The sequence below is a fragment of the uncultured Acetobacterium sp. genome (assembly GCF_927416815.1).
GTDB lineage: Bacteria > Bacillota > Clostridia > Eubacteriales > Eubacteriaceae > Acetobacterium.
The window spans coordinates 1-44858 of the sequence record NZ_CAKMJU010000093.1; the positions used below are offsets into that span (position 1 = coordinate 1).

Genomic DNA, 44858 nt, shown 5'->3' on the forward strand with positions numbered 1-44858 from the left:
TAACAACTGTGGAATCAAATTTTAGTTGACCGCCATCAATTTTAATAATCGTTACTTCTTTGTCTTTAGGGTTGCCTTCTTCGTCAAACTTCAAGGTTCCGGTAACACCAGGGTGATCAGTAGCGCCTAAAGCTGTGATAATATCAGTCGATTCTGTTGATCCTGCTGCTGTAATCGCTGCCACCATGGCATATACCGCATCATAACCTAAAGCAGCAAAAGAGTTTGGCACTTTGTTATACTCTGCTTTGTAGGCAGTGATAAAGTTTTGTACAGTTTCTGATGGTGAATCCGCTGCATAATGATTTGTGAAGTAATTTCCCTGAGCGGCATCAGCATATTCTTCCTGAACGCCATCCCAACCATCAGCGCCGACAAATTTTGCTGTAATGCCCATTTCTTTGGCTTTTTGAAGAATAGGACCAACTGTTTGAACATAATCTGGAACAAACACGACATCTGGATTCATGTCTTTTATTTTTGTTAATTGGGCACTGAAGTCTTTATCAGCGGTGCCGTAAGATTCGCTACCAGCAATTGTTCCGCCTTTGGCAGTAAATGCTGTTTTGAACGCTTCTGACACACCTTCTGAGTAGGGGTTACCAGTTCCAATTAATAAAGCAGCTGTTTTAGCGCTTAAGGTAGTCGCTGCAAAGTTAGCAGCCGCCTGTCCCTGATAATCATCCAGGAAGCATGTTCTAAATACATTTGGAGCATCTTCGGTTACTTCAACTGCAGTTGCAGTTGGCGACAATACTGGCATATTATCCTGAACCATAATGTCTTTCATTGCTAAGGTTTCGCCACTTAAGGTTCCACCAATTACTGCAACGACACCATCCTGGTCTCTTAAACGATTGTAGGCATTGATTGCTTCGGTTTGATCTGCTTTTGAATCGTAAGCAACCAACTCGATGTTCTTCCCATCAATACCACCGGCCTCATTGATTTCAGCCACGGCTAATTGGGCACCTTCTTCAGCTGAGCTTCCATAAATAGCAGCATCGCCTGTCATTGGTCCAATAAAACCAAGTTTGACAACGTCTGCGTCTGCACTTCCGCCCGATGTTGTACATCCTGCAAATGCAAAAATAGAAGCGGTGAAGATCAATACAAGTAAAACACTAAGAACTCTTTTCTTCATTTCTTTTCCTCCTTTTTCTTTTCAATGATTATTTATAGTGCTTATCATAAACCATTCTTAAGAAAAACACAAGAAATAATTACTCTGATCCGATGCTTCTTTAAAACTTTGGCTGATAAAAAACACAAAGATTGTGCAGCATACACTCGCCGCAATTGGGGTTCCTGGCTGTACAGCATTTTCTTCCGTGCCAGATCAGCCAATGATGAGCCTGGGACCATTGATCTTTAGGAATATTATTCATTAATTCCTTTTCAACTTCCAGCACGGTTTTCCCACTGGCTAAGCCAATTCTTCGGGAAACCCGAAAAACATGGGTGTCCACCGCAATAGCCGGGATATTGAAGGCATTGCTCATCACCACATTGGCGGTTTTCCGCCCAACCCCTGGGAGCGTGATCAGTTGATCCATTTGATCAGGTACAATTCCATTATATTCTGTCAATAATCGCTGACAGGTCAGAATAATGTTTCTGGCCTTTGTTCTTGCCAGTCCACAGGTTTTAATTTTTGTCAGCAGACCATCTTCTCCTAAATTTAAAATAGCCTCTGCAGTATTGTACTTATCAAACAAATCTTTGGTGACAATATTCACCCGGACATCCGTGCATTGCGCCGAGAGGATGGTGGCAATCAGCAGTTCAAAGGGGGTATTAAAATCCAAGCCACACTGTTCCTGCCCATAAAGCTTTTCCAGTGTGGCTAATATTTGTTCAATCTTCTTTTTTGTCACGCGTTTTCATTAAGAATCAGTGCCATAAATATCAAGTCCTCTTGACCATTATTGTAGACACTATGACTACCTTGATCCGGAGTAACCATCACGTCTCCGGGACCGATTTCAGATTCTCTGCCGTTATCAACTACAATTCCCTGACCCTGTAAAAAATAAAATATTTCACGCTCACCGAGATGCTGATGTTCTCCGATAGAATCTCCCGGTTTTACGGTAATCTGGGCAAAGAGTCGGCAATTTTCGCCTAGAATCTCATTGTTGGTGATGTGGGTAATCACAACATCCCCCTGACCACCTCGCATATTCTGTTTTATTTCCTGTCGTTTCGATTTGCTTTGCTCAATCATCATCTTCCTCCTTAGGTTCTCGGTGCAGTTGGTTCAGTCGGTGTAGTTGGTTCGGTTGGCTCGGTTGGTTCAGTTGGCTCGGTTGGTTCGGTTGGTTCGGTTGGCTCGGTTGGTTCAGTTGGCTCAGTTGGCTCGGTTGGCTCAGTTGGCTTTGTTGGCGTTGTTGGCGTTGTTGGCTCAGTCGGGGTTGGCGGTTTTGGTGTAGGGGTTTCGGTTTCAGTCTTTTTTTCCTCTTCTTTTGCCGGTTTAGTGGTTCCTCCATCAATAGATGATGCTCCCGAGGTTTCTCCCTCGTTGGATGTTCTTTCCATTTCGGTGATCGTCAGCAAGTCCTGATCAATAACCATACTTAAGTAATCTCCATAGATAGCAGCTGCCCTGGAACTGCCGCCGTAAAGCACATCATTTTCCGGGGTTCCCAACCAAACTGTTGTCGTCAAATTTCCTGTAATACCGGTAAACCATAAATCCTTATTATCATGAGTTGTCCCGGTTTTTCCAGCTGTTGTATAAATCTGTGAAGCTGCTGACCCGGTACCATAACTTACAACACCTTCTAATATACTCATCATGTTCGTTGCTGTGGTATCTGCCATTACTTTTTTAGTAGAAGTACTAGAAGCATTCTTGGTATAAATAACTTCTCCATTTACCTGTTCCATTTTAGTGATAAAGTATGGTTGATTATAAACACCACCATTGTTAAACACATTAAAGGCGGCTGCCATTTCCATCGGTTTGATACCATAGGTCATTCCACCAAGTGCCGTTGCCAGATTATAGTCAGTATCCTCAAATGTTGAGATTCCCATTGTCTGCATAAAGGCAACTGCCGCTTCCACTCCAACCTTGTCATATACCTTAACTGCGGGTATGTTGTAAGAATTGACTAAGGCTGTCCGAACCGTTACAGTGCCATGATAACCACCATCGTAGTTTCTGGGTGCATAGCCGCCAAAATCGGTGTAGGCGTCCAAGATGGTCGTTGATGGGGTAATAAGTCCCTTGTCCATGGCCGCTGCATAATAGAGGGGTTTAATATTAGACCCCGGTTGTCTTGGTGTATTAGCCATATCAATTTGCGTGTTGCCACCATAATAAGCTTTTACAGCGCCATCCAGATCCACAGTCACGACAGCCCCGGTTTCATTAGGCAAATCTCCATCCAACGAACTCGTCAAACTCTCAATTGCATCTCCCTGCATGGCCGTATTAATGGTTGTATAAATACGATAACCACCGCTGGCAATATTCGTTTTGATATAATCAATCGCCTGATCTTCTGTGATGCCACGCTCTTGCATAACTGCTGATGCCTTTAAGCGGGCGTATTCATCCAAAGCCCGCCCGACATATGACTGGTAATTTTCGACAATCTGATTATCATTGCTAATGGTTGCTGGATCTCTAATAACCAACTCCTGTGCATAGGCTGCATCTGCTTCTTCCTGGGTAATGTACTTTTCCTTAACCATTCGTATCAGAACTTCCTGCTGACGTTTTTTTGCTGCTTCAAAATTTGAGTTAGGAGCATACGCACTGGGTGCCTGGGGTAATCCCGCCAGCATAGCTGCTTCAGCTAGATCAACCTGTGATACCGGTTTATTGAAATAGGTTTGCGCTGCTTCTTCAATCCCATATGCACCTGAACCAAAATAGTATTCATTAAAGTACATCTCCAGGATCTGCTCTTTGGTATACTTTTCTTCTAATTGAAGTGCTATCGATATTTCCTTTAGCTTTCTTATTAGTGATTGATTAAAATTCTGCTCCGTTGCAATATCCGGAAGAAACAATACTCTCGAAAGCTGTTGGGTGATCGTACTGGCACCTTCGCCAATGCCATTACTGGCTATATTTGAGAAAAATGCCCGAACAATCCCCAGCAAGTCAATCCCAAAATGATCGTAAAAACGCGAATCTTCAACAGATATCAGAGCTTGCTGTAATTGTACCGGAATCTGATCAAAGGTAATATTGGTTCGATTTTTCATGTACAATTCCGCAATAATGACATTATCTGCCGAATAAATCTCGGTTTTATCCTTTGCCTGATACTGATATTCAGAAATATCCATACGATTTGCAGCGTATATGGAATACATCACTCCGATTCCCAGTATTCCCAGAACCAAAAGAATAATCAGTACCTTTGCACCGATGTGTTTTTTCTTCTTTCGTCTTTTTATCCCTTTTTTTTGCTTTTCACTCATTTTATCACCTTTTTCTATTTATTATCTATTAAACGCTGATGAAGCTTTTTCAATTCGTCGTTATACTCAGCCTGAACGCAAAAACGTTTTGTTCTGGGAAGTGACAACTCCAAACTCTGGGCATGAAGTGCCTGGTGAGACATTTCAAAACATCCCTCATCTATCATATCGCCATGATATAGCGGATCGCCGATAATCGGGTTCCCCAGATGCTTTAAATGAACCCTTATCTGGTGGGTTCGTCCTGTTTCCAGAATCAGTTCTATCAATGATGCATCCTTAAACACTTCAAGCACCTTATAGTGGGTGACTGATGGTTTCCCATCGACCATAACGACGCGATGAATACTATCGTGATAGGGTTGCCCAATAGGAAGATTAATTACCCCTTCCGCATGAGGAAGTTTTCCATAAACAAAAGCATGATAAACCTTGCGAACCTTACCAGAGTTGACTTCTTTTTGCACGTAGTGATGTACATATTTATTTTTAGCAATCGCAACAATTCCAGTTGTATCCCGATCCAGGCGATTGATAAAGCGAATTTTTGCAGAAATACCGCGATCACGCCAATAATAGCTGACATAATTTGCCAAAGTATCCAATTGATGACTCTTGGTGGGATGCGTAACACAGAACGGCGGTTTATTAATTACTAATAATTCTTCATCTTCGTAAACAACACTGAGATTACCCAATACCGGCTCTCCGTCAATCTCTTCGCGTGGCATCTTAATCTCAATGATATCTCCTGGCTTGATTTGCTGCCCCAGGAAGCATTCCTTATGATTTAAACTGATCTTTCCAATCCGTTTGATCTCTCTGATTAATCGGCTGGAATAGCTATAACGCGTGACCAGTTGATCTCTGACCAGTTTTTCATGATCTTTTGATATATGATACGTATAAACAAGACTGATAATCCTACCTCCGATTCTGAAGCTTCTCTGTAAATATACTGACTATAATTTACTAAATCATGTTTGACCGACATTATTTTATCGGCTGACTAACTGAAATCATCCTATTTTTAAACATACACTTTATTATACCTCAATTTCAAACGCGGCGTTAGGTATCTTTAAATGTATTAAGCTAACTACAGGAGTTTCTCCTGTTTAAAACTCAGATATGAGCCCTGTCCAATAATAATATGATCCAACACTGAAATACCGATTAACTCGCCTGCATCAACCAGTCGCCTGGTAATACGTTTATCTTCGCCACTAGGTTCGGGATCACCAGAAGGATGATTGTGAACCATAATAATTGATGCTGCATATTGTTTAATGGCTTTTACGAAAACTTCTCTGGGATGAACCAAAGAAGCATTCAAGGTTCCGCGGCTGACTTCCTCAATATTGATGACTTTGTTCTTGGTGTCCAGCAAAATAATTTTAAAGCATTCTTGTTTGAGATATACCATTTGATCGACAAGCAAAGTTACCACATCCTGAGGTGTAGTGACTTTTATCTCAGGCAAATCCTTCTGTTTCATTCGACGACCCAGTTCAATGGCTGCCTTAATCTGACAGGCTTTAACAATGCCGATACCAGCTAAATCAGGGTTACGTTTAAGCTCCATCACATCTGTTTGATAAAAGGCCGACAAGTCATTATCCAGGTACTCCATGATCTTTCTGCCCACTTCTATTGAAGTCGCATCCCGAGTTCCGGTTCGAATAATTATTGCTAGTAGCTCCGCATTACTTAAGCTTCCGGCGCCATGACGGATCATTTTTTCCTGCGGTCGTTCATCCTCTGGGAGCTTTTTAATTGATACGTGATAGTCTGACTTTCCGTTCACCATAAGCCTCCTCTTATCAACAATATTACCATTCTAACAGAATCCCAATTTATTTTATACATTTTTCCTAAAATTCTCATTAAAATTTTAATTGAATGCCGAATTGTCATAAATTCTTAATAAAAACGGCTCTTCATTTTTCAATGAAGAGCCGTTTCAGTGCTTTTTGTTTATTTTATTACTTAGTTTTATTTGGTCGCATTTCAATAGCACTTTTTCGACACTTATCAAAACAAATTCCGCAACCAATACACATGTCATGATCGATAACATAGGGTGGTTTTTTAATTTCTCCGGTAATAGCATTGACCGGACAGTTTTTCGCACACAAACCGCAGGCAATACAGTTTTCGTCAATAATATATGCGGTAGCTTTGCCATATTCAACATCGCCGGTAATACAATTCATCGGACACTTATCGACACACTCGTAACACTGCCGACATTTGTCATAATCAATTTTTGCACAATTATTATCCACCGTGATTGCATCAAAGCGACAGGCTTTTTTACAGGCGCCACAAGCAATACATGCAGTTGTACAGGATAGACGGGCAACCTTTCCTTTATCAAGGTTATGACATTTAACAATCACTTCCTGAGCTGCTGGTACCAAGTTCATGATCGCTTTGGGACAGGCATCCACACATTTGCCACAAGACGTGCATTTGTCTGGATCAATTTTTGGTAATCCGTCTTCGCCCATAATAATGGCATCAAAGGGACATACCGCTTTACACGTGCCTAATCCCATACAGCCATATCGGCAACCTTTTGCACCGCCTGAGGCAATCATCGCTTCCCGACAATCCATTTCGCCGTAGTATTCTGCTCGATTTGGCGCTGTTTCGCAGGTTCCCTGACAAATAACAGTGGCAACCTTTTTAACTGCACTGCCTGCTTCCATCCCCATGATCTCAGCAATGGCAGCGGCACAATCGGATCCACCAACCGGACATCCATCTATAGATGCTGTTCCATTTACAATACCGGATGCAAACCCATCACATCCTGGCAAACCACAACCACCACAGTTTGCACCGGGTAGCGCAGCTCTTACCATTGGTACCCGGGGATCTTCATATACTTCAAATACCTTAGCCGCAATGGCAAGGCCAATTCCAAACACTAAACCAAATACACCGAGGATACCGACAGGAACTAAAATCGCATTTATCATTTCCATATCCTCCTAACCCAATTTCATTCCGGAGAATCCCAAAAATGCGATCGCCATTAAGCCAGCCGTTAATAAGGCAATGGGAAATCCTTCCAGTGCTTTTGGCACTGCTGAAGTTTCAAGTCGTTCACGAATACCTGCGAATAGCACAATCGCAAGGGTGAAACCTAGTGCCGCACCAACACCATTAAAAATGGTTTCAATGAAATTGTATTCATTTTGAATATTGATTAATGCAACCCCAAGTACCGCACAGTTAGTGGTAATCAATGGCAGATAGACACCCAGCGCCTGATACAGCGAAGGGCTAGATTTTTTAATAATCATTTCTACAAATTGAACTAATGCAGCAATGATTAAAATAAATGCAATTGTCTGTAAGTAACCAAGCTTCAGAGGATCAAGAATCGAATATTGAACAATATAAGTGATGGCAGAAGCCAGCGCCATAACAAAGGTTACCGCAGCCCCCATCCCTAATGCGGTTTCAACTTGTTTAGAAACCCCTAAAAACGGACAAATACCTAAAAATCGTGACAGTACAAAGTTATTGACAAAAATTGCACTGATCATTATAAAAATTAAAGTCATTGATATCTCCCCCTATGCCTTTTTCGTTTTCCAGTTAATGAGGCCAATCAAAAGACCAAGGGTTAAAAATGCCCCAGGAGGCAGGATCATTAACAATACTGGTTCATAAGCTGCACCAAATAAAGAAAATCCAAAAATACTGCCAGCCCCTAAAATTTCCCGGATTGAACCAAGAATGGTTAACGCCAAGGTAAAACCAAGACCCATACCAACTGCATCGGCAAATGAGTCGGCGATGCCATTTGTAAAAGCAAAAGCTTCAGCCCGGGCTAGAATAATACAGTTAACAACGATCAACGGAATAAATATCCCCAGCGCCGCATCCAGTGCTGGTACATAGGCCTTCATCAGCATTCCAACAATGGTAACAAAGGATGCAATAACAACTACAAAGGCCGGAATTCTGATATTATCTGGTATTACTTTTCGCAATGCCGAGATAGCCACGTTTGAACCAATCAATACCAGCATGGTTGCTAGTCCCATCCCCATACCGTTGATGGCTGATGTGGTAACCGCAAGGGTTGGACACATCCCCAATACAAGTACAAAGGCGGGATTCTCTCGGATGATTCCTCGGGTAAGATTCTTCATAAAATTCATCTCTATTTTCCCTCCTATTTCGACATATTCTGGTAAACTGCGATGGCTGTATTTACACCTTCAATAACTGCTCTGGAAGTAATGGTAGAACCAGTAATGGCCTGAATTTCATTACCACCATCTTGAGGTGTCCCTTTTACTACAACCAGCTTTTCTGTTGCCGATTTTCCGGTAAATTGATCATTCCATTCGCCGGTGGCCAAGGCTCCCAAACCAGGGGTTTCATTGTGTTTAATAATTGTAATGCCAGAGATGACCCCATCAGATGATACGCCGGTTAAAACTTGGATTTCTCCAGAGTAACCGCTGGTGGGAGCTGTCTTTACCGTATATCCCACGACTTCACCATTATTGGTTCCGATATATATTTCTATGAGTTCTTCTGGTTTTTCCATGCTGATTTCTTTCGCGATTTTTGCTACATCTTCAGCAGGTACTTCCTCAAAATCCGTTGCGTCTGGAAGAACTTCCTGGCGGGCAACAGTATTGGCTTGGATATTCATTTCCTCAATCGTTCCGGCCGTCACATAATTGGTTAAAGCCAGCGCACAGGCGGCCACAGCAGAAATGACAAACAAAATTAATCCAAGCTTGAAAACTACTTTCCAGTCGATTTGTACTTTTTCTTTGGTTTCCATTATGCTTTAGCCTCCTTTTTGATCTTAGTCACACCATAGATCCGTTCTTTGGTGAAGCGTTCGATCAGAGGTGTTGCAACATTCATCAGTAGTATTGAATAAGAAACGCCTTCAGGATATCCACCATAAATACGAATGATCATGGTAATTAAACCACAGCCAACTGCATAAAAAATCTGACCTTTTGGTGTAACTGGCGATGAAGCATAGTCTGTCGCCATAAAGAAGGCGCCCATCATCACACCACCTGAAACAATATGCACAATTGGATCTTGACCAACTAGTAGGGCAAAAATTCCCACGGTTAGTAAATAGATAGTTGGAATTCTCCAACTGATAATACCTTTAAAAATTAGGTACAGACCACCAACTAATAGAGCAAGGGCTGAAATTTCGCCGATACAACCATATACACCGTTTAAACCAGTGAAAAGATCAATCGTTGAAGGCATACTTGCTAAACTTGCCGGATCACCCGCTTTTAAAAGAGCCAGCGGGGTGGCTGTGGTTACTGTATCAGTTACAGGAATGTAAGCAGTACTGGTCATATGTCCTGGCCAGGATGCTAACAGGAAGGCTCTTGCTGCTAGAGCCGGATTGATAAAATTCTGTCCCAAACCGCCAAAACATTGTTTTACAATGGCGATAGCAAAAACAGAACCCACAACAGCAATCCACCAGGGCGCATTAATTGGTAAGTTGAATGCTAACAGCACCCCTGTCACAACTGCACTCCAGTCATTGACAGTAACGGGTTTCTTAAGCAGTTTTTGGATAACCGCTTCGGTAACCACTGACGAGATAATACAAATAGCCACTAATGCCAATGCCCATACCCCAAAAACAAATCCTGCGACAGCCAATGCAGGTAACAAAGCAATAATAACATTTTGCATAATATTGGCTGTGGTGTGTTTTGCCCGGATATGAGGGGATGATGACACTGTCAGATTTAATTCATTCATCAATATTCCTCCTAATTTCCTTTTCTTCTTTGTGCGATAATCTCGCGTTTAGCAACCCGAATGGATGATACCAGGGTTCGTTTTGCAGGACAAATATAAGAACAGCTACCGCATTCAATGCAATCCATGGCATTATTTGATTCGCATTTATCCCAGTTATCCCGTTGCGAATACTCAGCGATATAAAGTGGTTGTAAATGAATTGGACAGACGCCGACACATTTACCGCAGTGAATACAATTTGACGGCATAGCGATCTTAGCCGATTCTTTGGTTAAGCATAAAATTCCTGAGGTTCCCTTCATCACAGGGATATTGGTTTCAAACTGGGTCACTCCCATCATTGGTCCGCCAGAAATTACTTTTCCTGGTTCAGCCGAAAAACCTCCGCATTGATCAATAACCGATTGGAAGGGTACTCCGACACGAATTTCCATCGTTTGGGGATTCTTGATGGCATCTCCGGTACAGGTCAGGTAGCGCTTGTATAACGGCAATCCGGTGGTCATTGACTCAGCTATTTGAGCTGCTGTTCCAACATTCATAACAACAACACCGGCATCCGCTGGCAACCCTCCTGACGGCACTTCACGGCCAGTGATTGCCGCTATCAATTGCTTTTCTGCGCCCTGTGGATATTTAGTATGCAGTGAGTAAACTTCCAGTCTGCTATCGTTTCCAATTGCTTTAACAAGAGCCTCAATCGCATCGGTTTTGTTATCTTCTACACCAATAAAACCCTTGTCAACACCCACCGCTTTCATGGCGGCTTGTAATCCCTTGACAACCTTTTCAGCTTGATTTAGCATCAAGTGATGATCAGCTGTTAAATAGGGCTCACATTCAGCACCATTTAAAACGACACAATCAACTTTTTTGTCTGGCGGAATGGCCAATTTGACATGGGTAGGAAAGGTTGCCCCACCAAGACCGACAATACCAGAATTCAAAACCATTTTTTTAATAGCCTCGGCATCCATTTCTTCTAGAGTTCCATATGGTTTGATACTTGGGTCGATGGTATCCAAACCATCCGATTCAATCACAACTGCCATGATCCGATCACCGGATGCATGTGGACGTTCCTCAACCGCAACAACGGTTCCCGAAACGCTGGCGTGGACAGGAACGGAAACAAAACCATTTGGCTCTCCAACTCTTTGTCCAAGAAAGACCTGATCGCCTTTTTTTACAATCGGTGTACAAGGTGCCCCAATGTGCAGCGACATGGGTATGATCACCATCTCTGGTTTTGCGCCTATACCCAGCGGAACTTCAGCAGTACTTTCCTTTCTATAGGGTGGGTGGATTCCCCCCTTAAAGGTTCCATGTTTTACATTCATCTTAAGTCAAACACCCCTCAAATTAAAATTTTACACAAGAGAAACAGTATACTTGTATATATAGGCAGTATCATAACATATAAATTATTTTTTTTCCATACGTATCGATAAATTTGTTTAAAATAATACTGTACCCGCCGGGGCAATAAAAAAAATGGTAATATTTAGTTCTAAAAGAGTAAATTTTAGACTATTATTACCATTTCAATGTAGTCATTTATCTGATTAAAACAACAAATGCACAATATGGCATTTGTTACTATATTAACAAATACGTTTTTCAACTGCCTTTTCTGCCATTAAGAGTATTATTTTGTCTTTCCTCCTATTTCAGAAAGCTTTTATACCCCTTATAACACATATACAAATCAATTTTGGAGGCCAGTTCGAAAGGAGAATGCATACTCAGCAGTGCCGGGCCGCAATCAAGCACATCCATTCCATATTCGGCCAGAATATGGGCGATGGTACCGCCGCCGCCAAGATCCACGCGACCCAGTTCACCCATCTGCCAGATCACACCTGCAGCCTCCAGGGTTTGTCTGACCTTTCCCATAAATTCAGCATGGGCATCATTGGAGCCGGATTTCCCCCGGGCACCGCCGTATTTAGACAAAACCATTCCTTTGCCAATATATGGGGCATTTCCTTTATCATGGGTGCCGGTAAAGTTAGGATCGACCCCGGCAGTAACATCAGCGGAGAGCACTTCTGAATTCATAAAGCACCGACGCATCGCCATTTCCGGTTTTTTCACAGCCATCAGATCGATAATCTCAGCTACTGTATTTTCAAAAAAACGCGAATGCATGCCCGTGTTACCGACGCTGCCAATCTCTTCCTTATCAGCCAAAATGACACAAAGGGTGCGCTCTGGAGATTCCTCCCTGTCAAGTATCGCGCGCAGGGCAGTATAGGCACAGATACGGTCGTCCTGACCATATCCGCCAATCAGACTTTCATCAAAACCAACATTTCGAGCCGCTCCTGCTGGCACAACTTCCAGTTCAGCAGTGGCAAAATCTTCTTCTAACATACCATATTTTGTGTAAAGAAGATTAAGAATATTTAGTTTTACCCCGTCTTTCAGATCTTTTTCGGGATAAGGTTTGCTGCCAACAATGATGTTAAGGCCTTCCCCGGTGATCCCTTCGGTCATTTTTTTGGTATTTTGTTCCTGAGATAAATGAGGTAGCAAATCGGTAATACAAAAAACCGGATCTTCTGCTGCTTCACCGATGGAAATATTAATCGTCTCGCCATCCTTTTTCACCACCGTACCATGCATGGCTAGAGGTATGGTCACCCAATGGTATTTTTTTATACCACCATAATAGTGGGTCTTCATAAAAGCCATGTCCTCGCTTTCGTAAAGAGGCGATGGCTTTAAATCAAGCCGCGGCGAATCAATATGAGCGCCGATAATAGCCATGCCCTTTTCAATCGATTCTCTGCCAGCCACAAAGAAAGCCACAGTTTTATCTTTGTGAACCACATAAAGCTTATCTCCAGGACTAATTTCCCCCGCTTTCTGATAGCTTTCCAGCGGCTTGAATCCAGCTTTTTCAGCCAGATCAATGCTGAGGGTTACACATTGTCGTTCGGTTTTTCCGGCGGTCAGAAAGCGAATGTAATCATCGCTGACTTCTTTTACTTTTATGGTGTCCTCATCACTGAGATCCTTCCAGGCCAGTTCCCATTTTTTAACCAGCTGTTCCTGAAGCAAAACCCCTGGACTCTTTTCTTTATCTGTGTTTTTCATCGTATTTTTCTCCCTTGTATTTCAAATGCGATTAGTCTCTACTAATCAACGATTTCGATATTGTCAAGTTGCGCTCTGAAATTTGTTCTGACTGCTGACAGATATTCGGCTCGCAGTGTCATTTGCTCATCTGACTCGTCCTCTGTTAGTCCACATTCTTTCTTCTTTCGGGCCAATTCATTGATTCGATCAATTTTTTCTTTAGTTATCATGATTTCTCCTTACATTACCTTATTTATTTTTTATCGTTATGAGTTGTTTATCGAGCAGCCGTTGAAGGCTGAGTAGAACACCCAGCTTTCCGTGAAAATGGGTCAGGCCACCCTGAAAATAAACATAATAGGGTTCCCGCATGGGGGCATCAGCCGAGAGTTCAATCGAAGATCCCTGAATAAAAGCCCCGGCTGCCATGATAATGGGGTCTGAATAACCGGGCATATCCCAGGGTTCGGGGGTAGCCTGACTATCCACTGGAGCCGCTTCTTGAATCGCTCGACAGAATGTTTTAACCCCTTCGGCTGTTTTTAAACAAACACTCTGAATAATATCACTGCGATAGTCGATCACCTCAGGGCAAACGGCAAAACCCAGTCTTTTGTAGCAGGCGGCTAACAGCACTGCTGATTTAATTGCCTGGGCTACCACTGTTGGAGCCAGAAACAGACCTTGCAACAAGGTTCGGTTGATACCTAGGGTCGCCCCTGTTTCTCTGGCTACTCCGGGAGCTGCCAGACGACAGGCGGCCAGATGAACCAGATCCGCCCGGCCAGCTACATAGCCCCCGGTCGGAGCCAAGCCACCGCCAGGATTTTTGATCAGCGAACCAGCCATCAAATCGGCGCCAATCGATACTGGTTCAACCCGATCCATGAACTCGCCATAGCAATTGTCGACAAAAATGACTACATCCGGTTTCACACTTCTTATTTTTTTAATCATTTCTGCCATCGTATTGATACTTATCGCCGCCCGCCAGCTGTAACCTGTAGAACGCTGCAAATAAATCATTTTGGTATTTGCAGTAATGGCCGAAAGAATCGCCGTTTCATCAAAACTGCCGTCAGCGAGCAATTCAATCTGATCATAGGTGACCCCAAATTCTTTAATGGTTCCCTGTCCCACACAGGCCTCTTCTAGTCCAATAACGCTGCGAATGGTATCGTAGGGCGAACCAGTAATCGCCAGTAAGTGGTCTCCGGGGCGTAGCACCCCATATAGAGCCAACGAAATCGCATGGGTTCCCGATGAAATGTGCGGTCGCACCAAGGCGTCCTCAGCACCGAAAACATCAGCGTAGATGGTTTCGACCACTTCCCGCCCAACGTCGTCATAGCCATAACCGGTAGACACAGTGAAGTGGCGATCTCCCAGTCCCGCCCTCTGCATCGCTTTGATGACCCGATACTGATGGAGCTCTGAGAGATCATCACGTTTTTTAAGTTGAGAATGAACTGCATCTTCAACTATTTTTACGAAATCGATGACCTCTGCCGAAATTTCAAATTCCTGTTCAAGATAGGTTTTAATGTCTTTTTGTATGTTCAAACAATTACTCACTTTCGTTTATTACTAATTGTGGACGAATCAGCTTAAGACATTCCTCAACCTGGGTCTCTAAATCTCTGGTTTCGTCCATCTTCAGCCATTGGATCCGTTTGTCTTTCCGAAACCAGGTCATTTGGCGTTTGGCATAGTGCCGGGAGTCCCGTTTTAAAATGGTGACCGCTTCTGCCAAGCTGGACTCTCCTTCTAAGTAAGCTTTCAGTTCCTTGTAACCAATCGCCTTCATTGCCGTTAGGTTCCAGTCATAGCCACGTTCAATTAGCATTTTTGTTTCTTCAATGAGGCCTTCCTCAATCATCCGATCAACCCGGCGGTTAATCCGCTCATAGAGGGTTTCGCGATCCCAGTCCAAACCCAGAATAATATAATCATAGGGAACACTATGTTTTTTTGTTTCTTCATCAAAATCTGATTTAGGTTTGCCAGTGAGTTCATAAATTTCAAGCGCCCGGATAAGCCGGTTCAGATTATTGGGATGGACGATTTCTGCTGTAACTGGATCGACTGATTTTAGTCGCTCATACAAGGCTTTATTTCCAAGCACTTCGGCCTCAGCGGTTAACCGCCAGCGTATTTTTTCATCACTATCTTTTTTTTGAAAATCCCACGGCAGACTTAGACTGTTAATATACAATCCTGTCCCCCCTATTATAATAGGAAGTTTTCCTCTAGAAAGAATGGCTTCAATCGCTTCTAGTGCCGCCGCTTTATATTTTGCCACACTGAACTCTTCATCAGGAGACACGCAGTCAACCAGGTGATGGGGTACCCCCTGCATTTCATCTAAGCTAACCTTAGCCGTGCCAATACTCATATGTTTATAGATTTGCATGGAGTCGGCTGAAATGATTTCTCCACCCAGTCTTTTTGCAAGCGCCACCCCCAAGGGGGTTTTTCCGCTAGCCGTCGGCCCAACTATTACTAGTACTTTGGGTTTTTTTGCTTCCATTTTATATCACCCGTTTGAATAATTTCATTAATTCGTATTCCTTTAATCTCATTATGATGGGACGGCCATGCGGACAGGTATAGGGATTGTTGAGGTTTACCAGGCTTTCTAGAAGCTTTCTAATTTCTGCCTGTGCCAAAGATTGCCCCCCCTTAACAGCTGCTTTACACGCCATGGTAATGATTTTATTTTTCGCTTTTTCTGAAAAAGCCATGTTAGCATCAGTATTCTCGTCACCTTCAAAGAGGTTTTCTTCAATCATCGCTTTTAATAAGTTCGGGTTTTGGGGTTCACCCAACAATACCGGGACGCTGCGAACCAGCAGCGTGTCTTCTCCAAAAAGATCACAGTCAAAACCTAATCTTTTATATTCGGCTAACGCATTCTCAATTCTCGTTAAGTCTTTGGGTCGAATTTTAAGCGGTACCGGGGTCATCAGTCCTTGGCTGGGAAGACCCTCCTTGCGATCAAAAATCGCCATTAGCTCCGCGGTTAAGAGCGCCTCATGGGCAGCATGTTGATCGAGAAGATAGATTTCTTGATCACCCTCCAGAAGAATGTATACGTTAAAAAGCTGGCCGACAATTTTCATTTTTGCCAGATCCCTGACATCTTTTTTCAAGGCCAGCAAAACCTTTTTTTCGCTGTCAATTTTCCCAGTATTAACCACTTCAGATTTAAATAGTCCCGACATCTCTGCAACCCGATTAGGATTGTCGCAAGCTAATAAATTCTCGCCCTTTGTGTCAATCGATAATGCATTGCTTTTCGATCCGCCAGTCTTTAGATTGTTATTTTGTTTTAACTCTAATTCTGTGTCCTTGTTTTTTAGCAGCTCAAAATTCTCAGTAAACGTTATATCTGGATTTTCGCTGTTTTTATGTGGCGCTGATTTTTTCGGTTCTTTTCTTTGAATTGGACTATTTCTAGGGCTGAATAAATCCTGAGCTTTAATGGCTTCTGTTTTTATTGCTAAATCACTATTGGCTTCGCTAGGCACAGCTTCTTTTTCCGATGAGCAAGTATCAATGATTGTCTGATCTTCTATAAAATTTCTTTGCAGCTGTGTTTCCATCGATACACATTGTGCGACTTTTGCCTTGTTTTTATCATCGACTTTTTGATTGTTTTCGGTTTGATTTTCAACGGTTCCCAACTCAACAATCAAATTGGCATTCCTCAGCGTTTCGCGGATCCCCTGCTTAAAGAGCAGACAAACCAGACTTTCATTTAAAATTTTTATCTCAGTTTTAGCCGGATGGATATTTATGTCCAACATTCGGCCGGGCAGTTCGATAAAAATAATACCAAGGGGGTGCTGATGTTTCATGCTATAGCCTTCATAGGCTTCATCGAGGGCCTGAGCCAGTCGATTGTTTTTGATAAAGCGTCCATTAATAAAAAAAACCTGGTCTTCGCGATGGTTTCGCATCGTTTTGAGGTTTCCCACAAAACCGGCCAGCTTCATCGGTTTGTTTTCATAATTTAAAGCAATCAGATTTTCTGCAATATCAACCCCATAAAGACCTGTAACTACATCGGTCACTTGTCCGGTTCCTGGTGTATCAAGAACAATTCGTCCATTACTGCTAAGCTGAACACGAATCCCCGGATGGGAAACTGCAATTTTCTCCAATAGATCGCGGACGAGCATTTCTTCTTTCTTGTCCTTTTCCATGTGCTTTCGACGCGCCGGGGTATTGTAGAATAGATCACTAACCGTGATTTCAGTGCCGTGATTATAAGCGCAGACCCGCTGATTGAGGAGCTTGCCCCCTTCAAATTGGGTTAGACTCCCAACTTCTTCATTCTCAAACCGGGTGGTTATCTGTACCTTGGCAACGGCCGATACACTCGACAAAGCTTCACCTCTAAACCCTAGCGATTCGATCGATTCCAGATCATCGATGGTTGATAACTTGCTGGTGGCATGACGTTTAAAAGCCAGCGGAATCTCGTTATAAGCAATCCCGCAACCATTGTCTCTGACCGTAATCCGATTTTTTCCACCCCCTTCAACGATCACCTTAATCTGATCAGCACCCGCATCAATTGCATTTTCTACTAATTCCTTGACCACTGACACCGGCCGGATAATAACCTCGCCAGCAGCTATTTTATTGATTGTTTCATTATTTAACATCTTAATTTTCATAAAAATATTATATCATAAGAAAATAAGACCGTCGACAAAAGCTGATAGAAAAAAGGAAGCTGTCATCTGACAACTCCCTTAATGGTCGAGTGCTTTATCCAAAACTTGACCGTACAAATCAGGCGTTGATCCCCTAAGCGAAATAAGGTGAGGTTGGCCGATCCGATGGTTTTAGTGTTTGCGTCAGCAACACTTACGAGCCTGTCTGGTCTCGTCCAGAGTTTTTAACACCCCTTTTGTCGATTGTAATTTTAACTGTCATTACTTGCCAATCATACTCAGTTGCACATTGGAATCGCCTTTTGGTCGATTGAGAACCGGTTTACACTCTGGCAGATCAATCCCCAACGCTTCTTTTAGTACTTCTTCTATACTTGACACATGAATGATGGTTAAGGCATTTCTTACTTCTTCAGGAATATCGCTGACATCTTTTTCATTGTCTTTTGGTAGCAAAATTTTTGTGATCCCGCTACGTTGAGCTGCGATCACCTTCTCCTTAATCCCGCCAACCGGCAATACTTGACCGCTTAAGGTAATTTCACCAGTCATGGATAGTTTTGAATCTACTGGTTTGCCCAGAATTAGTGAAGCCAATGCAGTGGTTAGCGTAACCCCGGCAGATGGTCCATCTTTTGGTGTTGAGCCAGATGGTACATGAATATGGGTATCATTTTTGAAATAGTCAAAACCATTGGCCAAATCACCCAAACGTGAGCGAATCAAACTCATCGCAATGGTAGCACTTTCTTTCATAACCTCACCCAGTTGACCGGTTAGGGTTAACTTGCCGCTTCCAGGCATCAAACTTGCTTCGGTAAAGAGAATTTCTCCGCCGACAGCTGTCCATGCCATACCAGTTACAACTCCCGGTTTGTTATTTTCTCCAGCTTTCTCGTGACGTCGGGTTTTGTTCCCCAATACCTCACCAATGTTTTGCGTTGTCACAATAAACGGCAGATCAACTTTTTTCGAGACGATTTTTTCAGACACTACCCGAGCAATTTTTGCCAATTGCTTGGTCAGACCACGAACCCCAGCTTCAGCGGTATAATTTTCGACAATCGCTTCAACTGCCGTTTCTTCGATTTGAAGCATCTCAGTGGTTAACCCATGATCTATTAATACACTCGGCAAGAGGTGATCAATAGCAATCCGTTTCTTTTCACCATTCGTATAGCTTGACAGCTGTATAACTTCAGCCCGGTCTAAGAGTGGTGCTGGAATGGTGCTTAGGTCATTAGCGGTAGCAATGAAGAATACCTCTGATAAATCATAGGGAATTTCCAGATAATGATCTGAGAAGGTACAGTTTTGCTCAGGATCTAAAACTTCCAACAAAGCTGAACCAGGGTCACCCTGATGAGACATGCCCATCTTGTCAATCTCATCTAAAATAAAGACTGGGTTCTTCGCTTCAGCATTGGCAATTCCTTTAATAATACGTCCCGGCATTGCACCCAGATAAGTCTTACGATGTCCTCTTATCTCGGCTTCGTCGCGAACACCACCTAGGCTAGCTCGTACGTATTTACGATCTAAGGCTTCAGCAATGCTCTTACCCAGACTGGTTTTGCCAGTCCCTGGAGGACCGACCAGCAACAGGATCGAGCCTTGTTTATCTTCTTTTAATTTCATCACAGCCAGATGTTCAATGATTCGTTTTTTGACATCGTCGATGCCAAAGTGATGCGATTCCAGAACCTCTCTGGCGTGTTCAATATCAATTTCTTTTTTCTCACTATTCCATGGAAGTTCCAGGAGCAAGTCAAGATAATTCATGATGACATTGCTTTCACCCCCATTTGGCGGAGAATTTTCAAATTTTCGAACTTCTTTTAATGCTATTTTTTTAACATCTGGTGGCATATCTGAATTCAGAACTTTTTTCCGGTAGTCAGCCTCTTCTTCCAACTCTTCGTCTAATTCACCTAACTCTGCTTTAATATTTTTCAATTGTTCCCGGAGCATCGCTTCACGATAGGTTTTATCCTTTCGTTGAGAATATTTTTTGCTAATTTCCAGTTGCAGGTGTACCGAGTCTTTTTCTCGGATAATATAATCAATAAAACTCAGAGTCCGTTCCTTCTGCGAATCGATCTCTAAGAGAATCTGCTTGCTTTTTAACGGGATTCCCATCATCGGGATGGTATAACCCATGATTTCTTCTAAAGTAGGCAAGCCTTCCAAAATGCTGACAAAATATTCGGCTCCTTTGAAATTATGACTTAAATCTTTCATTAAGCTCTTAATATAGGTAATCATTTCCTGCTCTTCATCAGCATTGATATCCAGGATGTCTTCCTGAATAGTATAAGAAGCAGTGATCTGTTTTTCTTCAAAACTAAAATCATGAACCTTAACTCGATTAATAGTAGTGATATCAATGATGAAGCCATTATCTGATTTTTGAATATTATCAAATTTCATCAACACACCGATCCGATAAAACGAGTCAGCCGTCAATTGAACGAGACCTTTATAATCCTTTGTTGACAAACCAATGGCCAGCGTATTATTCTTGATGATCAATTCTTTGATATTGTTGCCAATATCCTCGTTCACAAAAATACGATTTGAAATCCCTGGATAAATCACAGTTTCAGTGATCGGGATTAGTGGTGCATTTTTAATTTCTAGTGTGCTCATTTTCTTCCTCCTCATCCTCTAATAAATAATTTTGTTGATTAAAGGATTTTGTTTAGTAAGGTGATCAATTGATCCAGTTCATCATCAGTAAGACTGTTTTTAATCCGTTCAATAAATTGAATCTGGGTTCTTTCCTCGGATCTGGCAATTGATTTGCCCTTAGGGGTTAGATAGATAAAATACACCCTGCCATCCTCTGGCGAACGTTCCCGATACACACAGCCCATGGAAATAAATTTACTAATCAATTCGGTAATCGTCGGCTTCGAATTTTGTGTTTCCTGAGCCAGCTGGCTGAAGGTAACCCGATAATTCTTGTCGATGACTTTAAGATAATATTTCTGCTTTGAGGTTACATCTTCTGCCTGACACTGGCAGTTTTCATTTTCATGCAAAGTCGCATCCAGCTTCAGCAGTTTATGATAAGCCTCATATAATTCATTTTTCTTACATGTCATATTATCACCCAACTCTTTTATTAGTTAGCTTTTACCTAACTACTTGTCATAAGTATATATCCGCCGGTGATTATTGTCAATAAAAGCTTATTCTTATTCGGAATCGTTAAGCTTTACTTAATTTTTTCAGCGCTCTTATCAATTGTTAAACTAATCAAAATTAGCGGATCTCAGCATCTAATTGGTTGACCTAAGTCATAAGAATCGCTTTGATTGGTAGCCTATGCGTATTGACAAAGGCCGCTTTAAAGGCTATGATTCTAGGATAGTAAAATTAATTTGGATCTAAAGGAGATAGTTATGGAAAAACAACCGCTGGCTACCGTGGATAATAAAACGATTTACACCACGGATTTAGATGCCTTAATAAAGCAATTACCCCAGGAACAGGCAAGTCAATTCACATCAAAAGAAGGACGACGTCAATTACTAGAAGAACTCATTGCCCAGGAACTTTTTTATTTAGAAGGAAAAAAAGCAAAGGTTGATGAAAGCGAGGAGTTCCAGAAAATGCTCATCGATGCTGAAGAAAAACTTCTTAAAACCCATATGATTGCAAAATTCATGATGGATATTACCGTTCCCGATGAAGAAGTGCAAAAATTCTATGATGAAAACCCTACCCAGTTCATTGCACCAGACAGCATCCGCGCCAGCCATATTCTTCTACCCAATGAAGAACAAGCGCTAACGGTTATTGAAGAAATTAAAAACGGAAAATCATTTGAAGCGGCTGCAAAAGAGTATTCTATTTGCCCATCTAATGAAAAAGGCGGTGACCTAAGCTATTTTTCTAATGGTCAGATGGTTCCCGAATTTGAAACCGCTGCCTTTGCACTTGAAGTCGATGAGATGACTGAATTACCGGTACAAACCCAGTTTGGATATCATATCATTAAGCTGACTGATCGCAAGATCGCTCAGACGATTCCCTTTGACGCGGTCAAGGAAAATGCTCGAAATTACTTGCTAAGAGAAAAACAAAACCGAGCCTTTATCGGCAAGGTTGAAGAGCTCAAGCAAAAATATCCAGTCATTATGGAAACCAGTACGCTATAACACAAAGACCGAAGCGATGCCATCGCTTCGGTCTTTCTTGTAATACGATTACCCATTTCAGTAGACATTTTAGTCTTCGTCTTGAATCTTACAACATCCTTTGCTGACGAAGCGGCGGCCGATGATAAAGCCTAAGACAGTAAATGCAATCGTGAGTGCAACCATCGCACACGGAACAATTTTGTCCTTATGGGTCATTATGCAGCATTGGCTGTTTTCATTTTCATTACAACACATTCTATTTCCTCCAGTTTTCTTCATCTTATCTGATTAATACCCTTATTCCTGCCTTTAAACCAGACGTTTTTAAAAGCTGCTCAAACTGACTTCCGGGTTAACCGTTATTAGCATTTATCACTTATCTTGTTGCTGAAAAAATCCAGCCAGTCACTTACCGGCTGGATTTTTTCTAAACCCTGATATCTAATAATTGTCCAATATTGGGATCCGGTGAGGGCCCAGTGATAGCGGCAATCGGGGTGCTTGTTTCGACCATCGCCACCATATCTGTCATTTGCTCGGTCCCAGTCTCCATGGCCATCTTCATCACCGATATACTGGTCTGTTGAGCGACCTGCATTTGACTCATACCCATCGAGAGTGCCGCAATATCCATGTTAATTCCACCTTTCTTTCGGGTGATCCATGTTCTATTCATGAATCAGCTCAATCAAATTTAATCTCTGCCGTTTATTATGTGCAAAACACACCTGTATCTGTTATCGTATTAATTTCTATTTACTTAAATATTATATCACAATTTCAGAAATAATCCTTAAAATAGCTCCATTAAACGAACCCTTGCAGATTTTAATTATATCAATATCATAGCCAACATAAAAATTCCTACCATCGCCGTCATACCCATAATAAGGGTCAATAGTGTCTGCGTTTTATAACCATCCTGGGGCTCCATTCCACCAAAGTTTGTCACCACCCAAAAGTAACTGTCATTCGCATGAGATACAGTCATTCCTCCGGCGCCAATAGCCAGCACTGCCAGAGCGGCTGCCACTGGAGTTGTTAGACCCAAGGCAGACATCATCGAGGTGGGATCCGAGTAGATCCCCATAATCCCTGCTGTGGTTGTTATTGCGACGGTTGAAGAACCTTGGGCGGTTTTTAAGACGGCCGCAATTAAAAACGGAAAAAAGATCCCTGCCTGGGAAATGAAACCCGCATTTGCCTGAATGAAGTCGACAAAACCAGCGGCCACAATTACTTTACCTAAAACCCCGCCAGCAGCTGTGACAAAAAGGATCGGTCCCACCACCCTTAACGTTTCATTGGTCAGTTCATAAAAAACAGCTATTTTTTTTGTTGAAATCAAGAGTCCTATGGCACATAGCAAACCTGCCGTCAAGGCAATTATCGGCGTTCCTAAAAAAATCAAAAGCTGTCCCAGCATTCCGGCAATGGCAAGCAGGCTAGTAAGGGACCCTAGTGCCATCAGTATAATGGGTACCAGAATGGGCGAAAGCGAAGCTAAACCTCCGGGAATTTCGCCATACTCGTCCACCAGTTCAGACACACTCTTTTGATAATCTTGAGCTCCCATTTCGTCCCGCGAGCTGACTTTTCTGCCAATAAATTTGGCAAATATAAGGGCTGCAAGTAAAGTTGGTATCGAGACCAGGGTACCCATACCAATAACCAGGAGCAGATTATTACCAACACCCAGGGATCCTGCTGCCGCTATGGGTCCCGGTGTTGGTGGAATAAAAACATGAGCTGTATAAAGTCCCGCTGATAAAGCTACGGTCATGGCCACTGACGAAGTTCTCGTTTTAGCCCGCATTGCCTTGCGAATTGGATTCAGGATCACAAACCCGCTATCGCAGAAAACAGGCACCGCTACAATCCATCCCATTATCATCAAAGCCAGCTCTGGATTTTTTTGGCCAACCACCTTTACGACCATATCTGCCAGTTTAATCGCTGCGCCTGTTTTTTCCAGTATCAGGCCAATTAAAGCGCCTAATATAATCACAATGCCGATGCTTGTGAAAATCCCGGCAAATCCGGAACCCAAAATCCCGGGGATCTCTGAAAGCGGCAGTCCAACAACCATAGCAAGTAATAAAGAAACGGCCATAATTGCTAGAAAGGGATGCACTCCCCATCTTGAAATGGCCAAAATCATTAAACTTATTGCGATCACAAATGTAATCATCAACGCTAAACCCGTCATAGAATCCCCTCCATTGATATTTCTCAGCAATAGCATTGATCTAAAGGATGGGTGCTTCTTTTAGATCATATTAATTTAAAGTTCCGCGGAAGTTTGCCTAAACATATGTTCATTCATTCTAATCAGTATTTCTTTTGCAGTCAAACTATGGTATGATTGAAGGCGAAATAAACATTAAAAATTATCAAGGAGATTGATTTTGAAAAAGAAACTGTATTTATTCGCTGTTTTTATCCTTTTTATCGTGACTCTGTCTGGCTGTTCACCGGCCACTGAAAAAAATTCAACTATTCTGGATCTGGAATCCACCAACCGTTATGAACTTCTTATTGGACTAAACGATGTCAGCACCGGTAAACAGGTCATGGCCACTCAGGAAGCCATTGAAATAATTAAAATGAAACTGTTGAGTCATGTCAGCGGGGTCACCATCACTGTATCTAATGGTTACTACTATGTGGGTGCCTTCATTGTTGATGAAACAACCTTAAACTGCGTAGTTTATGGTGCCGATGACGAAGCCATCGCAGCTATCGTTAATGAGCTCAATAGTGACCTAAATGTTTCTGTACTGGTATCAAAAAGCCCCAGTGAATACCGGCTAATCACGCCTTAAAACACTCAGAAACAATCAACCCGAGTGTTTTAAGTTTCTTTGATCGACTAGCTGGCAAGTTGTTCTCGTTTAAAGTTTATTTTTTGTTCTGACAATCTCAATGACATCCCATATATTGTCAATCATAAAAGTAGGCTTGCATTTTTCAAGGGCAGACGGTGAATTATATCCCCACTTAACTGCAATCACATCGACCCCGACCTTATGACAGGCTTCAATATCACGGACTTCATCGCCAACATAGAGCATTTCATTTGGTTTGATGTCATGTTTTCGTAAAACCTTCTTGATTTTTTTTGACTTGGACAGCAACGCCGAACACATAATAAATTCAATCTCATGGCTTATGTCATAGTTAATCAGGAAATCAGAAACGGTTTTTTTTATATTGGATGTAAGTATACCGATATGATCAGTTTCTTTGCGTAATGCTGTAAAAAAATCATGAATATCCGGAGCGAAGGCATGAATTTCCGATGACTCTTTTCTCATCATCTTTTGTCCATCCCGGAGCGCCCGAGGGAATTGGTAAAAAGGAATGTCAACAATTTCCTTGATCTCTCTGACATGGAGATTTTTTATGTGCTGCAATTCTTCCATTGTAACCGTGCTATACTTATACTTTGTTGCCAGTTCATTATATATATTAAAGGCTTTCTCCTCGGTATCCGCTAGGGTACCATCAAAATCGAAAACCACACATTTATAGGTCATAGATGACTCCTCAAATTTAGTTGTTTTGTTGTTCGTATCCATTTACTTTACTTTTCAGCTTTTTTCCTAATGAAGCATGATAAAAGTAGTAATCCAGATTCAGTCGCTTAGCTTCATGCATGGCAGCACTGCCAAAACGAATCAGATCCTCTTTATTTGTGGCATGATCAGGATATTTAGACACACCAATATGGTTTCTTAAGATAAATGAATTCCCCTCAACAACAAAGGGAATCTTAAGTAATTCAGCAATCAGCTGACAAATTTCTAATATTATTTTTATGTTTGCATCACAAGGATAGAATAACACAAACTGATCCGTGTAACGTCGAACAAACAGTCCATACCTTCCAATCGCACCATATAGCCGCTCACTCAATGACCGCATCAACTGATCTTCAATATCTTGACCAAAAGCATCTCCCACAGTATGAATCCCCTCAACATGAATAAAAATCAACGAAAGGTTCTTTTCAGGATTGTTTTCGCTTTTACTAAAATAGTTTTCCAAAACCTGCTCCAATTTATATCGATTGGGGAGCTTAGTTATTGGATCTTGTATAAAAGATGCCTCTAAGGCTTTTCTCTTTTCAATCGTTTCGGTAACGTTGATCCCAAGCAGAATATTGGTGTATTCTCCATCTCTTTTTATAAACGTCGCATGATCCCATTGAATATAATGAATGATTCCTTTGTAATCCTTAAAAGGCATCGGCTTTCTAAAATCCAAGTTTTCATTGACGAATTTTCGATGAGCCCGGTTGAGATCACCAAAAATTTCTCGCAGATTTTTACCTTCGATTTGATCATAATTAATTCCACTTAATTGCTGAACCACGTGATTGATATTTTGGACTTCAAAATCATTGTTAAATTCGATAAACAAAAGTCGACTATTGTTTAGAACCTTGTCAGTAAAAATAAGTTGGGCATTCAATTCTTCTCGCAAGTCAACCTGCTCTGTAACATCTTGTAGGATCCCGATGGTTCGCTGATGTTCGTTATCTTCTGTGAAATAGTGCCGGATTCTTAAATAAATATCCCTGATTTCTCCGCGATTATTCTTGATCCGATAATGGGTATCAACCTTCTCCTGAGCTTGAAATGCCCGTAAAAAGGCTTTCCAAACACGATTTTGATCATCATCGTAAGCCATCCAGTAAATAATGTCAAGATTAGGTTCAACTTCCCCTTCTGCATAACCTAGTATACTATAAAGTTCCCTCGACCAGTAGATTTTTTTCGTTAAATAATTCATTTCCCAGTAGCCCAAATGGGCAAGATGTTGGATTTCCAGGAGTTCTTCTTTCTGTTGGCTGATATAATCATCTTTCTCATAGGTTTTTTTTAAATCTATACCAGTTATGATCATATAGTTTTTTTCTTGACCCTTTTTGTTATTTAACTTCAACGGTTTAAAGACCAGATGAATCGGGATCACCTCGCCGCTTTTATGAAAAAATTTAATATCCCTTTCGTAAACACCCTTTTCAGCAATCGCTTTACTCAATATCTCAAGTTCCTCTTCAAAAACATAGTCCATCGGAATGCGCTGAATGCTTTTGCCAATAATCTTATCTGCAGGTTTTCCCTGGTATTTCAAAAAAGCTTCATTCGCTTTATGTATAATTCCTTCTTTATCAACCACTACAACACTATCGGTGACCTGGTTGAAAATTCCTTCATACATTTTTTCCGCTTGTTCCCATTCTTGCCGCCTTTTAGTAATTTTTACAATATGATAGTATAGACCACCGGCAAAACTAAAAATAACAATGATTAAGATCGCGATCATCGCAATTATTCTTCCACCAGAAAACATATTAAACTCATTCAGCATTGCGAACACCTTACTTTCTGATGTTTCATGTTATCGGCATAACAAACCTGCCCCACTCTTTATTTAAGATGATCATCAGGATATTTGCCTTCAATTCATAGATATATTATAATACATACTATCAACAAAATCCATTGTTGACCATTATTATTTTTAAATTTGAATGAGTGGTTCTAAAACTGGTACAAAATTTATTCAGTGTAAGACATTTTGATCAGTTTTAATTGGCAACCGATCTTAAACCCATTAACTAGGGCAATCGAAATTTTAAGAATCATTTAAAAATATATGAAATATTCTAAAAGCTTTGACAAAATTAAAAATAATGATACAATATGTTTAGCACTTCACCGGACTACAGTATTAAAGCACTTGCTTGAACAAGGAGGTTCACATGCTTTTTAATTATACCATTGACGGATTCGAAAACATCCAACATCAGGATTATTTCGCGCTGCAACAGATCAATCATAAGCTTATGTCACTTTACCGATCCTTTGGCTATCATCAGATTTCCACCCCAACCTTTGAAACCTACGACCTGTACGTCAATGAAGATTCAATTCCCAGCGACGATCTTTTCAAGCTGGTGAATCATCAAGGAAAGGTTCTTGTCTTAAAACCAGACGCCACCCTACCGGTTACCCGGATGGCAGCCATGAACCATCCTAACTCTCAGGAGATCATCAAATTCTCATATCGAACCAATATCTATCGGAATTTTTCATCACCAGATATCATTAAGAAAGAAATAACTCAAATTGGGATCGAATATTTCGGCAACAACAGCCCGGAATGCGACGGCGAAGTGATCGCCCTGGCGATCACTTCGCTGTTGGAAATCGGGATTGAAGATGTTCATATTGATTTAGGGCATGTCGGGTTCATCAATTTTCTTTTTGACGATCTGGCCTTTTCCCAAAAAGAAAAGACCACCCTATTTAAGTATATTGAGAATAAAAATATCGGCGATATCGCTGACTTTCTTGAGAAACTGGCCTTACCTGATGATAAAAAAGCGATCATCTTAAAACTGCCCCTTCTCTACGGTGAACCTAAAACAGTACTTAAACAAATGGAAGCCTTATGTATCACAAATAAAATGCGCCAGGTCGTAGAAAAAATCTCGGAAATCTACGCTCATCTGGAAATCATTGGCCTGGCCAACTATGTCAGTTTCGATCTTGGTTTTACCAATCAGATGAACTATTATAGTGATATCAACTTTAAAGGATATATCAACAGCTGTGGCGAACCGGTGATCAGCGGCGGACGTTACAACCATTTATCAGAAAAATTCGGTATTCCTCGTCCTGCCTGCGGTTTTGCCATCGATCTGATCAAAGTGATTGATTACATGGAGCAACACCAGCTGCTGCCCCGGGATGACCAGAAAATCCACGTGATTTTTTATGAAAAACCACAAAAAGCGGATGCCTACAAAATAGCTGAGCAATTGCGATCTAGAGGGTCCATTGCAGAAGTTTTCCTGTTGAATGAAACGAAAGAATCACAGGTGTCGTCTTTCCAGGCAAATGCTCTTTATAAAAATGCCGCGTTGTACTTCCTGGCCGGTGGCAAACTCTTATCCGAACATAATGGAGAATTCACAGAAATCAAAGCAATCGATGAAGAATGCGAGGTGGCTTAAATGGTAATCCGATTCGCCCTGGCCAAGGGCCGTGTCGCCAAAAAAGCGATTGAACTGTTAATCGATCTGGGTTATATTTTTGAAGACTACTCGGAAAAAAGTCGGAAGCTGATTTTTACCGATACCTCTGGTACGATTGAGTTTTTTCTGGTGAAATCACCGGATGTACCCACCTATGTGGAAAAAGGTGCAGCCGATATTGGTATTGTCGGCAAAGACGTTCTACTGGAACACCCAGCCCAGGTTTATGAGATGCTAAACCTTGATATCGGCAAATGTAAAATGTGTGTGGCTGGCTTTGAAAACCACCCCATTCCCTACGGCAAAAAAATGGTAGTAGGCACCAAATACCCGGTTATTGCCAAAGATTATTTCCATACTAAGAATCAATTGGTTGACATCATTAAAATCAACGGTTCGGTGGAGCTGGCTCCACTGATTGGTTTGGCTGACTGTATTGTCGATATCGTTGAAAGCGGCAGCACCTTAAAAGAAAATGGCTTATCCGTTTTAGCAGAAATCTGCGAGATCAGCTCCCGACTAATTGTCAATCAGGTCAGCCTAAAAACCAAGCGGGAGATGATCGATCCCATTATCAAGGCATTTGAAAACCAGCTATAGTTTTAACAAACTATTACAAGAGCTGGTTATTTAATTAAATCGAGAGGAACAAAATGAAAACTATCATCTATAAACAAGGCATCGATCTTGACACTATCTTAAAACGCAACGAAGACGAGCGCGAGGACATTCGCAACGCCGTTCTGGAAATCATTAACGGGGTAAAAAAAGATGGCAATGCCGCCCTTTTGTATTATACTCAGGCGCTTGATCACTGTGTCCTCACCCACCTGCAAGTCACTGAGGAAGAAATCGAAGAAGCCTTCTCCACGGTTGCGGATGACCTTCTGGATATCATCCGTGAGGCGGCCGCGAACATTCGTGATTTTCACGAAAAACAACTAGAAACAACCTGGACCTACACACCTAAACCAGGGGTCATCCTGGGTCAGCACATCACCCCAATTGAGCGGGTGGGCCTCTACGTCCCCGGCGGCAAAGCCACCTACCCTTCGACGGTGCTGATGGATGCGATTCCAGCACTAGTGGCCGGTGTCGAATCACTCGTGATGGTGACCCCACCGGGAAGGGATGGAAAAATTAACCCCACGATTCTGGCTGCCGCAAAAATTGCCGGCGTCCATGAAATTTACAAAATCGGCGGCGCACAAGCGGTTGCCGCCTTGGCCTATGGAACTGAAACGATTATGCCAGTCAATAAGATTGTCGGCCCCGGTAATATTTACGTAGCCACCGCGAAAAAAGAAGTTTTTGGCAAGGTCGATATTGACATGATCGCCGGTCCCAGCGAGGTGCTGATCATTGCCGATGAAAATGCCAACCCGGTTTATGCAGCCGCTGACCTATTGTCTCAAGCCGAACACGACGAACTGGCCATGCCGATTCTGGTGACTACCTCTGAAGAACTGGGCGCTCACGTGATTGAAGAAGTCTACCGACAGATCAGTGAAGACTTAGACCGCAAAGAAATTGCCAAAAAATCAGTCGATGATTATGGCTTTGTCTTCATTGTTAAGGATCTGGACGAAGCCTTTGAGCTGTCTAACCAGATTGCGCCCGAGCATCTGGAACTCCTGATCGAACACCCCATGGATTCTCTGGAAAAAATAAAAAATGCTGGTGCCATCTTTATGGGCGCCTACACCCCAGAACCCCTGGGTGATTATTTTGCCGGTCCTAACCACACCCTGCCAACCTCTGGTACAGCCAAATTCTCGTCACCGCTGGGCGTCTATGACTATCTAAAAAAATCCAGCATTTTATCCTATGATCAGGCCGCATTGCAATCAGTCTATACAAAGGTTGCCACCTTCGCCCGATCCGAAGGATTAGATGCCCACGCCAAAGCAGTTGAAAGGCGGTTTGAAGACTAATGGAATCACTGATAAGAAAAAATATTCAACAATTGAATGCCTACAAGGTGGACGCCCCGCAGTTTGAGATCATCGTCAATGCCAATGAAAGTCCCTATGACTTCCCCATGCAACTTAAACGAAAATTCTGCGACGAGATCTGTAACACCGATTTAAACCGCTATCCAGAGGCCTGTTTTCCGGAACTGATCACTGCCATCATTGACTATACCGGTGTTCCCGGAGAGGGTGTTATCTGTGGCTCCGGCTCTGACGAGCTGATTGCGATGATCAATCAGGCCTTTGTCGATCCCGGTGATGTTGTGGTTTCCCACTCGCCTTCTTTTGCCATGTATGACATCTGGGCCACCATTGCTAACGCCAGACATATTATGGTACCCGATCTGCCGGGGCACATTCCCGATGTGGCAGGCATGATTGCGGCCGCAAACGAGAATCAGGCCAAACTACTTTACATCTGTAACCCCAACAACCCGACCGGCTACATTTTTAGTCGAGCGGATATTATTAAAATGCTAGATTCGGTTCCGGCGCTGGTGGTTCTGGACGAAGCCTATATTGAGTTCTTTGGTGAGTCAGGTGTTGATCTACTGGAAAAATATCCCCGGCTGCTGATACTACGAACCTTATCCAAAGCCTTCGGTCTAGCCGGCATTCGCTGCGGCTATGCCCTCGGAAACAAGGATGTTATTGATATTCTTTACAAGGTTAAGGGACCCTACAACCTTAATGTTCTGACTCAGAAGCTGGCCGTCATCGCCTTAAAAAATCACGCTGCGATCCTTAAAAATTTGACGATTTTAAAGGAAGAACGCCAAAAAGTCATGCGTGTGCTAGAAACCTTCCCCAGCCTGACCCTTTATCCCTCTGGGGCGAATTTTATTTATTTTGAAACTGAGCGAGCCGAAGCCATCTATCAAGCGCTTCTGAAACGAAACATCCTGATTAAGCGCTTTATTGAATCGGACTCCACTCCCGGCAGTATTCGTTTTTCGATCGGCAAACCCCAGGAAAACCAAAAGGTTCTGGATATTATCAAGGAGGTCGTGTACAATGAAGCGTAAAAGCACATTAAGCCGATCCACCACTGAGACTGAAATTTCACTTTCGCTCAATCTTGACGGATCCGGTCTAGCCAAGATCAACACTGGCGTAGGTTTTTTTGATCATATGCTGACGCTTTTCACCAAACACGGCAAATTTGATCTGACCATCGATGCCCATGGTGACGAAGCTGACAACCACCATGCCATCGAAGACATTGGTATTCTGCTGGGAAAAGCCTTTTATGATGCCTTGGGTGACAAGGCCGGCATCAATCGCTATGCTTTTGCCTACACCCCCATGGACGAGGCACTGTGCCGCACCTGCGTTGATATCAGCGGTCGCAGTTATCTTGTTTTCGATGTTCCCCTGACCCGGGAATTTATTGGCGACTTTGAAACTGAAATGTTGGAGGAATTTTTCCTAGCCTTTACCAATAATAGCAAAATAACGATCCATGTGGCTTCCCTATATGGCAAGAATAACCACCATATTGTGGAAGGAATTTTTAAATCACTAGGGCGAACGCTAAGTGATGCCTGCACGATCGAAGCCGGCAATACCGAAATTCCATCCACTAAAGGAATAATAGAATAACAGGAGGACAACTATTGATCGCAATTGTCGACTACGATGTCGGAAATCTAAAAAATGTTTATACAGCCCTGGGTGACGTCGGTCTTTCCGGCACCATCACCCGCGATAAAAAGGTTCTGGATGCGGCTGACGCCATCATTTTGCCGGGAGTTGGAGCTTTCTCCGACGCCATTGATAATCTGAAAAAGTTTGATCTCATTGATGCCCTTAATAACAATGTCAAAAAGGGCAAAATCTTGATGGGAATCTGCCTCGGCATGCAGCTACTTTTTGATAAAAGCTATGAGGACGGCGAATTTTCGGGACTCTCCTACATCCCCGGAGAAATCGTCAAATTCGACGCCCCCGGGATAAAAATTCCCCATATGGGCTGGAACAGTCTGGTGATCAACCAAGGCAGCCCATTGGTCAAAAACATTGGTAAAGAAGACTACGTCTACTTTGTCCATTCCTACTATGCCAAACCGGAGAACTTTGATGATGTGGTAGCTTATGCCGAATACAGTGTCAAGGTACCTGCTATTGTAAAGAAAGACAACATCATTGGCATGCAGTTTCATCCGGAAAAAAGCTCCAATGTGGGCTTCCAACTACTCAAGAACTTTAAGGAGATGATATCATGATTGTATTTCCAGCTATCGATTTGAAAAACGGCAAATGCGTCCGCCTGATGCAAGGGCAGAAGGATGCCGAAACTATTTATTTTGACAACCCCGTAGATGTCGCCCTGAAATGGCAGTCCAAGGGTGCCCAGTATCTGCATTTAGTGGATCTTGATGGTGCCTTTGACGGCCAACCAAAAAATCTGGAGCTGGTTAAAGACATTGTCGGCGCTCTCGACATTCCGGTGGAACTTGGCGGTGGCATTCGAACCCTGGACATCGCTAAGGACTATCTCGACAGTGGTGTGGCTCGGATCATCATTGGTACCCAGGCCGTTAAAGATTTCGAATTCATCATTAAACTGCTGGATCTCTATGATGAAAAAGTCTGCGTTTCAATTGATGCCAAAAATGGTTTGGTCTGTACCGAAGGCTGGGTCGAAAGTAGCAATATTGAGGCCCTTGAACTGGCCAGCAACTTAGAAAAGCTGGGGCTATCGACCCTGGTTTACACCGACATATCAAAAGACGGCATGATGACTGGCCCTAATTTTGAGATGCTCAAGGTACTCAACGATAATTTGAAAATTGATATCATCGCTTCTGGTGGCATCTCAAAATCAGCAGACCTGATCCGTCTTCAGGAAATGGGTCTTTATGGTGCTATTACCGGAAAAGCCCTATATGAAGGGGCTATCGACCTTGAAAAACTATTGAAAGAGGAACTCAAATCATGCTAACTAAACGGATTATCCCCTGCCTGGACGTGGATCACGGCCGGGTGGTGAAAGGAAAAAAATTCCAGGATATTCAGGACGTTGCCGATCCGATCGAACTAGGACGCTATTACTCCGATCAGGGCGCCGATGAACTGGTTTTCTACGATATCACGGCCAGCTACGAAGATCGCGACATTTTTATCAATATCGTTGAAAAAGTCGCCGAATCGATCCGCATCCCCTTTACTATTGGCGGTGGTATCAGCAAGGTTGAAGATTTTCGCAAAGTGCTGATGGCAGGTGCCGATAAGGTGTCGGTCAATTCATCGGCCGTTAAAAATCCCCAGCTGATCCGCGAAGCGGCACTTCGTTTTGGGGCTCAATGTGTAGTTTTATCGATCGATGCCAAGCGCAATAATCTGGGTTCCTGGGATGTTTACGTTAAAGGCGGCCGAGAAAATACCGGCATTGATGCGATTGAGTGGGCCAAACAAGGTCAGGAGTTGGGTGCTGGTGAGATTTGTATCAACTCAATCGATACTGATGGGGTTAAAAAAGGCTATGATCTGGAACTCAACCAGAAACTCTCTCGTCTTCTGACCATTCCGATAATTGCCTCTGGCGGAGCCGGAAAAATGGCAGACTTTGCCGAAGTATTAAAAGTTGGCGCCGATGCGGCACTGGCGGCATCTGTTTTTCACTATAAAGAGATTCCCATTGTTGATTTAAAGAATTACTTGCACGATCAGCAAATACCTGTCAGACGGGTATAGAAAGGTAACCTATGGATTTGGAAAATATTAAATATAACGAAGCGGGCTTGGTAGCTGCGATTGTCCAGGATTATGAAACCCGTCAGGTGCTGATGATGGCCTGGATGAATGAAGAAGCCTTAAAATTAACCCTGGACACCAAAAAAGCTACCTTTTACAGTCGCAGCCGACAGGCCTTGTGGTTAAAGGGTGAAGCTTCCGGCAATACTCAAACCGTGGTGAAAGTTGACTATGACTGCGATGGCGATACCCTGCTGCTGCAAGTTATTCCAGCTGGGCCGGCTTGCCATACCGGCAATACCTCCTGTTTTTATCGTAGCCTGGCGGTTAATCCTGAAACAAACCTCGGTAACATGGAAGTCTTGACAATGCTTTATAATCTCATTGCTGACCGAAAAACAAACCCAGTTGAAGGCTCTTATACCAATTATCTGTTTGAAAAAGGCGTCGATAAGATTTGCAAAAAAATAGGCGAAGAATCTGCCGAAACGATTATTGCTGCCAAGAACAATGATCCTGTCGAGCTAATCTATGAAGCCTCAGATCTGATTTACCACTTGCTGGTGTTGCTTAACAACCAGAACGTTGATATTGAGTCGCTCTTCCAAGAGCTGACCAAACGACATCAGTAAGCTTGCTGCTTTTCGATTTAAAGGCTCCTTCTTATGGGCAGTTTTTTCTAAATACAGAAATAGATTAAGGGACGCAAATCACGCCCCTTAATCTATTTCTTATTAACAACAATCGCCTCCGCAAAAACTACGGTTTGACATTTTTGCTTTCATCAGCATCACGACTAATTCGTCCTGAGTCATCTCCATCCAGGTTGCTAAATCCAGATTTGACGGATACGAACCTGTTCGTTTGATTTCACCGTCCACCACCGTAATTGGCAGTGCCCCAGACCCTTTTTTTGCGATAATCTCACTCACTTCCTTATTCAGTGCAAATACATCAGGATTTTCGATCAAACCGTACCGCAATACATTTTTCCCCTCTTTAGTCAACGCCTGAAGCATTGATCGCATCCGTAATGCTTCCCGATCTGACCCCGAACCGCATCCATTTCCACGATTTCCTAGCTCTGGGTCATATATTTCAATTGTTTTCATATTTTCCTCCATTTCTGTTTATTCTCATCACATCTCTATTAATCACAATTCCAGGATCTACTCTTATATTAGTTTGATTCCAAATTAATATAATTTGGAATTTCTGTCAAGTGTTATTGAAAATTCCTTAAAATTTTTCAGTTTGGCAACCCAATCAATGATGTTTGCTTTATGTAACAAAAATTGATGAACTCAAGATTTTTATTGCATTCTCCTAGTTTATCATGTATAATAAGATTACTCCGAAGTTTAAGATTTCTAAGACTTATTGTTATGAACTTAAACCCGTAGGGTATAATCGGAAACGATTATGTCTCCCATTGTGGAAAAGGGGCTTGACAGAATTATTTTTTCTTGTCATTTTGCATTATTTTAGTGCAGAAAAAAAAGGCCATTCCTGAAGGAGTGGTCTTTTTTTTCCCTGAACGTCCCTGAAATTTATTTATTTGTAACCGAAATATATAAATCAGGACACTTTTTAGACGCCAAAGTCGGATTAACCAACCGGTTTTTGGTATTTTTTGGACTATACTATTTAGACAATAAACAAACCCTGCACTTATGGCTGAATCAGTGCTTGCGATTAAAATGACGTCTGCATCAACCTCCTGCAACAGGTGGGAAAATCGCCATATATCCATCTTCTTTAAGGGGGACAGTGAGCATTGCATCAACCTTGCCGTCAACCCCATCAACAATCAGTGCTGCAATTTCCGGAGCGGTAATGCCGAGGCTGTCAATGACATCCTGTCCGGTCATCCCTGGGGTATATTCCATTTCGACAATTTTCCCCCGGCCTTCTCTAAAGTTTGCGAATAATTTGATCTTAATTGCCATATTTCCTCCTAAAGCGAAAGGGACGATCAAAGATCGTCCCTTAAATTTATTTTATAATAAACCTAATTTTTCAAGACGTTCTTCCGTAGGAATTCCATCTTCATCCCAACCACGTTCTTTGTAATAAAGTGGAAGTAATTCATCTAGTTTATGAACCCAGCCTTTGGTTGGTCCATCAGGCATTTCTTCTTCCAATAGACGCGGTGGTAAGGTATCTTCTTCTGGTGAGATACCAGCTTCTAAATTGAAAAGTTTTTCCAGATTCCAGATCCGTTCTCCGGCTAACAATACATCGTCAGCTGTCCAATCGGTACCTAAAGTTTCATTTAACATATCCGCATATTCTTTTGCGCCAAGGGCAAATGAAGTAAATAAACACAAACCGGTTGAGTCGATAACAGCGGTTAGATCCTGGAATATTTTTACCCAAACCTCTTTACCGGCTAAATCAAAACGATCAAGTTTTTCTGGCAGACCAAGGATTTCAGGAGAAATCAGGTATCCACGAACATGACAGCCACCACGGTTGGAGGTTGCATATTGAAGACCCATTCCCTGGATTCCACGAGGATCATAGGCAGGCAGATCTTGTTTTTTAACCGACATAGAATATTCAGGAACGCCGAAGAAATCAGCCATTCGATAAGAGCCTCTGGCAAGTAAATCACCAAAACCTTCGCGGTTACCCATTTTTTTGAGCCAGTGAACAACCGATTCGGCATTGCCAAATTTCAGAATGATATCATCATCCAACATTTCATCGGTGATATAACCGCGTTGGTACAATTCCATCGCCGCTGCTAAGGTTGCACCGGCAGAAATGGTATCTAAGCCCATTTGATTACACCAGTAGTTGGCATTAATAACGACTTCCATATCGTCAATTCCGAGGTCACCGGCAAATACCCAAAGGGTTTCATATTCTGGTCCGCCGATTCCATCGGGGCTATGTTCACTTTTGACCCAACGGCCGCAGCCAATTGGACAATGATGGCATGGATTACGTTTGATCAGATATTTTTCTGTCATCGTTTCGCCGCTGACAGCTTCCGCATCGGGATCAACACCAGTCTGGAAGTTTTTCGTTGGGTATACCCCATGTTCATTAATAATGTTAACCAGAACCGCTGTTCCATAAGTTGGCAAACCACCACCGGTAACACCATTTTCTTTTAATAAGGTACGACATTCTTTGGTGACAGCTTTTAATCCATCCGGTCTGGCAATTTCTGGTCTTAAATCGCCTTTAACGGTAATCGCTTTTAAGTTTTTCGCGCCCATTACCGCACCAACACCGGAACGACCAGCTGCTCGATCTTTTTCATTCATAATGGCAGCCATCTGAGACAGTTTTTCACCAGCTGGACCAATGGTTAATACCTTTGCTCCCGCGTGTTTTTCTAAAAGCATATCGCTGACTTCCGAAGTATATTTTCCCCAAAGATCAAGAGCCGGTAAAATTTCAACCTTTTCTTCGTCAATATTGATATAAACAGGTAGACTCGCCTTGCCTTCAACAATAATCGCATCGTATCCAGCATATTTCAAGTAGGCTCCCCAGTCTCCACCGGAGTTTGAAGAAGCAATACAGCCAGTCAGTGGTGATTTTGTAACAACCATATACCGGCCGCCGGTAGGAGTCGCCGTACCGGACAACGGACCATTGATAAAAATAATCTTATTTTCTGCGGCAAAAGGATCAACCTGTGGATCAACCTCATCCATAAACAGTTTTGTTCCTAAACCACGACCACCAATAAATTTTTTTGCCAACTCAAAATCCAGATCTTCAGTTGTAATTTCATTGGTCGTCAAATTGACACGTAAAATTTTTCCCATGTAACCAAACATTTCGTACGCCTCCTAAATTTTATTTATTTATAACCACTATCATTATACCCAAATATTATCCTTTATTCAATGGATTCGAACAAAGTTATAGCAAAGCGCAAAAATTTATAGCTATTAAGTGATGGGAATATCGTTTTTGATCAATTTTCGAACATATTTTTTATCAATCCACCAGACCGATGGTTTTTAAGATGTTATAGCCTAGTCGCCGTTCCTGACCTTCAAACGGAAAGGCATGCATGACAATCATCGGATTAAAATTTAGTTCAATAATTCCAAAATTAGAATCAGGATTACTGTAATCTTCCATGATGATATCAATCCCGCAAAATTTCGCACCAATAGCTCTGGCCGCTGTCAAGGCAATCTCTGAAAAATAGGGATGCATTTTTTCAGTGTAATCGATACTATCTCCACCGGTACTGATATTAGAATTCCCGCGCAAAAAAATCATTTCATCATTTCGGGGAATTGACTGGTTGGTAAGCCCCTGCTTGTCAAGAAACATCAGTGACTGATCGTCCAGTTCAATTTTTTTTAAGGGACTTGTCTGTCCATCACCTCGATAGGGGTGCTTATTTTTTTTATCAATCAGTTGTTGGATCGTCGAAATGCCGTCACCAACGACATTAGCGGGACGACGATGCAACACCGCTACCACCTCATCTCCCATCGTCAGGAAACGGTATTCCAGGCCTGGTAAATAATCTTCGACTAAAATCGTATCATCATATTCAAAGGCAATCCGGGCGCCTTCTTTAAGTTCATCAAGGGTTCCTCCCTGATTATAAATGCAGATTCCCAGTCCAAAATTGGTTGACTTTGGTTTGATGACAACTTTTTTTCCAACATACTTGATTATTTTTTGTTTTGCTTCAGCTAAAGAAAAATACTCTACCCCATTGGGAACCGGCAATCCATTTTCGCGAAGGATCATTTTTGTGACTACCTTGTTTTCCATGAGTAAAGGAGTGATATAATTATCCACGCTAGTTTTTGTGGCTTGTTTGACATATTCATGACGGTCGTTTTTTTCTAGCCTGACAATATTGTCGGCAGCATCCATGGGTATCACTTTAATCCCCCTCGTCAAGGCTTCTTTTATTAAGATCTGGGTCGACATTTCCCATTTTTCAAAACCTTTTAGCCGGTAGTGATCAGCATCTGACTGTTCTTTATACCCTTTAGCTATTTCCAGATTCCCCTTAAGACAACCTTTTTCCATCATCAATAGTTTTAAGCGGTGGGCGTAGGTAGTTTCCGGATACCTAACCCGATTCTGCATTTCTTTGATGCACTGATCCTGTCTTAAACCCAGGTAATCATTAATCTCCGCCACTTTTTCCAGAATATCCTCAGCCCAGGCTGTCTTAAGAGTCCAATGGCGATGATCCAGTAACTCCAGATCTAATTCAAGACCATGTTCGGCTACTGCCACCTCATTGATGAGAGCTTCTTGTTGCCAGGTATCGAAAAATTCTTCGCCTTCTAATAATAAAAATAGCATGAAGATATTCATAAATTCTAGATCAATTTTTGCAATTCCGCATTTATCAAAAACATTGAGATCGATGGTACGTATCTCCAAATATTGAATCCCATCTTTTGCCAAAGAATCCAGAACATTACGATAATCTTTTGGTTTTAAACGAATTTGTGCATATAATTCTTTGGCTTCAGAAATATTCCCCCGTTCCACAAATTCATTAATGCTCCGGATAAATTCCGCTGTTGAACGATAATCGGGGTAGAGGTCAATTTCATTTTTATAGCCACTGCAACTGCCATTTCGGGCAGAGGTTCCGCCGGCGCTGAGATAGGTTTCGTTTCCACAATCTCCCATGCATTGCAAACATTCTTCGATGTATGAATTGTGTAATCCAGGGGTACAACCCATTAAATAGATGACCAACCAGCGATATCGCAAAAAATTCCTTAAAACTTTTAAGTAAATACGATCTTTAAACTCTTTATACGTCTCCTGAACATCCAGTTCCTGCCAGATAGCTACCAAAAGCTCCTCACTAAAAGAAAAATTATAATGGATTCCTGAAATAAGCTGTCGCTTTCCACCATATTTGACCATCAATTTTTCGCGATACTGCCTCGCTTCTTTCCCTTTCTCCCCCTGATAAGTAGCTATCGGGATATGTTTGTCATCCGGAATATCACAGGGCATAGAGTAGGGCCAAAAATATTCGTTATTTTGGCCTATTTCTCCGATCACAATATCAGTCAGTGCTTCCAGAAAATCATAGGTCTCATCAACCGAGTAAAAAACCGGTGTAACTAGCTCGATCTGACTTTCGGAAAAATCGGTGGTAATATATGGGTTTTTAAGTTTATCGCCAAAAATCGGTGGATGCGGAGTCAATGCCAATTTTCCTTGTTCAGTTACACGGAGTCCTTCTCTTTCAACTCCAAACCCTGAGCTTAAAATAATTTCTGGTGTCATTTTATTTTTTAATATTTCGATCATGCATATAACCTTTCAGTCGTCGCACAGACAACATTATAAACTCAATATTTCTTTGATTATAACATAAAATAAGATTAATTCTAACTAACTAATCCCCTTTGATTGCTGGGGAATAGATATGCCATTTTTATGGCATATCTAATTTTTAAATTTGCAGAAAATTTGAGTATTTAATGTTTTATGGTCATAAAAATTTGAGCATTTAATGTTTTATGGTCTTGACAAATAAATCAGTAAATGTTAGACTTTACTCAATGTGTTAGAAGAGTCTGACTCATTGAGTGGAATTATAATCGAATTTTCTAGCAATCAGGAGGAAAACCATGTTACTATCAATGGCAACACCTGGAGAGAAAAACTCCATTAAGAAAATCACTGGCAAAGATACGACTCATCAATTTTTGGCTAGCCTCGGTTTTGTAGAAGGCGCTGATGTTACCATCGTGGCAGAACTTTGTGGCAATATTATTTTGAATATCAAAGACACTCGGGTTGCCATTGATAAGAGCATGGCCAACCGCATCATCATTTAAGGAGAAAAACATGAAAACACTAAAATCAGTAAAATGTGGTGAATCCACCACGGTGGTCAAGTTACATGGTCAGGGACCGATTAAACGTCGCATTATGGATATGGGTATCACCAAAGGCGTTAATATAATTGTCCGTAAGGTTGCTCCGCTGGGCGATCCCATCGAACTAACCGTTCTCGGTTATGAATTGAGCATTCGAAAACAAGACGCCGAATTAATAGAGGTTATTTAATCTTTGTCATCGTCACCCTTTTATAGCAAAATCGATCCAGCTAATCTACTAATACTGAAGAAATCTTTTTGATACAGCGATACATTCTATCAATATCAATCGGGATACCTTTCTTTAATTTTTTTCATATTTTATGTCCTTACAAACAGCATTTGCTGTTAAATTTTTGACCACACTGTTAGTCTAATCTACCATCTAAAGAGGAGAACTTCGATGAATCTAAACATAGCATTAGTTGGAAATCCCAACTGTGGAAAAACTACCATGTTCAATGCCTTAACCGGCAGTTCCCAGTATGTCGGCAACTGGCCAGGGGTAACCGTTGAAAAAAAGTCTGGTAAACTAAGAAACCACCATGATGTGGAAATTATTGATTTGCCGGGTATTTATTCCCTGTCGCCCTATACGCTGGAAGAAGTTATTTCCAGAAATTATTTACTGACTGAAAAGCCAGATGCCATTATCAATATTGTTGACAGCAGCAATATTGAGCGTAATTTATACCTGACCACCCAGTTGCTAGAAATGGGAATCCCGATGATTCTAGCTCTGAACATGACCGACATTGTCAGAAAAAAAGGTGATGTCATCAACCTTAAAGCTCTTTCTAAACGTTTGGGCTGTGAGGTCATCGAGACATCTGCGGTTAAAAGTGAAGGATGTGCGGAGGTTGCTCAAAAAGCTATTGCCTTGGCCAAAACAAAGCAGAAACCTGTACCGCTTCAGCTTTTTTCATCCGAGGTTACTCAAACGCTCAAGCAAATTGAAGCGACAATCATTGAAAACAAACCCATCGAGCAGGCTGATTTTTATGCAATCAAACTATTCGAACGCGATGAAAAAGTTCTTGAACAATTGAAATTGCCTGAAGCTACCATGGAAAAGATCACCGCTATCACAGAAGCTTGTGAAGAAAGCATGGATGATGACAGCGAAAGCATTATTACCTTTGAACGCTATCAGACCATCGGTCGGATTGTTTCAGACACCGTTAAGAAGAAAGCCAGCACTGGTATGACCACCTCTGACAAAATTGACCGGATTGTCACGAATCGGTTCCTTGCCCTCCCTATTTTTGCCGGAATTATGTTTCTGATGTATTATATTTCGGTCTCAACAGTTGGTGCCTGGGTTACCGAATGGACCAATGATGTTCTTTTCGGTGAAATCATCCCCCCTGGAGTTGAAGGCTTTCTTTTATCGATTGGCACTGCGGATTGGCTGAACTCTCTGATTCTTGATGGGATCATTGGCGGGGTTGGTGCAGTCCTTGGTTTTGTACCACAAATGTTTGTGCTTTTCTTTTTTCTCGCTATACTGGAAGACTGCGGTTACATGGCCCGGGTTGCCTTTATCATGGATCGGGTTTTTCGAAAATTCGGACTTTCCGGAAAATCCTTTATTCCATTACTGATTGGAACCGGATGCAGTGTTCCCGGGATAATGGCCTCGCGAACCATTGAGAACGAACGGGATCGTAAAATGACAATTATGACGACATCTTTTATTCCCTGTTCAGCTAAACTACCAATTATTGCACTGATCGCGGGTGCGCTATTCCCGGGATCGGTTTGGGTTGCTCCATCCGCCTATTTTATCGGTGTTGCAGCCATTATTGTATCCGGTATCATTTTAAAGAAAACCCGAGGATTTACCGGCGATCCAGCGCCATTTATTATGGAGCTGCCAATCTATCATCTACCGGGGGCTAAAGGTGTTTTGATTCATATGTGGGAACGCGGTAAATCATTCATTAAAAAGGCCGGAACCGTTATTTTTGTCGCCAGCATATCAATCTGGTTCCTCAGTTCATTTAACTGGACGCTGGAAATGGTCGGGACCGGAGATTCAATCCTCGCATCCATTGGCATGATCATTGCTCCTATCTTTACGCCACTTGGTTTTGGCACCTGGGAATTTACAGTCGCAACGATCACCGGCCTGATTGCCAAGGAAACCGTCGTTAGTACCTTTGGTGTATTATTTGGCTTTGCCGAAGTTGCTGAAGATGGTGCTGAAATCTGGCCAATGCTACAATTGTCGCTCAGCCAGTTGGCAGCCTTTTCCTTCCTGATCTTTAATCTCCTTTGTGCTCCTTGTTTTGCAGCCATTGGCGCGATCCACCGGGAGATGGGAAATGCCAAATGGACGCTGATTGCAGTGGCTTACCAAACTATTTTTGCCTATACCATTTCACTGATTGTCTATCAGGTGGGGTTATTCGTAACCGGCGGAGGATTTGGCTTTGGTACCATAGTCGCCATTATGATGATTGTCGTCCTTCTCTATCTACTATTTAGAAAACCGGCGATGCCAAAAAAACTGGGTCAACCCCTAACAGTTGTGAAAGAAGTTTGATTATACTGAAGCCTGATGTTTTAAAGCTAGCAACTCTTCTTATTTAAAAAATCAGTATGAAATCTTGAGTGTTCCTTGTATGATCATCAACGATCAGGAAGTCCTTTTTGGCAAAAAAGGAACCTCGAAAATTTCAGATCTATTTGCCAAGCAGTCATAATTATTTCGACTTCCCAATTGATCTCCCAAAAACATTCAATATATGCATACTTAATATGTATACTTAATATAAATTCAGAAAAGTCAGCTACTAGAGATGCAGCTGACTTTTTTTAGTTTAAGTATAGAAATGATAATTACAATTCCAGTATCCTGTCAAAAAAAGCAAAAAGACAGGTTATCCTGTCATTTAAGAATGGTCGGAGTGAGAGGATTCGAACCTCCGGCCTCATGATCCCGAACCATGCGCTCTACCTTTAAAAACAACACGATATCCTTTTGAAATGCTTTCTTAACTGCTCGTTCCTGTTTTCGTCCCATGGTAAACTGATTTCTCCTTGCGAAATTTTTCTTTCATTTTACCATCTATTTTTCTTGCATTCCCGTTTTATCGCTAATTTTTAGTGCGAAATATTTTTACCTTTCAGGGCTG

General features: G+C 42.0%; 43 protein-coding genes and 1 riboswitch. Of the genes, 14 read left to right on the forward strand and 29 right to left on the reverse strand.

The genetic code is table 11. The features are described from left to right. From QZ998_RS12515 to QZ998_RS12605, 19 genes are all read right to left on the reverse strand, one after another. A partial coding sequence (locus tag QZ998_RS12515) for an ABC transporter substrate-binding protein (RefSeq protein ID WP_296561082.1) occupies positions 1 to 1144 on the reverse strand: 1144 nt, incomplete at its 3' end. A 100-nt stretch (positions 1145 to 1244) separates the two neighbouring features. Further along, positions 1245 to 1877, reverse strand: a complete 633-nt coding sequence (nth, locus tag QZ998_RS12520) for an endonuclease III (protein WP_296561084.1) — start codon at positions 1875 to 1877, stop codon at positions 1245 to 1247. Then, positions 1874 to 2227 carry a cupin domain-containing protein gene (locus QZ998_RS12525; protein WP_296561086.1) on the reverse strand — a complete coding sequence of 118 codons (354 nt, stop codon included), beginning with the start codon at positions 2225 to 2227 and terminating at the stop codon, positions 1874 to 1876. The genes nth and QZ998_RS12525 overlap by 4 nt, the downstream gene beginning before the upstream one ends. A gap of 11 nt (positions 2228 to 2238) precedes the next feature. Beyond that, the gene (locus QZ998_RS12530) at positions 2239 to 4440 is read right to left on the reverse strand and encodes a PBP1A family penicillin-binding protein (RefSeq protein WP_296561087.1); all 2202 of its coding nucleotides are present in this window, start codon (positions 4438 to 4440) and stop codon (positions 2239 to 2241) included. Between the two features lie 14 nt (positions 4441 to 4454). Continuing rightward, entirely contained in the window at positions 4455 to 5375 is a 921-nt protein-coding gene (locus QZ998_RS12535) for an RluA family pseudouridine synthase (protein ID WP_366512451.1), read from the reverse strand. Positions 5376 to 5539: 164 nt separating this feature from the next. Next, positions 5540 to 6247 (reverse strand): DNA repair protein RadC, encoded by a 708-nt coding sequence (radC, locus tag QZ998_RS12540; RefSeq protein ID WP_296561089.1) that lies wholly within the window; start codon positions 6245 to 6247, stop codon positions 5540 to 5542. A 178-nt stretch (positions 6248 to 6425) separates the two neighbouring features. Then, positions 6426 to 7427: a 4Fe-4S binding protein gene (locus tag QZ998_RS12545; RefSeq protein WP_296561091.1), complete on the reverse strand. Its 1002-nt coding sequence runs from the start codon at positions 7425 to 7427 to the stop codon at positions 6426 to 6428. Positions 7428 to 7439: 12 nt separating this feature from the next. Beyond that, positions 7440 to 8018: an electron transport complex subunit RsxA gene (gene rsxA / locus QZ998_RS12550; protein WP_296561094.1), complete on the reverse strand. Its 579-nt coding sequence runs from the start codon at positions 8016 to 8018 to the stop codon at positions 7440 to 7442. Positions 8019 to 8030: 12 nt separating this feature from the next. Then, on the reverse strand, positions 8031 to 8621 hold the full coding sequence (locus QZ998_RS12555) for an electron transport complex subunit E (protein ID WP_296561095.1): 591 nt from the start codon (positions 8619 to 8621) through the stop codon (positions 8031 to 8033). Between the two features lie 14 nt (positions 8622 to 8635). After that, a complete protein-coding gene (locus QZ998_RS12560) occupies positions 8636 to 9259 on the reverse strand; it encodes an RnfABCDGE type electron transport complex subunit G (protein ID WP_296561097.1) in 624 nt (207 codons plus the stop codon). After that, a complete protein-coding gene (locus QZ998_RS12565; RefSeq protein ID WP_296561098.1) occupies positions 9259 to 10224 on the reverse strand; it encodes an RnfABCDGE type electron transport complex subunit D in 966 nt (321 codons plus the stop codon). The genes QZ998_RS12560 and QZ998_RS12565 overlap by 1 nt, the downstream gene beginning before the upstream one ends. 11 nt (positions 10225 to 10235) lie before the next feature. Continuing rightward, complete coding sequence (gene rsxC, locus QZ998_RS12570; protein WP_296561100.1) at positions 10236 to 11567, reverse strand: electron transport complex subunit RsxC; 1332 nt, start codon at positions 11565 to 11567, stop codon at positions 10236 to 10238. 325 nt (positions 11568 to 11892) lie between these two features. Next, entirely contained in the window at positions 11893 to 13329 is a 1437-nt protein-coding gene (locus QZ998_RS12575) for an aminopeptidase (RefSeq protein WP_296561101.1), read from the reverse strand. A gap of 41 nt (positions 13330 to 13370) precedes the next feature. Further along, positions 13371 to 13541 (reverse strand): DUF896 domain-containing protein, encoded by a 171-nt coding sequence (locus tag QZ998_RS12580; RefSeq protein WP_296561103.1) that lies wholly within the window; start codon positions 13539 to 13541, stop codon positions 13371 to 13373. A gap of 19 nt (positions 13542 to 13560) precedes the next feature. Further along, the gene (locus QZ998_RS12585; RefSeq protein ID WP_296561159.1) at positions 13561 to 14868 is read right to left on the reverse strand and encodes a methionine gamma-lyase family protein; all 1308 of its coding nucleotides are present in this window, start codon (positions 14866 to 14868) and stop codon (positions 13561 to 13563) included. A 10-nt stretch (positions 14869 to 14878) separates the two neighbouring features. Further along, positions 14879 to 15841, reverse strand: a complete 963-nt coding sequence (miaA, locus tag QZ998_RS12590; protein ID WP_296561105.1) for a tRNA (adenosine(37)-N6)-dimethylallyltransferase MiaA — start codon at positions 15839 to 15841, stop codon at positions 14879 to 14881. Between the two features lies 1 nt (position 15842). Continuing rightward, positions 15843 to 17996 carry a DNA mismatch repair endonuclease MutL gene (gene mutL, locus QZ998_RS12595; protein WP_296561107.1) on the reverse strand — a complete coding sequence of 718 codons (2154 nt, stop codon included), beginning with the start codon at positions 17994 to 17996 and terminating at the stop codon, positions 15843 to 15845. Positions 17997 to 18257: 261 nt separating this feature from the next. Further along, positions 18258 to 20645: an endopeptidase La gene (gene lon, locus QZ998_RS12600; RefSeq protein WP_296561109.1), complete on the reverse strand. Its 2388-nt coding sequence runs from the start codon at positions 20643 to 20645 to the stop codon at positions 18258 to 18260. A 38-nt stretch (positions 20646 to 20683) separates the two neighbouring features. Beyond that, complete coding sequence (locus tag QZ998_RS12605; RefSeq protein ID WP_296561111.1) at positions 20684 to 21103, reverse strand: MarR family winged helix-turn-helix transcriptional regulator; 420 nt, start codon at positions 21101 to 21103, stop codon at positions 20684 to 20686. A 300-nt stretch (positions 21104 to 21403) separates the two neighbouring features. On the opposite strand from QZ998_RS12605, the gene QZ998_RS12610 reads away from it, so the two are divergent. After that, positions 21404 to 22162 (forward strand): peptidylprolyl isomerase, encoded by a 759-nt coding sequence (locus QZ998_RS12610; protein ID WP_296561112.1) that lies wholly within the window; start codon positions 21404 to 21406, stop codon positions 22160 to 22162. Positions 22163 to 22231: 69 nt separating this feature from the next. Here QZ998_RS12610 and QZ998_RS12615 read toward each other — a convergent pair whose 3' ends face one another. The 3 genes from QZ998_RS12615 to QZ998_RS12625 all read right to left on the reverse strand — a co-directional run bounded on the left by QZ998_RS12615 (position 22232) and on the right by QZ998_RS12625 (position 24353). Beyond that, positions 22232 to 22399 carry a hypothetical protein gene (locus QZ998_RS12615; RefSeq protein WP_296561113.1) on the reverse strand — a complete coding sequence of 56 codons (168 nt, stop codon included), beginning with the start codon at positions 22397 to 22399 and terminating at the stop codon, positions 22232 to 22234. Positions 22400 to 22571: 172 nt separating this feature from the next. Then, positions 22572 to 22778: a YjfB family protein gene (locus QZ998_RS12620; protein ID WP_296561115.1), complete on the reverse strand. Its 207-nt coding sequence runs from the start codon at positions 22776 to 22778 to the stop codon at positions 22572 to 22574. Between the two features lie 198 nt (positions 22779 to 22976). Then, a complete protein-coding gene (locus QZ998_RS12625) occupies positions 22977 to 24353 on the reverse strand; it encodes a GntP family permease (RefSeq protein ID WP_296561117.1) in 1377 nt (458 codons plus the stop codon). Positions 24354 to 24552: 199 nt separating this feature from the next. Between QZ998_RS12625 and QZ998_RS12630 the strand changes: the two genes are divergently transcribed. Continuing rightward, positions 24553 to 24969, forward strand: a complete 417-nt coding sequence (locus QZ998_RS12630) for a hypothetical protein (RefSeq protein WP_296561119.1) — start codon at positions 24553 to 24555, stop codon at positions 24967 to 24969. 69 nt (positions 24970 to 25038) lie between these two features. On the opposite strand, the gene QZ998_RS12635 is transcribed toward QZ998_RS12630, so the two are convergent. Then, entirely contained in the window at positions 25039 to 25683 is a 645-nt protein-coding gene (locus QZ998_RS12635) for an HAD hydrolase-like protein (RefSeq protein WP_296561120.1), read from the reverse strand. Positions 25684 to 25699: 16 nt separating this feature from the next. Next, positions 25700 to 27523: a sensor domain-containing diguanylate cyclase gene (locus tag QZ998_RS12640; RefSeq protein WP_296561122.1), complete on the reverse strand. Its 1824-nt coding sequence runs from the start codon at positions 27521 to 27523 to the stop codon at positions 25700 to 25702. A gap of 394 nt (positions 27524 to 27917) precedes the next feature. On the opposite strand from QZ998_RS12640, the gene QZ998_RS12645 reads away from it, so the two are divergent. From QZ998_RS12645 to hisIE, 9 genes are read left to right on the forward strand one after another with little or no spacing between them, the layout of a single operon-like run. Then, positions 27918 to 29174 carry an ATP phosphoribosyltransferase regulatory subunit gene (locus tag QZ998_RS12645; RefSeq protein WP_296561124.1) on the forward strand — a complete coding sequence of 419 codons (1257 nt, stop codon included), beginning with the start codon at positions 27918 to 27920 and terminating at the stop codon, positions 29172 to 29174. Continuing rightward, on the forward strand, positions 29175 to 29795 hold the full coding sequence (hisG, locus tag QZ998_RS12650; RefSeq protein WP_296561126.1) for an ATP phosphoribosyltransferase: 621 nt from the start codon (positions 29175 to 29177) through the stop codon (positions 29793 to 29795). 53 nt (positions 29796 to 29848) lie between these two features. Then, on the forward strand, positions 29849 to 31129 hold the full coding sequence (hisD, locus tag QZ998_RS12655; RefSeq protein ID WP_296561128.1) for a histidinol dehydrogenase: 1281 nt from the start codon (positions 29849 to 29851) through the stop codon (positions 31127 to 31129). Further along, the gene (hisC, locus tag QZ998_RS12660) at positions 31129 to 32193 is read left to right on the forward strand and encodes a histidinol-phosphate transaminase (protein WP_296561129.1); all 1065 of its coding nucleotides are present in this window, start codon (positions 31129 to 31131) and stop codon (positions 32191 to 32193) included. Before hisD ends, hisC begins: the two co-directional genes overlap by 1 nt. Further along, positions 32183 to 32770 (forward strand): imidazoleglycerol-phosphate dehydratase HisB, encoded by a 588-nt coding sequence (gene hisB, locus QZ998_RS12665; RefSeq protein ID WP_296561133.1) that lies wholly within the window; start codon positions 32183 to 32185, stop codon positions 32768 to 32770. The genes hisC and hisB overlap by 11 nt, the downstream gene beginning before the upstream one ends. A gap of 14 nt (positions 32771 to 32784) precedes the next feature. Further along, positions 32785 to 33393 (forward strand): imidazole glycerol phosphate synthase subunit HisH, encoded by a 609-nt coding sequence (gene hisH, locus QZ998_RS12670; RefSeq protein ID WP_296561135.1) that lies wholly within the window; start codon positions 32785 to 32787, stop codon positions 33391 to 33393. Continuing rightward, positions 33390 to 34112: a 1-(5-phosphoribosyl)-5-[(5-phosphoribosylamino)methylideneamino]imidazole-4-carboxamide isomerase gene (hisA, locus tag QZ998_RS12675; protein ID WP_296561137.1), complete on the forward strand. Its 723-nt coding sequence runs from the start codon at positions 33390 to 33392 to the stop codon at positions 34110 to 34112. Before hisH ends, hisA begins: the two co-directional genes overlap by 4 nt. Next, a complete protein-coding gene (gene hisF, locus QZ998_RS12680) occupies positions 34106 to 34864 on the forward strand; it encodes an imidazole glycerol phosphate synthase subunit HisF (RefSeq protein WP_296561138.1) in 759 nt (252 codons plus the stop codon). Before hisA ends, hisF begins: the two co-directional genes overlap by 7 nt. An 11-nt stretch (positions 34865 to 34875) precedes the next feature. Continuing rightward, positions 34876 to 35496 carry a bifunctional phosphoribosyl-AMP cyclohydrolase/phosphoribosyl-ATP diphosphatase HisIE gene (gene hisIE / locus QZ998_RS12685; protein ID WP_296561139.1) on the forward strand — a complete coding sequence of 207 codons (621 nt, stop codon included), beginning with the start codon at positions 34876 to 34878 and terminating at the stop codon, positions 35494 to 35496. Positions 35497 to 35598: 102 nt separating this feature from the next. Here the strand turns inward: hisIE and QZ998_RS12690 are convergent, their stop codons facing one another. The 4 genes from QZ998_RS12690 to gshAB form a co-directional block, all read right to left on the reverse strand. Then, complete coding sequence (locus QZ998_RS12690; protein ID WP_296561140.1) at positions 35599 to 35976, reverse strand: arsenic metallochaperone ArsD family protein; 378 nt, start codon at positions 35974 to 35976, stop codon at positions 35599 to 35601. Positions 35977 to 36205: 229 nt separating this feature from the next. Next, positions 36206 to 36325: riboswitch (molybdenum cofactor riboswitch) on the forward strand. A gap of 251 nt (positions 36326 to 36576) precedes the next feature. Further along, positions 36577 to 36813: a MoaD/ThiS family protein gene (locus QZ998_RS12695; protein ID WP_296561142.1), complete on the reverse strand. Its 237-nt coding sequence runs from the start codon at positions 36811 to 36813 to the stop codon at positions 36577 to 36579. Positions 36814 to 36864: 51 nt separating this feature from the next. Beyond that, the gene (locus tag QZ998_RS12700; RefSeq protein WP_296561143.1) at positions 36865 to 38664 is read right to left on the reverse strand and encodes an aldehyde ferredoxin oxidoreductase family protein; all 1800 of its coding nucleotides are present in this window, start codon (positions 38662 to 38664) and stop codon (positions 36865 to 36867) included. Positions 38665 to 38827: 163 nt separating this feature from the next. After that, a complete protein-coding gene (gene gshAB / locus QZ998_RS12705) occupies positions 38828 to 41143 on the reverse strand; it encodes a bifunctional glutamate--cysteine ligase GshA/glutathione synthetase GshB (RefSeq protein WP_296561145.1) in 2316 nt (771 codons plus the stop codon). 323 nt (positions 41144 to 41466) lie between these two features. Here gshAB and QZ998_RS12710 point away from each other — a divergent pair, with 323 nt between their 5' ends. The 3 genes from QZ998_RS12710 to feoB all read left to right on the forward strand — a co-directional run bounded on the left by QZ998_RS12710 (position 41467) and on the right by feoB (position 44266). Beyond that, entirely contained in the window at positions 41467 to 41676 is a 210-nt protein-coding gene (locus tag QZ998_RS12710) for a FeoA family protein (RefSeq protein WP_296561147.1), read from the forward strand. A gap of 10 nt (positions 41677 to 41686) precedes the next feature. Continuing rightward, positions 41687 to 41908 (forward strand): FeoA domain-containing protein, encoded by a 222-nt coding sequence (locus QZ998_RS12715; RefSeq protein ID WP_296561149.1) that lies wholly within the window; start codon positions 41687 to 41689, stop codon positions 41906 to 41908. A gap of 213 nt (positions 41909 to 42121) precedes the next feature. Next, complete coding sequence (gene feoB, locus QZ998_RS12720) at positions 42122 to 44266, forward strand: ferrous iron transport protein B (RefSeq protein WP_296561152.1); 2145 nt, start codon at positions 42122 to 42124, stop codon at positions 44264 to 44266. A gap of 345 nt (positions 44267 to 44611) precedes the next feature. Here feoB and QZ998_RS12725 read toward each other — a convergent pair whose 3' ends face one another. After that, a complete protein-coding gene (locus QZ998_RS12725; RefSeq protein WP_296561155.1) occupies positions 44612 to 44746 on the reverse strand; it encodes a hypothetical protein in 135 nt (44 codons plus the stop codon). Positions 44747 to 44858: the final 112 nt, after the last annotated feature.

What these genes read in the sequence shown, in the direction of transcription:
- QZ998_RS12525 (WP_296561086.1), bottom strand. Translation starts at nt 2,227, where the DNA reads ATGATTGAGCAAAGCAAATCGAAACGACAGGAAATAAAACAGAATATG.
- QZ998_RS12530 (WP_296561087.1), bottom strand. Translation starts at nt 4,440, where the DNA reads ATGAGTGAAAAGCAAAAAAAAGGGATAAAAAGACGAAAGAAGAAAAAA.
- QZ998_RS12545 (WP_296561091.1), bottom strand. Translation starts at nt 7,427, where the DNA reads ATGATAAATGCGATTTTAGTTCCTGTCGGTATCCTCGGTGTATTTGGT.
- rsxA (WP_296561094.1), bottom strand. Translation starts at nt 8,018, where the DNA reads ATGACTTTAATTTTTATAATGATCAGTGCAATTTTTGTCAATAACTTT.
- QZ998_RS12555 (WP_296561095.1), bottom strand. Translation starts at nt 8,621, where the DNA reads ATGAATTTTATGAAGAATCTTACCCGAGGAATCATCCGAGAGAATCCC.
- QZ998_RS12560 (WP_296561097.1), bottom strand. Translation starts at nt 9,259, where the DNA reads ATGGAAACCAAAGAAAAAGTACAAATCGACTGGAAAGTAGTTTTCAAG.
- QZ998_RS12565 (WP_296561098.1), bottom strand. Translation starts at nt 10,224, where the DNA reads ATGAATGAATTAAATCTGACAGTGTCATCATCCCCTCATATCCGGGCA.
- rsxC (WP_296561100.1), bottom strand. Translation starts at nt 11,567, where the DNA reads ATGAATGTAAAACATGGAACCTTTAAGGGGGGAATCCACCCACCCTAT.
- QZ998_RS12575 (WP_296561101.1), bottom strand. Translation starts at nt 13,329, where the DNA reads ATGAAAAACACAGATAAAGAAAAGAGTCCAGGGGTTTTGCTTCAGGAA.
- QZ998_RS12580 (WP_296561103.1), bottom strand. Translation starts at nt 13,541, where the DNA reads ATGATAACTAAAGAAAAAATTGATCGAATCAATGAATTGGCCCGAAAG.
- miaA (WP_296561105.1), bottom strand. Translation starts at nt 15,841, where the DNA reads ATGGAAGCAAAAAAACCCAAAGTACTAGTAATAGTTGGGCCGACGGCT.
- mutL (WP_296561107.1), bottom strand. Translation starts at nt 17,996, where the DNA reads ATGAAAATTAAGATGTTAAATAATGAAACAATCAATAAAATAGCTGCT.
- lon (WP_296561109.1), bottom strand. Translation starts at nt 20,645, where the DNA reads ATGAGCACACTAGAAATTAAAAATGCACCACTAATCCCGATCACTGAA.
- QZ998_RS12605 (WP_296561111.1), bottom strand. Translation starts at nt 21,103, where the DNA reads ATGACATGTAAGAAAAATGAATTATATGAGGCTTATCATAAACTGCTG.
- QZ998_RS12610 (WP_296561112.1), top strand. Translation starts at nt 21,404, where the DNA reads ATGGAAAAACAACCGCTGGCTACCGTGGATAATAAAACGATTTACACC.
- QZ998_RS12615 (WP_296561113.1), bottom strand. Translation starts at nt 22,399, where the DNA reads ATGTGTTGTAATGAAAATGAAAACAGCCAATGCTGCATAATGACCCAT.
- QZ998_RS12620 (WP_296561115.1), bottom strand. Translation starts at nt 22,778, where the DNA reads ATGGATATTGCGGCACTCTCGATGGGTATGAGTCAAATGCAGGTCGCT.
- QZ998_RS12625 (WP_296561117.1), bottom strand. Translation starts at nt 24,353, where the DNA reads ATGACGGGTTTAGCGTTGATGATTACATTTGTGATCGCAATAAGTTTA.
- QZ998_RS12635 (WP_296561120.1), bottom strand. Translation starts at nt 25,683, where the DNA reads ATGACCTATAAATGTGTGGTTTTCGATTTTGATGGTACCCTAGCGGAT.
- QZ998_RS12640 (WP_296561122.1), bottom strand. Translation starts at nt 27,523, where the DNA reads ATGCTGAATGAGTTTAATATGTTTTCTGGTGGAAGAATAATTGCGATG.
- QZ998_RS12645 (WP_296561124.1), top strand. Translation starts at nt 27,918, where the DNA reads ATGCTTTTTAATTATACCATTGACGGATTCGAAAACATCCAACATCAG.
- hisG (WP_296561126.1), top strand. Translation starts at nt 29,175, where the DNA reads ATGGTAATCCGATTCGCCCTGGCCAAGGGCCGTGTCGCCAAAAAAGCG.
- hisD (WP_296561128.1), top strand. Translation starts at nt 29,849, where the DNA reads ATGAAAACTATCATCTATAAACAAGGCATCGATCTTGACACTATCTTA.
- hisC (WP_296561129.1), top strand. Translation starts at nt 31,129, where the DNA reads ATGGAATCACTGATAAGAAAAAATATTCAACAATTGAATGCCTACAAG.
- hisB (WP_296561133.1), top strand. Translation starts at nt 32,183, where the DNA reads ATGAAGCGTAAAAGCACATTAAGCCGATCCACCACTGAGACTGAAATT.
- hisA (WP_296561137.1), top strand. Translation starts at nt 33,390, where the DNA reads ATGATTGTATTTCCAGCTATCGATTTGAAAAACGGCAAATGCGTCCGC.
- hisF (WP_296561138.1), top strand. Translation starts at nt 34,106, where the DNA reads ATGCTAACTAAACGGATTATCCCCTGCCTGGACGTGGATCACGGCCGG.
- hisIE (WP_296561139.1), top strand. Translation starts at nt 34,876, where the DNA reads ATGGATTTGGAAAATATTAAATATAACGAAGCGGGCTTGGTAGCTGCG.
- QZ998_RS12690 (WP_296561140.1), bottom strand. Translation starts at nt 35,976, where the DNA reads ATGAAAACAATTGAAATATATGACCCAGAGCTAGGAAATCGTGGAAAT.
- QZ998_RS12695 (WP_296561142.1), bottom strand. Translation starts at nt 36,813, where the DNA reads ATGGCAATTAAGATCAAATTATTCGCAAACTTTAGAGAAGGCCGGGGG.
- QZ998_RS12700 (WP_296561143.1), bottom strand. Translation starts at nt 38,664, where the DNA reads ATGTTTGGTTACATGGGAAAAATTTTACGTGTCAATTTGACGACCAAT.
- gshAB (WP_296561145.1), bottom strand. Translation starts at nt 41,143, where the DNA reads ATGATCGAAATATTAAAAAATAAAATGACACCAGAAATTATTTTAAGC.
- QZ998_RS12710 (WP_296561147.1), top strand. Translation starts at nt 41,467, where the DNA reads ATGTTACTATCAATGGCAACACCTGGAGAGAAAAACTCCATTAAGAAA.
- QZ998_RS12715 (WP_296561149.1), top strand. Translation starts at nt 41,687, where the DNA reads ATGAAAACACTAAAATCAGTAAAATGTGGTGAATCCACCACGGTGGTC.
- feoB (WP_296561152.1), top strand. Translation starts at nt 42,122, where the DNA reads ATGAATCTAAACATAGCATTAGTTGGAAATCCCAACTGTGGAAAAACT.
- QZ998_RS12725 (WP_296561155.1), bottom strand. Translation starts at nt 44,746, where the DNA reads ATGGGACGAAAACAGGAACGAGCAGTTAAGAAAGCATTTCAAAAGGAT.